The sequence below is a fragment of the Pseudomonas sp. CF161 genome (genome assembly GCF_000416215.1).
Taxonomy (GTDB): domain Bacteria; phylum Pseudomonadota; class Gammaproteobacteria; order Pseudomonadales; family Pseudomonadaceae; genus Aquipseudomonas.
Genome location: NZ_ATLP01000069.1, coordinates 1 through 55,463, shown reverse-complemented (window position 1 = coordinate 55,463; position 55,463 = coordinate 1). Strand labels below are relative to the sequence as shown.

Below are 55,463 nucleotides of genomic sequence, written 5' to 3'. Positions count from 1 at the left end.
AGCCGGCCTGACCCGGGCCCAGTTGCTGGAGAAAATCAACGGCCATGTACTGCGCAACAGCAGCGTGGTGCGGCGCTACGTGCGCTGAAAAAATTTTTTCACGGGGCTTAACCCGAATGGCCTAGGGGCTTCGTCTGAAGGGGGGAATGGATCACTTTTCCCCCGAGGTCAGCCCCCATGTCCCTTCCTCTCTACTACCTTCGTCCGGCCGCACAGGGTTTCGCCGCCGGCTTGTTGTTGGCGATCGCCGGTTGCGGCGTTTCTTCCAAGCCGGATGTCAGCGCGGTCGAACCTGCCTCGCCGAGCGGGGTGTTGGTCCCGGCTCCGGCCCCGGTTCCGGTTGCGCCACAGGTGCAGAGCGAAGCGTTGAGGGCCGATGCGGTGGTCAGCAAGCGCAGCATGAGCCGGCCGCTGATGACGGCGCCGAAGATGGCCGGCGATCTGCAGCCTGCCGGCTATCGCGATGAATCGCGCGAGCAGTACCAGGCCCTGGCTGACAACCCGATCCACAGCGTCGCGCAGACGCCGGTTTCGACCTTCAGCGCCGACGTCGACACCGGCGGCTACGCCAATGTGCGCCGCTTGCTGAACCAGGGCAGCCTGCCCCCCGAAGGCGCGGTGCGCCTGGAGGAGATGGTCAACTACTTCCCCTACGACTACGCGCTGCCCAGCGATGGTTCGCCCTTTGGCGTGACCACCGAGCTGGCGCCATCGCCGTGGAACCCCCACACCCGTCTGCTGCGTATCGGTATCAAGGCGTCGGACCGTGCGGTGGCCGAATTGGCGCCGGCCAACCTGGTGTTTCTGGTGGACGTGTCCGGTTCCATGGACCGCCGCGAAGGCCTGCCCCTGGTAAAAAGCACCCTCAAGTTGCTGGTGGATCAACTGCGCGACCAGGACCGGGTGTCGCTGGTGGTGTACGCCGGTGAGTCGCGGGTGGTGCTGGAACCGACTTCCGGGCGCGACAAGGCGAAAATCCGCAATGCCATCGAGCAGCTCACCGCCGGCGGCTCCACCGCGGGTGCTTCGGGTATCGAGCTGGCCTATCAGATGGCGCGCCAGGGGTTTATCAAGGACGGCATCAACCGCATCCTGCTGGCCACCGATGGTGACTTCAACGTCGGTATCAGCGACTTCGACAGCCTCAAGCAGATGGCCGCCGACAAGCGCAAAACCGGGGTCTCGCTGACCACCCTGGGGTTTGGTGTGGATAACTACAACGAGCACCTGATGGAGCAATTGGCCGATGCCGGCGATGGCAACTATGCCTACATCGACAACCTGCGCGAGGCGCGCAAGGTGCTGGTGGATCAGCTCAGCTCGACCCTGGCGGTGGTGGCCAAGGACGTGAAGCTGCAGGTGGAATTCAACCCGACCCAGGTCAGCGAATACCGCTTGCTGGGCTACGAGAACCGCGCGCTCAAGCGTGAGGACTTCAACAACGACAAGGTCGATGCCGGGGAAATCGGTGCCGGGCACACGGTGACCGCGCTCTATGAAATCGTGCCCAAGGGCGAGAAGGGCTGGCTCGAACCCCTGCGCTATGCCTCGGGCAAGGCGCCAGGCGAGAGCAGCAACAACCCGGAACTGGCGATGTTGCGCGTGCGCTACAAGGGGCCTGAAGGCGGTAGCAGCCGCTTGATCGAGCGCCCGATCATGGCGCAGTCCCAGCCTGCCACGCTGGCGGCGGCCAGCACCGACCTGCGTTTTGCCGCAGCCGTGGCGGCGTTCTCGCAGCAGCTCAAGGACGGGCGCTACACCGGCAGTTTCAGCCTCGACGACACCCTGAAGCTGGCGCGCGGCGCCCGGGGCGATGACCACTACGGCCTGCGCGGCGAGTTCGTGCAGCTGGTTGAACTGGCGCAAAGTCTGCAAACTCAGGCCCCACAACCTGGCCTGGCCGCGCAGCGCGACGACAGCCAGATCCAGAGTCGGCTTGAATGACACCATGACCCGCAGCGAACAGGAGTTGATCAGCACTATGGCGGCTGCGAACCCACCCTCCGCCGCCAGCAGCGATGAAGCGCTGCTGGCGCGCTACCGCGCCGGTGATCCGGCGGCCTTCGAGGTGCTGTATCAGCGCCATCGCCAGGGCCTGTACCGCTTTCTCCTGGGGCTGTGCAACAAACCCGAGCTGGCCGAAGAGGTGTACCAGGACACCTGGCTCAGCCTGATTCGCAGCACCAGCCAGCCCCAGGGCCGAGCGACCTTTCGCACCTGGCTGTACCAGATCGCCCGTAACCGGCTGATCGATCACTGGCGCAAGCACGGGCAGCGCAACCCGTTGCACGACAGCTACGACGAGCAAATACACGGCGAGGCCGATGACGCGCCGGGCCCGGAGCAGCAACTGAGCCTGAGCCGTGATCAGCAGCGCATCGACGCGGCCCTCGAAGATTTGCCGGCCGACCAGCGCGAAGTGTTCCTGCTGCGCGCCCATGGCGACCTGGACTTGCCGGAGATCGCCAGCCTCACCCAAACCCCGCTGGAAACCGTAAAGAGCCGTTTCCGTTATGCGTTGAAAAAACTGCGTCGGCTCCTGGCCGAGGAGGTACTCACATGACTGACGCCCGACAAACGCCGCCTTCTGTCGAAGAACAGATGCTCAAGCACATCCGCCAGCACAGCGTTGGCGAACCCCCGGCCAGCCTCGATGCACTGATTCTGGCCAGCGCCCGGCGAGAGCTGCCAGCACCCGCGCCGAGCCTGTGGCAGCGCTGGTTGCAGGCCTGCCAGAAACCGCGCCTGCAGATGGCGTTCGCCAGCCTGTTTGGCGTGGCCTTGATCCTGGTGCTGGTCCAGCGTTCGCCGGATCATTACCCGACGCCGACCATGGCACCAGCACCAGTACCAGCACCAGCACCAGTACCAGTACCAGCACCGGCTCCCGCCTCCGCGCCCATCGCGCCCATGGCCCGGCAAATGGCTGACCCGGCCCCCGCCGAGCTGGCCGAGCGCCTGCCAGAGCCGATGGTGCAGGGCGCGATGTCGGCGCCTGCTCCGCGCCCGGCGGCGCCCCTGGGCGCTTTGTCGGCCAGCCCCGCAGCCCCGGAGCGCAGCGAAAAAATCCAGATGCTCAGCGACGAGGCCTCGGCGCAGGTGACCAAACCCATGGCCGATCAGGCCAAGGGCAAGCCCATGCTCAGCAAGCGAGCGGCGGTCCCGGCGCGGCCGGTGGATGACGAGTTGCGGGAGGTGTTGCGCCTGCGTGAAGCGGGGCAGGTGAAGGAGGCTGACCAGCGCCTGGAGGCGTTGCAGCAGCGTTATCCACAGCTGGACGTGCAGGCTCGGTTGCAGGCGTTGCAGCGGCCATGATGCAAAAGGCTGCGCAAAAATTGGTCTGCGGCGCTGAAAGCGAGCACTATCGAGCCCAGGTCCGCAAAGTGGGAGATTGGCCATGGCGCCACGTATCGACGGCATCGCCAAACTATTGAATTGCCCGACCAAGGGCAACGATATACGCCAGGCGATCAAGCAGAGCCGCAAGGATTTCGGTCTGGAAGCTGAGGCAGAAGATGAAGAAGGGGAGCCACTGCCGGCTCCCGGTAACGCGGAGCCCGAGGCTCCCGATACCGACAAAAAATAGCGCCGCGAGCACGCTCGCGGCGCTTTGGTTTGACAGCCCCGCCTGTACTGCCCTCGACGCTTAGTTGTAGGGCGAACTCTTCAAGTCGAGAAACTCCGGCGGGCAGCCGGCCTCCCGCATGCGCTGGCCACGGTTGGGGTACAGCTGCCATTGGGCTTCCAGCTGCCAGCGATACCAGGTCAGGTGCTGGACTATCCGCCGACGGCAAAGCGGCGACAGTTGCGCCAGCCAGTCGGGGCCGTCCGGGGCCCGGCGCAGGCGCGTCGCGTAATAACCGAAGAGGTTTTCCCGCAGGCTGAAGCCATCGTCCAGGGTTTCTTCGAGGCTGTGCACATACTGTTCGAAACTCTCGCGCAGTTGCTGCTCGCCTTCGGCATGGTCGCGAACGTAGAGAAAAATATCCGTCCAGTTGATGCCGAACAGGTGGTCGCCCCAGTCGGGATCACGGGTGAAGTAGGGCCCCTGCCCGCGAAAAAACTGCGGGATTTCCCGACGCTGCAGGGCATCTTCGAAATTGTTGCTCATGGCTGGGTTTCCTCGCGTGAACCTTGGACGTTGCTGATGCTGACCGACAGCGCCACGCATTCGATCAGGCCGTCGAAGCCGATCTTCAGCTGCAGAAAATACCCGCCCGGCACGGCGGTGAGTCGGGTCCGGGCGCGGCCATCGAAACGTGTGCCGCTGACCGCCAGGTCGCTGATCCCTTGCACCGTCAGATCCACCGCGCAATGGGTCGGCGCCTGGCTGTCCGGCCAGGTGGAAGGCCGTGATGTCAGGCGCGTCAGGGCGCCCGCCAGGTGCAGGCTCAGTTGCTCGCCTTGAAACACCGGGCCCCGGGTGGCCAGGTCATAGGGGCTGGCCGCCATGCCGAATACGGCTTTCCAGGCTTCGGGGTTATCGACGGCGAACAACCAGTCGTAAGTGCCCAGGTCGCGCTCGGGCAGCGCCCGGCAGTGCGCCAGGGACGGCAGGCTGGCGCGGATCAGATCATCGCGCCAGCACTCCTGGGCAGCGTTTAGCAGGCGCTGGAAAAAATCCCGGCTGTTTTCAATCCTCGCCGGCCAGGCGGAGGGCCACTGACTGTCTTCGTAGTCGTCTTCGTCGTCCTCCCACACCTGCTGGAAGTCATGGCCCGGATCGGCCAGGGCCTCTTGCAGCACCTCCACCAACCGCCGCCGATGGCGAAAATTTTCCTCGCCGTGGGGGCGGGCCAGGCAATGCTGGCGGATCAGGTAGTCGCGGTCTTCGTCGGCGTTGGGGTTGTAGCGGCTGAGTTCGGCGTCGAGGGCGGGGGGCATGTCATAGCGCATAAAGCAGCTGACCCAATGACGCAGTGTCGGCTGGTAAGGCTGGTTGGAACCGGGATGGCACAGCATCGGGACCTCCTGTCCGGGCTCGGCGCGAGGCGCCGCGAACCTGGCCGGGACGCTGGCCATGCAGCGCCCTCTGGCGAAAGGCGCGAATGTAGCAAGTTGCGTCCCGCCACGACAGCCTCGGCAAGCGGCAGGACGCGATCACGGGGCCTCAGCAGTCGGCAATAAATTGCCCCCAGCCCGCCACCGCCGAGTCGCTCCGGGCCGCCCCGCCGGGGGACTTCACGCAGTGCAGGTTGGGCCGCGCCATCAGCCCGCGAGTGGCCGGGTAGCCGTAGTTGATCTCGTGCTTTTGATCCGGGACATAGAGTGCGTCCGTGCCGGTGCCGCGATCTGCGGTAGGAAGCATCCGTGCTCGTGGGGTGGAGTGGGGGTGGGTCTTTCTGTGTGGCGTGGGTGGCGATCACTGGCGCTAGCCGAGGTTTTCGCAGAGGCGCGCGCAGGTTGGGAGGTACGCTTATGCCGTTGCGGCAGGGTATAGCGAGTTCACTGGCCTGCCCCGCTGAAGGCAGGAAGCGCCAAGGCATTGCATGGCAATCAATCGTGCTCGTCAGGCCGCGCCGGCTGTGTTGGAGCGCCGGGTCCTGCGGTTTATCGGCCCGGTTTTTTTTCCAGCGCCGGGTGAGGCTCGGGCTGTGCGTACCACGGTGGGGTCCAATGTCCACGTATCAAGATCGATCAGCCCCTGCTTGTTGAGGCTCAGGTGCAAGCGTTTGAGCACTTGGTCGAAGATGCCTCGATTGCGCCAGTCGCGATAGCGTTGGTAGACCGTCGACCAAGGGCCGAATCGCTCAGGCATGTCGCGCCATGCGGCGCCTGAGCAGAGGACCCAGAGGACACCGTTGAGCATCAGGCGGTCATTGTTTCTGGGCCGTCCGGTTTTCTGTTCCTGGACAATGAGGTCTTTGATCATTTCCCAAGGTTCGTCGCTGATTTCATATCGTTTGGCCACGAGGTGCTCCTGTCTTTGAGGGCGGCGGCTTTACCTATGTTGGTGTCTCAGGGTTTTTCCATAGAACCTGGAGCGGATAAGCAGTCGAGCTGTGGAGAACGTTGAGGAACAAGGTGGCTCAGAACAATGCCAGGGCAATGGAGGCTGCCCGGTGGAGCGTCAGCGACGGCAGTTTTTCAAAAAGAGCTGATGCGGTGTATCGAGAAAAATCCGATCGTTTTGATTGGATCAGCGCTGATCTACAAAAATATGATTTCCATCAACAGTATCGAGCTGTAGAGGCCGATGGCAGGCAGTTCTTGCCCGGTCTTGATTGGCTTGACTGACAGCTTGAGCTTTAGCGCCGTACCCTCGACGGGAAACATCAGTTGTTCACCCAGCTTTAAATCCACGGCTTTGATGGTGCTGGTGATGTCACTCAACTGGGTTTTCAAACCCAGGTTGTCGAATGTGGTGTTCAGGGTGCTGCTGTCAAAAGAACCATTGCCTGCGTTGAAACGGAGGCGGACCTGACTGCCTTTCTTGCATTGGAAGTTCAGGGCTACATCGGTCCAGTGGGTGGTGTCCGATTTCAGCGAATGGATGTTCACCTTGGGAATATCAACGCTTTGCGAAGCCGGGAAACTGGCCTTGCAGGGCGGCTCGGTCAGGGTGCCGGAGATATTGACCTGAGCGGTATCATCCGCCCAACTGGCCGCACTGAGGCACAGCGTTAAGGCAGACAGCAGCGTCGTCCACAGGCTCACTTTGATCGTCATGGTTGTCTTGTCACAGGTATTCAAGGTTGATGACGGCCGAGGTGCTGAAAGTTCCCACGTGCGCTCCGTCGCCAAGTGAAAGCATCTTGAGCTTCATACTTAGGTCGACTATGCCGCTTTGACCAGTCAGTTTGCGTGTCCCTGTTTTCAAGTTAATGGCCTCATCGTTACTCTTCCAATAGATTGAGTATCCTAGGTTTACCAAGCCTGCGGAGGCTTCGTAGTCTGAATGTGAATAAATGCTCGCAGCCTTGACACCGATATTTAACGACGAGTTGGCCGGGCAATTCAGGGTCACTGGAATATCGACCATGGCGAGTGCGCTAACCTCATCGGTGGCGACGCTACCGATGTCTACGCTGATGGTTTTGCTGCTTGTCAGTTTGCAAACGGGTTTTGTCAGGGTGCCACTCAAGTTGATGGTGACGGTATCGGTTGCCGCAACGGCAGTTGTGCAACTCAGGCCCGTCAAAAACGCGATGGCCAATGATAGGGGCAGTTTCATGATCGGTTTCCTGTGCCTGTTCAAGGATAGGTGACGTTCAAGGTGTAGTTACTTGAGAACGATCCAGTTGGAGTCGCACCGACATTTAAACTGGGCTGGAAGCCCAGCTTAATAATGTTGTCACCCTTGATGAACGAGTACGTGCGTGGCGTGTTGAAGTTCACCGCATTACTGTTGTCGGCCCAGGTGGCGGCCATTGATAGGCCGGCCAGTGTGGTTGCTGAAACCCCCGGGCTGCCTTTGATAGCACTTTGCGTCGGATTCAGGGTTGCGGTCGCTTGGACGGCCCGGGTGCAGTTCAGCTTGATCTCGGCAATTTCCTTCGCGTTCGCCAAGTCGTCGTTGGCGATTGTGGCGAAGGACAGGTTCTGGATGCTGTTCGTACTCATGGAGCAGGCGGGCTGGACGACGGTGTAGCTTAAGAGGACGACATTAAGGTCATCAATATATGACTCATAGCCTTTGATGGACGTACTGGAGAGGCCTAGAGAGACCGTGTAGTTACCGCTAGTCGCTGGTGCTACACCTGAAAACTTTACGTTATAAGAAAACCTGGTGCCGACCGCGAGTGTTTCACAACTGCTCGGCATGCAGGTAGTAGAGGCCATCCCCATCGCTTGTTCTGGAACTTTCTGGTTGGAGTTGATGTGTAAAGCCTCAAACTTGTCTCCCTTGCCAAGGGTGTAACTTTGTTGATTTTGTAGGGATGACCCATAGGGGAACCGGCGTTTGACTATGCAATTGGCAGTCATGTTTATGGAGATTTTTTCGCTGGGGCGTAGAGTGCCCAGATCCTCCGTCCCAGCGCTGCCTGTGTTGGTGCAGTCCAGGTTGTTATAGATCCAGGCGAAGGCCTGCTTGCTGGTGAGCGAGCACAGCAGGCAAAGCAGCAGCAAGCTGCCTTTTACCCAGGGCAAGCGGTGTTGCTTCATTGTTGAGTTATGCATCGGGTGTACCTTGAGTGTCTTCGAGCGAAGCCGACTTGGCGTCGCAACTTATTTTCAGTTGGCCGATACCGGTCTCTGCCAGGGGGTAAGTACTTAGATCCAGATCCTTGGCGCACCACGGCTTGCCGTTGACGTTGATCAACAGTCGCGACTTGTCGGGTACACCGGTCAGAAATACCCGGCCCTTGTCAGCCACCATGGCGCTGTTCAGCAACTTGCCATCAGGGTCATAGAGCTGGGCCTCGGCGGCAAAGGGGGCGGGCTTGCCCTTGTTCGACGTTATGCTGACCAGCAGTCGGCGACCGTTTTGGGTTTCGAAGTGGGCCATCACAAAGGCGCCACGGTTCGGGGTCACTTCCTGGATCAGTTGCGCAATATCCGTGTTGTCCGATAGCGAGTTGGTATTGAGCGCCACCCGATTCTTACGGTATGGCTGGGCCGAAGAAATAATCGTATAGCCGCTGCTGTTGGTTTTAACTCCGCTTTTGGTCAGTACGCTGACGTCCGCGGCGCCAGGCGTCGCCACGATAATGTTGGTCTCCCCTAGCGGTTGGGTGAACATCAGCGTGTCGCGGGTGGCGACTAGCGCACCCTCGACGCGGTAGTCCATTTGGCGTGTGTTTTGATCTTTGTTGTAAGACCCGTTCCAAATGGAGTTGGACGCGTTGTAGCGAGCGGCAACCGAGCCGCCGAGCACGCGCTCGGTCTCATTGACTTGCTGATTGACCCCCAGGGAGTAAGACAAGGCGTTGTCCTGAAGGTGGCTGCCGTTGAGCGTGGCCGAGCGGCTGGCATCACCGTTTGAGTTCTGGCTGTTGCTCAGACCGATGCGGTTGCTGCTGCCCAGGTCGCCAAGCGGGAGACTCACGTTTAACGACAGGCTACGAATGTCACCACTCTCGCCGCTGCTCTGGGCTAGGCCCAAACTGTAAGAGACGTTACCGATACTGAAGCTGTACCCCAATTGCACCGAGAGGTTGCTCTTGGCCATGTTCCAGTAATCGGTTTTGGTCAGGCTGGTGTACAGGCCGCCATAGCTGCTCAACTGCTGCGATAGGTTGGCGCTAAAGCTGCTTTTCATATGGCCGCTCACATACGGGGAAAACCAGTCGCTGTTCCGCGCCTGATTCAGATACGGCTCGAACGAATCGGAGGTCCGTGCGCTGATGGCTTCGTTGAAGCTGTAATAGCCGATGGTGGAATAGCGGTAGCCAATCAGGCTGAAGTTGGTGTCTGTCAGGTCGATGGACTTGGAGTAGCGAAATCGATACGACTGACCCGACAGGGTTTTGGATTCTGCCCCCATGTCGTTGCTGATGGCGTGGGTCATGTCCAGCGAAATGGCGCCGAAGCCGGCGAAGTCATGGGCAAAGCCCAGCAACGCCGAATTGTACTGCTCGCTGACGATAGTGCCGCCGAACAGCGTAGTGCCTTCGGTCAGTCCCCGGCGCAGGGTGCCTTGTATAAAGCGGGGTTTTACGGAGGTCAGGGAGCTGTCTCCCGGGCGATATTGCCCGGCTGTCAAGGTGTAGCTCTGCTGACCCTCGCGCAACATGTAGGGCACCGAGGAAAACGATTGGATGTACACCTGACGCTCGCCATTGGGACCTTCGACAGTGACTTCGATATCGCCGTTGTTCGAGGTTGAGTACAGGTCCTTGAGTGCGAACGGGCCGGACGGCACCCACTGTTCGCTGATCACGTAGCCGCGTTGGCGTAGCGTGACCAGCGAACGGCCATTGGCCACGCCGCGCACCACGGGGGCAAAGTTACGTGCTTCATCGGGCAGCATGTCCAGATCGGAGGCTATGCCTATGCCGCGATAGGAAATCGTATCGAACAGATCGCTGTCGGTTGTGCTGTCGCCAACCGTGGCAATCGCCATGAGGTTGCCCAGGTTACGCTGGACATAGGTATCCAGCGATTGCCATCTACCTTTGTTGTTGCTGCTTTTTTGCCAGGTCGAGAAATTACGAAAGCGCCACGCGCCGTTGTTGATTCCGCTGTGCGCACTGCCGAATTGGGATTGCTGATTTGTATATTGGCTTTGGTAATTGCTAGCGGAAAAGCTGTAGTTGGAAAAGGCTACCTGCTCACCATCACTCCAGCTCTTGCGGCGGATTTCGAATGGAATGCTGGCGATATACGCCTGAGGGATTTGCAGGTCCAGGCGCTGTTTACTGAAGTCGTAGTCGTACGTGATACCGGTGAGGTCGCCGCTGAAGTACACGCAATTGTCAGGGTTGACCTCTGCGTTTTTCAGCCGCTCAGCGGTAATGCCCATAGTTGCCAGGGTTTGCAGGCTAAAACAGGGAAACAACTGCGCAGGGGTCGATGCCTGGCTCGCCGTTTCGCGGATAAATCGCATATCGAGTTGTTCAACGAAGCGCTCACCCACGGACAGATCTACACGGTAAATGCCGGGTAGTTGACCTTGGCTCATGGCTTTGACTTGTTCGATAACTTCAGCCGACGTACTACCGCCACCAATTTCCAAAAGCGAAGAGTCGAAGCTGTAGCCCGCATAAACTGTCGTTGAGGTTAATCCGATAGCACTAAGGATGAGTGCACTTCCGGACTTTATGTGGCGTAAGAAGACGTCCATGCGTAGTGGCAGCATGAGGGAACCCTTTTTTCTTTTTCGGTCGACTGATTCTTCACTCATTGATGCGGAGTGACGGGAGCCACCTTAACGACACTGCCGTATTCATCGATGTAGCTGAGTACGAGCTTGTCGCTATTTTTCAGCGGTATCTGAGTAGTGAGGGTGCTGCCTGGTTTGATCACGTCGGGTGTGTCTGGACGGGCGGTGTTATTAATCAGCAACTCGCTGACGACCACGTTAAAACCTGACGGGTTGTGTACAGTCAGTTTGCCATTTTCAACACGCCATTGAAGTTGCTTCACGCCGTCTACCAACGTGCCTTTCAAGTCGGCGGGTCGATAAAATAATTTGATGCTGGTCTTGAGGGCAATCTGCAACACGTTCTTGTTACGCTGTTCGTCACTGATAGCCGGGATCGCTTTTACATTGAGTAAGAACAGGCTTTCTTTGTCGGTCGGCAAGTTCTGCGTGTCGGTAGCAATAATTCTTAAAACGTTTTGAACCTTGGCATCCAGACGAAACAATGGGGGAGTCGTGATGAACTCATCTGCACTTTCATCCCGGTTGTCATAGTGGCTGACCCAAGACTGAACTAGATAAGGGGTGCCATCGTTGTCCGAGTTTGAAACGTTAAGGGTGGCGTTTTTTTCCTTGCCTTGGTAAACCACGCGCGTAGAGCCGATATCGACGCCTGCCTGAACTTTCGGCAACCAAAGACAAGCTGCCAAAGCCAGGAAAGCTACAGCTTTTAAATGCATAAATAAGGGCCTCAATATTAACGCCAACGCTCTCACTCAGTGCGAGCCTTGGCGTTAAAGGTATGAATTACTTGTAGGTAATGTCGAAGCTTGCCAGCGCGTTGACTTGACCCGTACCGATACTCGATACGGCTGGGTTTTCACCCTCGGCTGGGGTGTCTAGAGCCAGACGCACATAGGTAGCGGTGAAGTCGAAGGTGTTGGACAGAGGGCGCAGCGTGTAGTCGTTGCTGGCGGTGTTCAGGGCCAGTTTATTGCCAGTGCGTGCATCGTTGATCCTAATGCCGACGCCAGCCACCTGCTGCTCACCAACCATGCCCAGCACGGTGTTGTCAGTCGCGGCTTGTTGGCCGCTGAACATGATGGAGGCGTTTTTCAGGGTTGCAACGTTGCAGTTTTCCAGCGTGAGCGAAAACGGCGTGGAGCCGGCGGTGGAGCCGACAGCGCTCTCGAAATCGCTGATGCGAACCTGCCCCAGGTCTACCGCTTTATTCACGCTTTCGCTTTGGACGGTGCACGGGCTGTCGACGATTTTGCCAGTGAATTCCACTTCGCCATCAGCTGCGTTAGCGGTAGCGGCAGCCATGAGAATCAGCAGCGACGATGTGCAAAGTACAGTGTGTTTACCCATTTTCTGGAACATAGAGGCTCTCTTTAAAAACAAGTGTTGATATGTGGTCCTACTTTCAGATGTCCCCGTGCGAGTCGTGTCATTACCGATGCAGGGGACGCACAGGATGCGCAGCGCCGACGCTGATTACTATCAGACAAATCGTAAACGAGAGTTGTAGAGACGAATGGCGCCCACAGGCTTGTTAGGCGGTCTACCCATGCTCACTGGGTATATAAAATGTCACCTGCTTTATTCATCGGTATTTTAAAATCAGCCGCGCTTTGTAATATCGCGTATCAATTAATCGCTTTGTCTTCACATTCAGAAGGCGCGCGTCATCATTGAATGCCCAGCTCTAGTGGGTGTGTGGGTGTTGGGCGATCCGAGTGAGCGGTTAGTGCTGCTGCGGGCTGATGCGCAACAGCAGTCAATTACACTGCTCTCCACCCTGCTGTATGTATGAAAACTATTGTCACAAATAATACGCAGCACAGATCAATGGAAGCACTGTTGAGAACCCTGTTCGCGAGCGGGTGGAAGCACGTAACAGTTCGACGGTTTTCCTTGGATCAACTTAGTCTAACTTGGACCAAGTTTGACTAAGTTGGACGTTAGTGTGGCCGAGTTGTTCAGCATTAGATGCTCGAAGCTGGAGTAAAAGGTGCCGGCGTCGGCGTTTTGCTAGTTTGCTAGGGGGGCAGGCTCCAGGCGCTTCAACGCCACTGAGTAAGACGGTGATGGGGGCGTTATAACGCCACGAGTGTCGCGGCGTTTTCTTTTAAAGATCCCGCCTGCACTGCCCTCGACGCCGGGTGTAGAGCGAACTCTGCCGCCGTCCAGGGTGTCTTGCGCCGGTCAGTCCGGCTCCTGGCCGATGCTAATTGACCAGCGTCAGTGTCAGCATCGATTCGCTGCGTTGCCGGTTGCTGACGCGCGCCTCGGTTTCTGACAACACAGGCTGTATCTCCAGGCGCGCGGTCAGGGTCTTGCCCTTGGCATGCTTGTCCTGCAGCACCGGGACTATCTGTTGCCCAACGCTCAACAGGACTTCCCGGCCAGTACCCGTAAGCACTCCCTCCGGGGTCAATGTCCGCAGTTCCAGCGCATTGCCGTCCAGCTGTGCATCCAGCAGCCGGAACTGAGTGAACCCGCGTTTGCCGTAGCGCAGCTCCCCCTGCTCACCAGCGTCCCCCTGCACCAGCAGCTTCATGGCCCGGGCCGATGGGCAGACCACGCTCAGCGTCAATGACCGGGTGCCGGGGGTCACGCTCCCCCCCGGGATATTCTGCAACTGCCAACGCGACATCAGGCCGTAATCGACCACCGGGTTACTGACCGACAGTGTGCAGCGAGGGTCGGACGGCAGTTCCGGCGGCACGACGCCCCCTACGTCAGGAAAGGGGCTCGGGTCGGCAGCATTGGAACAGGTGACACCCATCAACAGTGCCAGCGCCCATCGTCCACAAAAAACGCTCAAATTATTCTCCTTGGCTGCACGTTGCCGTTGCATGTTCATAAATCCCCGATGTGTCCGGCGTCTCCGGCAAGTCCAGCGTCATCGTGCACACGGTCTTGCCGGACTGTTGCACCTCCAGCGTCATGCCGGGGGCCGCGTCCGGTACAAAGACCCGGCCGCCTTCACCGACTACGGTCACCAACTGGCCGGCGTCATCAAACACGCTGGCGCCATGGGGTGGGGGTTGCCCGTTCTTCATTCCCGCATCGACCAACACGCGGCGGGTGCGTATCACCTCAAAGTCCACCCGGCCGATGGCGCCCTGCGCCATTTCGGTTTCCTGCCAGGCATTGCCGATGTCGACATTCTTGGCCAGGCTTCGCGTATCCACCTGGATGCTTGAACGGCGGTAGCCATTGAGCGTCGGCAGCACCGCATAGCCCCGACCGTCCGTCCACACGGGCCCGGCCGGTGTATCCAGGCGCACGCCAGACTCTTCCCCCACCCGTGCAATGCCGAAGGTGTTGCTCACGCGATAAGGCGACAGGGTCAATCCTTCGTCATGGAGCACCGCTGCGCCGCTGGCGCGTGCCGACCAGTTGGAGTAGTTGTCGCTGTCACGACTCAGGTTCGCGCTGAGCTGGCTGACCGGCGTCACGAAGTCCATGTTGCCGCTGACTGAAGTACGCTTGTTGCGCAGGTCGCGTTCACTACTAAGGCCCCAGCCCAGGTCCTGGCTGGTGCGGTCGTTGTAGCGAACGCCGGCACGCGCGTGGTGGTTGGCGGTATTCAGGTAGCTATTGAGGCTGCGCCCCTCACCCAGCGGCATGCTGAACGAGACGTACAAGCGGTCATCCGCCTGACCGCCGAGGGTGCCGCTGTTGTGCTCGAGACTGACGCCCAGATAGGCGCTCCCGAACTGGCGACTCCAACCGCTGCGCAGGTAATCGATGTTGCGCCCGCCAAAGGTGGTGCTGCGAGCCCACGACAGGGAGAAGTTGCCCAGTTTGCCTGCCGACCCGTTAACGCCGCTGCCCCACTGGGAGCGGCTGCGATTCAGGTTGCCAGCGCGATCCGGCCCGGTGCGTTGCAGCGCTTCGCTCAACTCCCGGTAGCCGGAGCTGTACTGGCTTGCATTAAGGTTGACGCTCAGATGCTCGCTCAGACCGTGGCTCACGATGGCCGACAGCAGCGTGCCGGTATTGCCATGGTCTGTATCCTGGGCCAGGGTGCTTTGGAGGCTGAGGTGGGTCGGCTCCAGCAACTGGGCTTCCAGGTTCATCGACGCGGCGCGATAGAGCGTCGACCCCAGCACGCCGGCATTCAGGTTGGTAAACGGCGTGAGCTGCCAGCCGTTCGCCACCGTCCCGACCAAGGGCGAGTCTCCATCCTCCTGCTCGAGCCGGCCGGCACCGAACGACCAGCCCGGCGAGACCTGGGGCGCGCGCATCCGCAGTGTGGCGGCCGGGACGGTAAACTGCTGCACCTGTCTATTACTGTCCGTCAAGGTGACCACCAGGTCGGTGCGGGTGTTGAGCAGAGCAAACCCTTGCAGGCGGAAGGGCCCTGGCAATACGACGGTGCTGTAGACCAGCACCCCGGATTGGCGAACCTCGACCACCGACTGCGTTTGCGCCACGCCCTCAACCAGCCCAGCGCCTTCTTGACCGGTGGCCAGCGCCAACTCGGGGAACATCTGGAACCCCAGCACCTGGCCGGTACCGAACAGAGAGTTGGAGAGGTTGATCTGACCGGCCTGCAGCACTTTCCCGATGCCGACAAAGCTGCGCTGCGCATAAGCGGCCTGATGGTTGATCTGGTCTGTGCCATTGGAGCGGGCAAAGGTCTGGCGACTGCGCATGACCCAGTCGCCGGCATTGAGCCCCGCCTCGGTGTCGATCTGCGCGAAGTTGATCCCGCCGCCGGCGCCCGAGGCACTCATGTACTGGGTGTCATAGTTGAGCATCCCGGCCAGGCCGCCGTGCTGCCAGTTGCCACGCTCGGCGCCTGGCGCACTGAGCGCTTCAGGGGGGAGCACCAGGCTCACCTTGCCCTCACCCGGATCAGGCTGCACGTTGGTTTGGGGCCAGGCGCTGCGAAGGTCGAAGCAGGCCGTCTCTTCGGTATAGCCGGGGGGCGACACCAGCCCTGCCTGACGTTGAAAGTCCCGATCGGCACACAGCGTGCCTTGCTCATCGAACCGCGCCTTGACCCGCCCACGGACATTGCCGTTCACCGTCAGCACGACGCTGGTATCGCCTGGCATAAAGCGCGGTGCGTAACGGAACAGCTCGGCGATAGTGGGATCCATCCCGAGCCCGCTCAGGATCCCGGTATCGAAGGTGAGGTTGTCATGCTCGGGCGTGCGCGTGGTGGCCTCGGCCGCACCGACGCAGTCGGCGGCAACCACCAGGAGGATGCGATACAGCGGCCAGCGTCGACGCACATCTGGTTCTGCCATTTTCATGGCATCAGCGGCGCTTCATAGTTGTCGACGGTAAAACCCCAGGTGGTGGCAGGAGAGATGCGCACCGAGTTCGTCGTACCGATGGCGCTGTGCGCTTGAGGCGTCAGGCTCAGTTGCTGGCCCGGCAGGATATAGGTGTGCGGCAAGGGCCAGGTTGAGCCGTCCGGCAGGGTGGTCACGCTTTGGCCGAGGCGAACGACGTACGGCGAGGGGTTGTTGACACTCAGCACACCCGCCTTGAGGGACCACACCAGGTGTTTCCAGGGCTCGTCATCCTGGGCCAGGCCGGCCGGGCGAATGATCACGGGCAGATTCTGGCGCACGGTCATGCGCACCACGTTCTTGCTCTTGTCCTGTGGGGGCACGCCTTCAAACACCACGCGTTTGAGGCGCTCGGTTGTAAGCGGCGCTTGGTTGGTGAGGATGAAGCGCACGCGCTGGGTCTTGCCGGGTTCGACCCGGGCAGCCGGCGGAGTGATGATCAACAGCGCCTCCTTGTCCTGTTCGATATCCTGCAGGGTGGTCAGCAGGAGAACCGGAAAGGTGTCGGTGTTTTTCAGGTTGATGGCGCCTTCGCCATCACCTTCCTCAACGATAACCACCGAGGTTTCGGGCAGTATGCCCGTGGCCTGAGCGCTGCCCGAAAGCAGCCACAGGGCGGTGACAGAGGCCGCGTAAAAAAAACTGGAAAGGCTCATGCGTTCAATGGTCCACGCCTGTAATCACAAGAAACGGTCAACGGTGACCGAAGAGAAGCCGGGCACACAGGCCCGGTCGGGGGGGGCAATTACAGGTAGACCAGCTCCAACGTCGCCAGGCCGTCCAGCTGGACTGGCTTGGTGAGGTCAAGCTCGGACTTTTTATTGATATAGGCCTGAACGCCAAGCTTGCCGCTTAGCGTGGTGAAGCTGATGGGCTCCAGAGTGCCGGTTTTGGCCCAGCTAAAGGTGCGCGCAGTCGTGGAAATCAAGCTGCCAGTGATGCCTTTTACCCAAGTTAGGGTCGCGTCATCTGAGTAAAGACTGTCAACGCTTTGAGTATCCGCAGTCATGGTTCCGGTAGCCAGGCGCAGGCCATATCCGCCCACCCCCTTGGTGCCAGCCAGGCCCAGCCCATACGCTCTCATGTCCGGATTGCCAAATATCGCAACACCCGGTGCAGAAATATCGACCAGAGTGCCGTCGTTATCAACAGCACTTAAAGCACGGCCAGTCTTGGCGTTGAGTGCCACTTTGGCAGCGGCATCGCAGGTGATGGAGAACTCAACTTGCTTCTCCTCCAGTACGGTGAACGCGTCGTCGCTCAGGGTGTTGGGGAGGATGGTGCCGTAGTCCAGAGTGCCGCCACCGGCCAGCGTGGGAGTGCACGCGGGGGGCTTAATGGTGCCGATCACTTTTACATCAATGCTCTCGGCTATTGCGGTGCCAGAGGTGATGGCCAGTACCGCCAGTGCGCAGGTGGTTTTCTTTATTACATTGATCACGACTTTTCTCTTTTCATATGCAGTGCCAGACAAACAGATGGCGGCCGGGCGCACAGTGATAAACCACTTCATGGAACTCGCGGCTGTCACACGCGAAGTTCTCTTTAAAGCAAGTAATAAGTGTTGCCTCTGTTTCCCCTGTCCATTAACGGCTTGCCGCGACAGGAGATAGTTAGGGTGCAACGGTGACCGAAGAGAGACCGGGCACACAGGCCCGGTCGGGGGACAATTACAGGTAGACCAGCTCTAACGTCGCCAGGCCGTCCAGTTGGATTGGCTTGGTGAGGTCAAGCTCGGACTTTTTATTGATATAGGCCTGAACGCCAAACTTGCCGCTCATCGTGGTGAAGCTGATCGGCGTTAGAGTGCCGGTTTTGGCCCAGGTCGAGTTACGTTTGAGTCCTCCCACGGTAGCTTGGGTGCTCACTAAGCTGCCAGTGGGTGCGATTACCCAACCTAAGTTTTGATAATCATTTTGAATAAGGTCGACGCTTGTACTGTCCGCAGTCACGCTTTTGGGATCCAGGCGCAGGCCATATCCGCCTATCCCCTTGGTGCCAGTCAGGCCCAGCCCATACGATGGCGTTACCGTTGATCCAAATATCTTGAAGTGCGAAAGAGCAACATCGGCCAGAGAGCCGTCCTGAGCAACAGCACTTAAAGCGCGGCCAGTCGAGGAGACGATTGCCACCTTGGCAGCGGCATCGCAGGTGATGGAGAACTCAACTTGCTTCTCCTCCAGCAGGGTGAACGCGTCGTCGCTCAGGGTGTTGGGATTGATGGTGCCATAGTCCAGAGTGCCGCCACCGGCCAGGGAGGGAGTGCACGCGGGCGGTTTAATGGTGCCGATTACTTTTACATCAATGCTCTCGGCTATTGCGGTGCCAGAGGTGATGCCAAATATAGCCAGTGCACAGGTAGTTTTTTTTATTACGGTGATCACATTTTTTCTCTTTGCTATGAACGCCCGACAAACACATGGCGGCCGGACGTACAGTGATAGAACACTTCATAGAGTTCGCTGCTGTACCAGACGAGGTTCTCTTTAAAGCAAATAGATTCCCCTGCGATTAATGGTTTCCCACGACAGGAGATAATTAGCATGCAATAGGACAGTTACTAATTTCCATAAAATAAATCGTAAGTGAACATTTGAGGAGGAGGAGGGCGAGAGGCTGGATTAGTTGCGATGATCAAGTAATTCGGGGGGTGAGGCCATAAATGATGTTGCTGTCATCATTCATCTTTATTTTAAAAACTATTGTGGGTTCGGTAGTATCACCGGTCTTTCTTGCGATCTATTTTGCGAACCCGCAACAGAGTCCTTAATGATTGAGTTTGCGCCGCCATAGTTGGGGTTCGCCGAGTGTTTTGCGCGGTCCGAGTGGGCGATCAGAACCGTTGATCGGTGATTTCAATTCGATATCAGCGATACTGCGCCAGGTACACCAGTTATGTATGAAAAGTATTGTCGCAAATAATGCACGGCACAGACCAAGCAGGCCTGTGTCGTAGCACGGTTCACGGTCGCGTCCAGGGCGGGGTTGCACACCTGCAGATGCTCGACGCTGGAACAGCAGCGACCGGCGATGCAGTTCGGGCCTGGGGACAGGCTTATGGCAATGGCTACCGAGGCTCAGCAAGTACGGGATGAGGGCGTTGTGCTTGTGCTGCTGTGCGGCTGGCGATAGCGCGCCAGGTTGTTCAGCGCGGCCTGGCGAAACAGGCTGACATCGATGCCCACGGCAATGAACTGGCCGCCCCATTCGCGGTAGCGGCGCGCTGGCGTAGGGCGCTGGTTTTTCCTGATCCACAAAAAAGCCCCAGGCCATAAGACCTGGGGCTTTTTCGATGTATCTGGTGCACCCGGCGGGATTCGAACCCACGACCCCTGCCTTCGGAGGGCAGTACTCTATCCAGCTGAGCTACGGATGCAGTGCGGGCGACATCATACCCATGTCCGCCCGGGGCGTCCACGCCGGTTTTTGTTTCGCTCGCGGGGCGTGGGGCGGGCTGTGCAGGCGCCGCTGTTCTTCACCTGTCGGGCTGACGATCAGCGGTAAAGGCAGATGGCCATCGCCGCTTGGACTTTGCGCTAAAGTCGTTGGGCGACGTTTATCCGGCTGTGGCCATCGCGTCCTGGCACCGTCGCCCAGTCCCTTTATCAAGGAGAGAAAGATGTCCGATTCCCTGGTCAATCCGCAGACCACTGAGGTGCTGACCCAGACCACCCACCAGGCCCATAGGCTGGTCTCGTCGTCGACCGCCGCTTGCTTCGATGGAGACAGCAAGCTGGCGTTGGCAGCCCAGGCGGTGTTGCTCAAGCAGATGCCTGGCGGCCCTGGCCAAGATGCGCCGCTCGCCCCCACTGAGGACGCCTTGGTTATCGTGAGTAGTGACGTGCCGTTGGGCGCCTGACTCTTGCGAGTGTTTGTTTCTTTGCACCCCACCCTGGGAGGGAATATTCGATGGCAGACACCCCTGAAAATGATATGGCCGCCTTCCTGCAACTTGCCGAAAGGTATTTGAAGCGCCCATTGGACCGTTATGAAAAGGAGCTGCTGGAGCGGTACAGACTGGCGCTGGCGGCCAGCGGCCAGGCATCGTTAAACGCCATACAGGTGATGGAGATGATTATCCAGGGCGTTAATCCGCATGCGTCGCGTAAGGCGAACGAGGCGAATCTCGCACCATTCCTGGCCAGCAAAGAGGTGCCACGGCCGCTTCAAGCGACCCACCTCGAGGCTCAGTTGTCGGCTCGCACTGCGGCTGTGCAGCCGCTGACGTCGATCGATGATCTGGAGGGGCGACCCGGCGCGCAGGGCACCGAAAAAGTGGCCCAGGCCGGGGCACCCGACGACCTCAAGAGCCTGTTGGCGCTGCTCAAGTCGTTTCAATCCTAAGGGCCTGAGTCTCCCGCGCTGGGCGTCCAGCTTCCCGCCCCTGGGGCCTTGTCGGGTCGCAGGGGCATTTTGGCATCAGTGCTGGGAATCACGCTGATCTGAAATTTTCGGCAAATGCGCCGTTTTCGTTCTTTTTTTCGAACGGACTATTGTCCTTTACCCCTGTTGACCCTAGGATCGTTTGAGATTTCAAACGCTCTCGCTTGGGTGCTGCGCTGCGCGCGTGTCTTTTGTGCGCTTTTTCTGTCATCACCCGGTGATTGAATTCCCTGACGGCAGCCACCTGTTGGCGCCTTTCAACAATCACAATTCGCCCCGCGCCCGCGCGGTGCTGTTAAGGAAGCCGACATGCAGCTCAAAGACACCCAATTGTTCCGCCAACAAGCCTTTATCGATGGGGCCTGGGTCGACGCGGACAATGGTCAGACGATCAAAGTGAACAACCCGGCCACCGGCGAAATCATCGGCAGCGTGCCGAAAATGGGCGCCGCTGAAACCCGTCGCGCCATTGAAGCGGCCGACAACGCCCTGCCAGCCTGGCGTGCACTGACCGCCAAGGAGCGCGCCAACAAGCTGCGCCGCTGGTACGAGCTGCTGATCGAAAACCAGGACGACCTCGCGCGCCTGATGACCCTGGAACAGGGCAAGCCACTGGCCGAAGCCAAGGGCGAAATCGTTTACGCCGCCTCGTTCATCGAGTGGTTCGCCGAAGAAGCCAAGCGCATCTACGGCGACGTGATTCCTGGCCACCAGCCCGATAAGCGCCTGATCGTGATCAAGCAGCCGATCGGCGTGACCGCTGCCATTACCCCGTGGAACTTCCCGGCGGCGATGATCACCCGTAAAGCCGGCCCGGCCCTGGCCGCCGGTTGCACCATGGTCATCAAGCCTGCGTCGCAAACCCCGTTCTCGGCCCTGGCCCTGGTTGAACTGGCGCACCGCGCCGGTATCCCCAAAGGCGTGCTCAGCGTGGTGACCGGCAGCGCCGGCGACATCGGCGGCGAGCTGACCAGCAACCCGATCGTGCGCAAGCTGTCCTTCACCGGCTCTACCGAAATCGGTCGCCAGCTGATGGCCGAATGCGCCAAGGACATCAAGAAAGTTTCCCTGGAACTGGGCGGTAACGCGCCGTTCATCGTGTTCGACGACGCGGACCTGGATAAGGCCGTCGAAGGCGCGATCATTTCCAAGTACCGCAACAACGGCCAGACCTGCGTTTGCGCCAACCGCCTGTACATCCAGGACTCGGTCTACGACGCGTTCGCCGAAAAACTCAAAGTGGCCGTGGCCAAGCTGAAGATCGGCAACGGTCTGGAAGAAGGCACCACCACCGGTCCGCTGATCGACGAAAAAGCCGTGGCCAAGGTCCAGGAACACATCGCCGATGCCCTGAGCAAAGGCGCGACCCTGCTGGCTGGCGGCAAGGTCATGGAAGGCAACTTCTTCGAGCCGACCATCCTCACCAACGTGCCGAAAAACGCCGCCGTGGCCAAGGAAGAAACCTTCGGTCCATTGGCGCCGCTGTTCCGCTTCAAAGACGAAGCCGAAGTCATCGCCATGTCCAACGACACCGAGTTCGGCCTGGCATCCTACTTCTACGCCCGTGACCTGGGCCGTGTGTTCCGTGTGGCTGAAGCCCTGGAATACGGCATGGTCGGCGTCAACACCGGTTTGATCTCCAACGAAGTCGCGCCTTTTGGCGGCATCAAGGCTTCGGGCCTGGGCCGTGAAGGTTCCAAGTACGGGATCGAGGATTACCTGGAAATCAAATACCTCTGCCTGGGTATCTGATCCGGTTTCAAGCGCAAAGGGCACGAGAGCGCTGTCCCTTTGCGCAGCTGTAAAAACGCACTTTTCAAGGTGGCCCGGGACCGCTCCGGCAGTCGATCATCGCATGCTGTCGCAGGCGCCTCCCCGCCCCGCAACCCTTGAACCACACCGTTTTAAGAACGGTGAATGAGGACACTATGAGCAAGACCAACGCATCCCTGATGAAACGCCGCGAAGCTGCCGTACCACGCGGTGTTGGCCAGATTCACCCGATCTTCGCCGAGTCGGCGAAGAACGCCACCGTGACCGACGTTGAAGGTCGCGAGTTCATCGATTTTGCCGGCGGTATCGCCGTGCTCAACACCGGTCACGTGCACCCGAAAATCATCGCCGCGGTGACCGAGCAACTGAACAAGCTGACCCACACCTGCTTCCAGGTGCTGGCGTATGAGCCCTATGTCGAGCTGTGCGAGAAAATCAACGCCAAGGTGCCAGGTGATTTCGCCAAGAAAACCCTGCTGGTGACCACCGGTTCCGAAGCCGTCGAGAACGCCGTGAAAATCGCCCGCGCCGCCACTGGCCGCGCTGGCGTGATCGCCTTCACCGGCGCCTACCACGGTCGCACCATGATGACCCTGGGCCTGACCGGTAAGGTCGTGCCTTACTCGGCCGGCATGGGCCTGATGCCAGGCGGCGTGTTCCGCGCGCTGTTCCCGAACGAATTGCACGGTGTGAGCGATGACGATTCCATCGCCAGCATCGAACGCATCTTCAAGAACGATGCCGAGCCGCGTGATATCGCTGCCATCATCATCGAGCCGGTGCAGGGCGAAGGCGGCTTCTACGTCGCGCCTAAATCCTTTATGAAGCGTCTGCGTGAACTGTGCGACAAGCACGGCATTCTGTTGATCGCCGATGAAGTGCAGACCGGCGCTGGCCGTACCGGCACCTTCTTCGCCATGGAGCAGATGGGCGTTACCGCCGACCTGACCACCTTCGCCAAATCCATCGCAGGCGGCTTCCCGCTGGCCGGTGTCTGCGGCAAGGCCGAGTACATGGACGCCATCGCTCCAGGCGGCCTGGGCGGCACCTACGCCGGTAGCCCGATCGCTTGCGCGGCGGCCCTGGCGGTCATGGAAGTGTTCGAGGAAGAGCACCTGCTGGACCGCTGCAAGGCCGTGGGCGAGCGTCTGGTAACCGGTCTGAAAGCCATCCAGGCCAAGTACCCGGTGATCGGTGAAGTGCGTGCCCTGGGCGCGATGATCGCGGTCGAGCTGTTCGAAAACGGCGACAGCCACAAGCCGAACGCTGCCGCGGTGGCATCGGTGGTGGCCAAGGCTCGCGACAAGGGCCTGATCCTGCTGTCGTGCGGCACCTACGGCAACGTGCTGCGGGTCCTGGTGCCCCTGACCTCGCCGGACGAGCAACTGGATAAAGGCCTGGCGATCATTGAAGAGTGCTTCTCGGAACTCTGATTGGTTGTGACCTGATCGACAAAAAAACCCGCTTCGGCGGGTTTTTTTATGGCTTGAGGGCCGGCGCACGGCATTTACGCTGTATGGATGGCGCCCCATTGACTAAGGTGCAAAGGATTGCTTTGGGAGCGTGCTGCATGACTGCTGTGGATTTACCCGCTATACCGCGTGTGCTGATTGCCGAGGCAGACCCGTGGTCGCGTGATTTGTTGACCCAGGTTTTACTGAGTGTGCGCTGCGACGCTCGGCTGGACGTGTGTGCCAACGGCCAGGAAGCCTTGCAGCTGTTGAGTGAAAAAGCCTATGACCTGGTGATCGCCGACTGGGAGTTGCCCGGTGTCGATGGCCTGAGTGTTTTGCGCAGCGTGCGCCAGCGCCGGCGCAACCCGGTACTGCCGTTCATCCTGCTGAGCAGTCGCAGCGACAGCGCCAGCGTACGTGAAGCCCTGCCCCTGGCGCCCACGGCCTACCTGACCAAACCCCTGAACATGGACGGCCTGACCCAGCGCCTGCAGGACCTGCTGCTCAACGCCGGCGAGGAAGTCTCCTGCGAGGTGCCGGCACTGGCGCCGGGCATGACCCTGTGGAGTTTCCTTGAGCGGCGCCGCGAGAGCGCCGATGGCGCGCCTTTGTTGGCCGATGTGCAGTTGGCGGTCAAGCGCAGCCTCAACCCCACAGGCCTGGACCTGAAGCTGCTGGAAGAGGAGGTCCGCACCGATCCGCAAATCACCGCGGTGTTGATCGCGGCGGCCAACAGCGCCGCGCAGCACCACGGCAGCGCGGTGCAAACCTTGTCCCAGGCCCTGCACCGCCTGGGCACCGGGCAAAGCATGAACCTGATTCTGGGCCTGGCGCTCAAGCGCAGTGCGCGGTTGAGCGACCCGGCCCTGGCCGACTACGCCGAACGTTACTGGGATTTGTCGCTGCACACGGCGGAATACGGCCGGACCCTGGCGCGCCTGCTGGACCTGGATCAGGAGCGCTGTTACTGCGCCGGCATGTTGCATCGCCTCGGCGACCTGGCGTTGCTGCGCTGCCTGCAGGAGTGGAAACAGGCCGGTGGCGAGCTGGACGATCAGGAAGAAATCGGCGACGCCCTGGATGAGTTCGGCGCCAGCTACGGTTCGGCGTTGCGCACTCGCTGGCGTCTGCCCCTGGAGTTGCGTGAGCTGATCGCGTCGGTCTATCAGCTCGGTGGCGGGGTGTATTCCCGTGAAGCCCTGGTGATGAACCTGGCGGCACAGCTGGCCCGTCTGCGGCCGTCAGAAGGCGTTGAAGACATCGCCAAAAGCAAGACTGCGCGCCTGCTGAAGATCGGCCTGCCGGAGTTGATGCGCCTGCGCAAAGGCTGATCCGCGCCAGGGCCTGCGCCAGAGCGCTCAGCGAAAGATTTCGAGAAAGCTGAACCAGCTATCGACTGTGTCGTCCGCCGCCAGAATCGCCAGGTACAGCGGCGGCAGCGACAGGATGATCAGCAGGGGCACCGCCAGTTCGAAGCCATTCCTGAACCAGAGCATGACGCCCATTCCCAGTAGAAACGCGCCGAAGCCGAACGCCAGGAAACGCTGCAGAAAGCAGCCGCCGCGTTGCTTGCCGTTGATGCGCTTGAGTCGCTGCTGTTCGTTCATGGGCACAGGGAGGCGGAAGGGGCCGCTACTTTAGCAAATCTTCCGATGCGTCAGCCCGAGACAATCCGATTCTTGCCTTCACGCTTGGCCTGGTACATGGCGGCGTCGGCGCGGGCGAACAGGCTGTCGAGGTTTTCATCGTCGTCGCCGAGGTTGCTCAGGCCCTGGCTGACGGTAATGCCGAACGTCTGGCCTTCATGCTCGAAGCTCAGGCGCTGGATTTCCCGTTGCAGGCGTTCCGCGACCTGCCGGGCGATGTCCGGCGCGCAGCCCGGAAATACCGCGGCAAATTCTTCGCCGCCGATGCGCCCGAACAGGTCGCCCCGGCGCAGGGCGGCGCGGCCGCTTTCAGCGATGTGTTGCAGGACGATATCGCCCGCCGGATGGCCGTAGGTGTCGTTGATCACTTTGAAGTCATCGATGTCCAGCAGCAGAAAGGCCATCTGCGAGCCCTGGCTGCGGGCCTGGTCGAACTCGCGGTTGGCGCATTCGAAGAAGTGGCGGCGGTTGCTGCTCTGGGTCAGGACGTCAGTGGTGGCCAGGCGCTGCAGTTCGTTTTCCAGGTGCTTCTTTTCGGTGATGTCTTCGGCAATGCCGACGATGATCACCCGCTGCCCGGCCTCGGGGTTGCGGTTGATAAAGCACTTGTCGCTGAGCCAGCGAATCTGGCCTTCGGCATCGATGATGCGGTATTCGCGATCTTCCACCGCGCCCTTTTCCAGCACCTGGGCCAGGCTGCGCTCGGCGTATTCCAGGTCGTCGGGGTAGATGCTGTCGCGCCATTCATTGAAGTCGGCAAGCAACAGGCCGGCAGAGCGCCCGAAAATGCGTTCATAGGCCGGGCTGACGTAAAGCATCTGACGGTTTTCCCAATCAAAGGCCCACAGCACGGCATTGACGCTGACCAGCAACGAGCTGAACAGCTGTTCGCGTTCGGTCAGGCGCGCCACTTCGCCTTGGGCATGAATCAAGGCCATCAGGGTTTGCGCGGCTTCTGGCCATTGCGGAAGGGAGGAGTCTTGTAGGTTTTTATTGACCATCGGCACAACTCTCAAAGGGCGTGCGCCGCTCGAGGTTCGAACGCGGCCACTGCGTGGGGCCCCTTATCAATTATTTCTTGTGCCACAGCAGGCGCTCACGCTTTGGTGTGGGAATTAATTGATAAAAGGTCTCGGCCCGCCTGGATGGCGAAGTGTCTTTGAGATAGGGGAAACGGAGCTAAGTTCCCGCCGCGTGTGGCGAGGCGGCGTGTGCCCGCCCGGCGGTACGCGGGGGATTTTTGAGTTGAAGTCGGTCGCCAGGGAGGCTGCCTCGCGGTACGCGAGGAGCGCGCCTTGCCACAGCAGAGGCTGTGGCAAGGGCCGGGGTCAGGCTGTGGTGGGGCGCAGCGAGTAGGTTTTCAGCTGGTTGGCGAAGTCGCGCAGCGATTGAATCCCGCTGGCCTCGGCTTCGTGTACCCAGTCCTTGATCGCCGCCAGCATGTCGTGGCCGTTGGAGCTGGTCTTGAGCCAGATCTGCTGCAGGGCCAGGCGTTTTTCGTAGATCACCTTCAGGGCCTGGCTGTGTTCGAGCATGTTCTGGATGCGCAGGTGGTGGCGGTCGTCCAGCAGGCTGGTTTCCCGCGACAGCAGGCGCTTGGCGCGATGGAATTGATGGCGCACCGAATGATCGACCTTTTCCAGTTCCTGTTTGACCAGGGGCGCAATCACCAACTTGCGGTACTGGGCCATGATCTGGAACCGGTTATTGAGGATGGCCATGGCGGTGTCCATGTCCAGGTGGCCCTTGCCTTCGACCCGGTGGGCGATCGGCGCGACCCGCTGGACCTTGGCCAGGCGCAGGAAGCTGAAGACCTTGATCCAGGCCCAGCCCAGGTCGAACTCCCATTTTTTCACCGAGAGCTTGGCCGAGTTGGGGTAGGTGTGGTGGTTGTTGTGCAGTTCTTCGCCGCCAATCAGGATGCCCCAGGGCACCAGGTTGGTCGCGGCATCGCGGCACTCGAAGTTGCGATAGCCCACGGCATGGCCCAGGCCGTTGATGACCCCGGCGGCCCAGAACGGGATCCACATCATCTGCACGGCCCAGATGGTGATGCCGGCGGTGCCGAACAGCAGCAGGTCGATGGCGGCCATGAAGGCCACGCCCAACAGCGGATAACGTGAATAAAGTTTGCGCTCGATCCAGTCATCCGGGCAATTTTTGCCATAAATGCGCAGGGTTTCAGGATTTTCCGCTTCTGCGCGGTATAGTTCCGCGCCCTTGCGTAATACGGTGGACAAACCTTTGATCACCGGGCTGTGCGGGTCATCGACGGTTTCGCATTTTGCGTGGTGCTTGCGGTGGATGGCGGTCCACTCGCGGGTGTTCTGGGCGGTGGTCAGCCACAGCCAGAAGCGGAAGAAATGTTTCAGGCCGGCGTTGAGCTCAAGGGAGCGGTGGGCTGAATAACGATGCAGGTAGACTGTAACCCCGACAATGGTTACGTGGGTCATCAATAGGGTGACTGCCACCAGTTGCCAGGCCGACAAGCCAAGTAAACCTTCGTACCACATAGGCTTTAGGGACCTCGATAAAGAAAAAAACAGCCGTCGCATTATCACTCAGCGTGCACAGAAAACCAGTCGCCCTTTCAGATAAGAGTGGCGGGATGTTTCTTCCTCTATAATTCCAAGCTTTTCGTAAGGACATTGACGACCTTATGCCGGTTTCTTATCGCGATGCGATGCGTGCAGCACTGCTCTATCTGTTGCTGTCTGTAGTGTGGCTACAGCTCAGTGGTCATTTATTGAGCAGTTTCTTCGATGAGTCGGCTGATCTCGCTCGATGGCAACGGATCAACGGGTACGCCTGGGTGCTGATCAGCACCGCGCTGATTTTTTTCTCTCGTTCGCGCCTGCTGCGCCTGTTGGGTGCGGACACCTGGCTGCGTCACCAGCAGGAGGATCGCGAGCGCCTGCGCCAGGCGGCGGCGGTGTTCGACTGCACCCGGGAAGGGGTGCTGGTCAGCGACCGCAAGGGCCTGATCGTGCACGTCAATCGGGCCTTTATCGAAATTACCGGCTACCAGCAGGAGGAAGTGCTGGGGCGCATGCCAAGCATGTTCAAGTCCGGGCACCATTCGGCGGACTTCTACCAGGCGATGTTCGAGTCCCTGAAGAACACCGGCGAGTGGAGCGGCGAGATCTGGAACCGGCGCAAGTGCGGCGAAATCTACCCGCAATGGCAGACCATCCGCGCAATCCACGATGACCATGGCCAGCTCAGCCACTATGTCGCGGTGTTTTCCGACATCAGCGCGATCAAGGATTCCGAGCACGAACTGGCGCACCTGGCCCACCACGACCCCCTCACCGACCTGCCGAATCGCTTGCTGTTCACCGACCGTGCCGAACAGGCCCTGGCGTCGGCGCAGATCCACAAGCGCGGCTGCGCCATGCTGATGATCGACCTGGATCACTTCAAGATGATCAACGACAGCCTGGGCCACAACATCGGCGATCAGTTGCTCAAGGCCGTGTCCGCGCGGTTGCTGGACATGTTCGGCCCGGGCATCACCCTGGCGCGCCTGGGGGGCGACGAGTTTGCCGTGCTCGCTGAAAGCTGCCCGCAACCCGGACAGGCTGCGGCGTTGGCGCAACGCATCATCGACGGCCTGAAAGAGCCCTTCGAGCTGGCCGATCACCAGTTGTTTATCAACGCCAGCATCGGCATCAGCCTGTTCCCCAGCGACGCCTTGAGCGCCGAACAGCTGCTGCGCAATGCCGACTCGGCCTTGTTCAAGGCCAAAAGCACCGGGCGCGACGGGTATGCGCTGTACACCGAGGAACTGACGGCCCACGCCCAGCAACGGGTGGAAATCGCCTTCGAACTGCGCCGCGCCCTGGAGCAGCAAGAGCTGCGGGTGTATTACCAGCCGGTGCACGACCTCAAGAGCAGCCGCCTGATCGGGGTCGAGGCGCTGGTGCGCTGGGAGCATCCGCAGCGCGGCCTGGTGTCGCCCGCCGAGTTCATTCCGATTGCCGAGCGCACCGGGCTGATTTCCGAGATCGATGCCTGGGTGATGCAGCAGGCCTGTCGGCAGATGTGCGAATGGCAGGCTGCCGGGGTGGTGCTGTCGTTTATCGCGGTGAACGTTTCGACCCGCTTGTTTGCCCGCCGCGAGTTGTATCAGCAGGTGGCGCAGGTGCTGCACGACACCGGGTTGGATCCGGCCTTTCTGGAGCTGGAAGTCACCGAGAGCGCGGTGATGGATGATCCGGAGGTCGCCCTTGAGCAGATGCATCGCCTGCGCGAGTTGGGCGTGCGCCTGGCCATCGATGACTTCGGCACCGGTTATTCGTCACTGCTGCGGCTCAAGCGCCTGCCGGTGCAAAAGCTCAAGATCGACCAGGGTTTTGTCGCCGGCCTGCCGTGGGATGAGGACGATGCGGCGATCTCGCGGGTGATCATCGCCCTGGCCCAGAGCATGGGCATGCAGGTGCACGCCGAAGGCATCGAGCAGGAGGAGCAGGCGCGTTTCCTGCTCGACCATGGTTGCGACCTGGGCCAGGGCTACTGGTTCGGTAGGCCGGTGCCGGCGGTGCAGCTGGATTGGAACTGCGCCCCGCACATTCACTGACCCTCCCATACCTTGTAGCCGCTGCCGCCCAGCTGCGCTGGCCCTGATGGGCGCTGTGGCGGCGCGGTGGTGCGGATGGCCAGCGCAGCCTGCGGCAGCGGCTGCAGCTCTGGCGCGAGGTGCTGTTGGTGGGGGGAGGCCAGCGCGGCGTTTGGCAGTGGTTGCGGTAAACCCGCGTCGGCACAGGTAATTTCTTTTCGTTATATAAACATTCTTAAATAGTATTTTTAAGAATATCCGCGCCTATCTACTATTGCCCTCACGCCACAAGCAGTGCCGCCACTGCGAGGCACATCCCATTCAGGAGCAGCACCATGAGCGCATCTCTACGTAGCGTTGACGGCCAGGACGAAGCAACCATCTTGCGCGAGATTCAGAGCGCCTTGCGCGATCTGCGCTTTGGTGCGGTGGAAATCACCGTGCATAACGCCCAGGTCGTGCAGATCGAACGCAAAGAAAAATTCCGCCTGCAAAACCCCGGCAACAAACCCAGCTGAACCCCGCGTCACCCTCTCTCCCGATAGAGAGGCCCGACTGGTCAACCGGAGGGCGTCAGCCATGACCCCCAGCAGAATCAAGAGCGTTCAGTCACGAATGCGGGCCTGAAGCGCCAATAAGAAAAGCCAACACACACAAAATTTCAGGAGCTTGATCATGTCGTCAATTCGCCGTTACGCGCTGGCCGCCCTCGCCAGTGCCATTTTTGCCGGTTCCGCAGTCGCCAAGGATTACGAGTTGTTGAACGTGTCTTACGACCCGACTCGTGAGCTGTATCAGGATTACAACGCCGAATTCGTCAGCTTCTGGAAGAAAGAGCACCCAGGCGACAACGTCAAGATCCAGCAATCCCACGGTGGCTCGGGCAAACAGGGCCGCGCCGTGATCGACGGCCTGCGTGCCGACGTGGTGACCCTGGCCCTGGCCGGCGACATCGATGAGATCGCCAAGCTCGGCAAGACCCTGCCGGCCGATTGGCAGAAACGCCTGCCGGACGCCAGCACCCCGTACACCTCGACCATCGTGTTCCTGGTGCGCAAGGGCAACCCAAAGGGCATCAAGGACTGGGGCGACCTGATCAAGAAAGACGTGTCGGTCATCACCCCCAACCCTAAAACCTCCGGCGGCGCTCGCTGGAACTTCCTCGCCGCCTGGGCCTACGGCCTGAAGGCCGGCGGCAGCGAAGCCAAGGCCCAGGAATACATCACCGAACTGTTCAAGCACGTGCCGGTTCTCGACACCGGTGCCCGTGGCTCGACCATTACCTTCGTCAACAACGGTCAGGGCGACGTGCTGCTGGCCTGGGAAAACGAAGCGTTCCTGGCCCTGAAGGAAGACGGCGGTGCCGACAAGTTCGACATCGTGGTGCCTTCGCTGTCCATCCTTGCCGAGCCGCCAGTGGCGGTGGTCGACAAGAATGCCGAGAAAAAGGGCAACACCGAAATCGCCGAGGCCTACCTCAAGCACCTGTACAGCCCGGCGGGCCAGGAAATCGCGGCGAAGAACTTCTACCGCCCGCGTGACGAGAAGGTTGCCGCCAAATATGGCCAGCAGTTCCCTAAACTCGACCTGGTGACTATCGACAAGGACTTCGGTGGCTGGAAAACTGCGCAACCGAAATTCTTTAATGACGGTGGCGTGTTCGACCAGATCTACCAGGCGCAGTAACCTTCAGCGGCGAGCCCTGGCTGTGCAGGATGTTCAGGGATCGCTCAATAGCTAGAGCAATGAGCCCGGATCCGTTTCCGGGCTTTGCGCGTAAACCAAGGACTTTTATGTCGCGTCGTATCTCCCCCGTCATACCCGGCTTCGGGCTGACGCTGGGCTACACCTTGGTGTACCTCAGCCTGATTGTGCTCATACCACTGGCGGCGATGTTCGTGCATGCCGCTCAACTCACCTGGGATCAGTTCTGGGCAATCATCTCGGCGCCCCGGGTGCTCGCGGCGTTGAAGCTGAGCTTCAGCACGGCGCTGTATGCCGCGATCATCAACGGCATTATCGGCACGCTGCTGGCCTGGGTACTGGTGCGCTACACCTTCCCCGGACGCAAGATCATCGACGCGATGATCGACCTGCCGTTCGCCCTGCCCACGGCCGTCGCCGGTATTGCCCTGACCGCGCTCTACGCGCCGACCGGCCTGGTTGGCCAGTTCGCCACTTACCTGGGCTTCAAGATCGCCTACACCCCGCTCGGCATTACCCTGGCGCTGACCTTCGTCACCCTGCCGTTCGTGGTGCGCACGGTGCAGCCGGTACTGGCCGACATCCCGCGGGAAGTCGAAGAAGCCGCCGCCTGCCTCGGTGCCAAGCCGCTGCAAGTGTTCCGCCATATCCTGGTGCCGGCGCTGCTGCCGGCCTGGCTCACCGGCTTTGCCCTGGCGTTTGCCCGGGGCGTCGGCGAATACGGCTCGGTGATCTTCATCGCCGGCAACATGCCGATGAAAACCGAGATCCTGCCGCTGCTGATCATGGTCAAGCTCGACCAGTACGATTACACCGGCGCCACTTCCATCGGCGTGCTGATGCTGGTGGTTTCCTTTGTCCTGCTGCTGCTGATCAACCTGCTGCAGCGGCGCATCGAACGACCATAAGGAGGCGCGAACCATGTCCCAATCGTCTATTTCCGCCGCTTCCTCGGCCAACGCCGCACGCCGTGGCAGCGCCTCTTCACGGCTGGTGCTGATCGGCCTCGGCTGGCTGATCTTCGCCCTGTTCCTGCTGCTGCCGCTGTTGATCGTGGTGTCCCAGGGCCTGAAGCTGGGCCTGGGGGCGTTTTTCACCGCGATCTTCGAGCCTGACGCCTTGTCCGCCCTGAAACTCACGTTGATCGCCGTGCTGATTTCGGTGCCGCTGAACCTGGTGTTCGGGGTCAGCGCCGCCTGGTGCGTGAGCAAGTACTCGTTCCGGGGCAAGAGCATCCTGGTGACCCTGATCGACCTGCCGTTCTCGGTATCGCCGGTGATCGCGGGCCTGGTCTACGTGCTGATGTTCGGCGCCCAGGGCCTGTTCGGGCCATGGCTGCAGGATCACGACATCCAGATCGTCTTCGCCTTGCCCGGCATCGTCCTGGCGACCATCTTCGTCACCGTGCCCTTTGTCGCCCGGGAACTGATCCCGCTGATGCAGGAGCAGGGCACCCAGGAAGAAGAGGCGGCGCGGCTGCTGGGCGCCAACGGTTGGCAGATGTTCTGGCACGTCACCGTGCCCAACATCAAGTGGGGCCTGATCTACGGCGTGGTGCTGTGTACCGCGCGGGCGATGGGCGAGTTTGGTGCGGTGTCGGTGGTGTCCGGGCACATTCGCGGGGTGACCAACACCCTGCCGTTGCACGTGGAGATCCTCTACAACGAATACAACCACGTCGCCGCGTTTGCCGTTGCGAGCCTGTTGCTGATCATGGCGCTCTTCATCCTGCTGCTTAAGCAGTGGAGCGAAAATCGTATTAACCGCCTGCGCGCCAGCGCCGCGGAGGAATGACACATGTCGATCGAAGTCCGTAATGTCAGCAAGAACTTCAACGCCTTCAAGGCCCTGAACAGCATCAACCTGGATATCCAGAGCGGTGAGCTGGTGGCCCTGCTGGGCCCGTCCGGCTGCGGCAAGACCACCCTGCTGCGGATCATCGCCGGCCTGGAAACCCCGGACGCCGGCAGCATCGTGTTCCACGGTGAAGACGTCTCGGGCCACGACGTGCGTGATCGCAACGTCGGTTTCGTGTTCCAGCACTACGCGTTGTTCCGCCACATGAGCGTGTTCGACAACGTTGCCTTCGGCCTGCGCATGAAGCCGAAAAACCAGCGCCCGAGCGAAAGCCAGATTGCAGAGAAGGTCCATGAACTGCTGAACATGGTGCAGCTCGACTGGCTCTCCGACCGTTACCCCGAGCAACTGTCCGGCGGCCAGCGCCAGCGGATCGCCCTGGCCCGCGCCCTGGCGGTGGAACCCAAGGTGCTGCTGCTGGACGAACCCTTCGGCGCCCTGGATGCCAAGGTGCGCAAGGAGCTGCGGCGCTGGCTGGCGCGGTTGCACGAAGACATCAACCTGACCTCGGTGTTCGTGACCCACGACCAGGAAGAGGCCATGGAAGTCGCCGACCGTATCGTGGTGATGAACAAGGGCGTGATCGAGCAGATCGGCTCGCCGGGCGAGGTCTACGAGAACCCGGCCAGCGATTTCGTCTACCACTTCCTCGGCGACTCCAACCGCCTGCACCTGGGGGAGGACAACCACGTGCTGTTCCGCCCGCACGAAGTCTCGCTGTCGCGCTCGGAGCTTGAGGATCACCACGCCGCTGAAGTGCGTGATATTCGTCCGCTGGGCGCGACCACCCGGGTCACGCTCAAGGTCGAAGGCCAGAGTGAACTGATCGAGGCCGAAGTGGTGAAGGACCACGACAGCCTGGTCGGCCTGGCCCGGGGCGAGACGCTGTTCTTCAAGCCCAAGGTCTGGCAGAAAGTCGCCAACGTCTGAACCCGCCAGCGCTACACCGGCCCAGGCAGCGATGTCGCTGCGGGGCCGGTGGGATGAGGCGCGTCAGGCGTGCCCGGAGCCACCGGCCGCCAGGCGGCGTACTGGGCCCGCCCGTTGTTCGATTTCGCGTTTGAGGGGCTGGCGCAGCCCCATCAGGAACGCCAGCTCAGCCACCACAAACAACGGCCCGACGATCAGCCCCGACAGGTCATCGACGAACGCCGGTTTGCGCCCCTCGTAGTAATGGCCGACGAACTGGATCACCCAGCCCAGCACGAACATCCCCAGGCCGCTGGCCAGCCAGACCAGGGTCTGTTGCGCCGCCAGGGCCTGCCCCAGCCACACCGACAGGCCCATCAGCAGACTCATCAGCAGGCCCAGGCGCAACTCCAAACGCAGGTAGAACCAGGCCGAAGCCAGCGCCAGCAGCACCGCCGGCGACAGGGTGATGCCGGCCACTGCCCATTGCGGCCGCGACAGCAGCACGGCGACCGCCACCACAATCAGCGGAATCCCGATAAAGTGGCTGGCGATGTTGCGCGGGTCGCGATGGTAGGCGGCGTATTGACTGAGATGGTCGACGAGGCTTTTCATTGTTGTTCCTCCTGAAGGTCGCCTGATCATGCCCGGCCCGTACGCCGGGCTCTGTCGGCTAGGCGACACTCCTCTGCGGTTTTGCCGGATAAGGTTTTCATGGATAAGCAGGCCTGGCGCGAACGCCTCCTGAGTGGCCAGTGGTTCAGCCATTTGCCCCTTGAGTTACAGAATAGTGTGCTCGACGCCGCGCGCCTGCGCCGTCTGGCACCGGGGCAGGCGCTGTTTCTGCGGGGTGATCCACCCTGTGGGCTGTATGCGGTGCTGGAAGGTTCGGTGCGCATCGGCGCGGTCAGCGAGCAGGGCAAGGAGGCGCTGCTGAGCCTGGTGGAAGCGCCGCACTGGTTTGGCGAAATCTGCCTGTTCGATGGCCAGCCCCGCACCCACGATGCCTATGGCCTGGGCCCGTGCAGCCTGTTGCAGGTGCCGCAGGCGGCGCTGCTGGCCTTGCTCGACCAGCAGCCGCAGTACTGGCGCCAGTTCGCCCTGCTGATGAGCCACAAGTTGCGCCTGGCCTTTATCAACCTCGAACAATTGAGCCTGCTGCCCGCCCCGGCCCGGGTCGCCCACCGGCTGTTGGCCATGGCCAGCGGCTACGGCGAAATCGAGCAGGCCCGGGCCGTGCTGCAACTGCCCCAGGAGCAGCTGGCGCTGATGCTTTCGCTGTCGCGGCAGACCACCAACCAGATCCTCAAGGATTTGCAGAGCCTGGGGATCCTGCGCCTGGGCTACGGCGAGATCGAGATTCTCGACCCCCAGGCCCTGCGCGCCCAGGCCGGGCTCTAGCGGCTACGAACCGCGGTAGGTGGAGAAGCCGTACGGGCTGAGCAGCAGGGGGATGTGATAGTGCTGATCGGTCTGCTTGACCTCGAAGATCACCGGAATCTCCGGGAAAAACGTCTCGCGCCGGGCCTGCTTGAAATACTCCCCGGTCTTGAACACCACCCGGTATTCACCGGCCGTCAGCGCCTGCCCGGCCGGAAACAACTCGGCGATGCGCCCCTGTTCGTTGGTGGTGCCTTCGGCCAGTGGCTTCCAGTCATGGCCCACCTGTTGCTCCAGGGTGACCTTGACCCCGGGCGACGGCAGGCCGTTCTCCAGGTTGAGCACATGCACGCTCAACGGATTGCCCGCCGCCAAGGCCAGGCCCGAAACACCGCAAAGCGCTGCTGCGACTAGTGCATTACGCAAACTATTCATTCAAAAACTCCTCATTGGATAAAAATCGATCAAACCGTAGCCGCAGCCTCGCGCTGCTCGGCAGCGGCTACAGGCTGCTCAATCCCACTTTCTGCGCTGCCTGGAGCGCGCAGCTTTCGTCCTGGGCTGCGCCACCGGCGCCGGCGATGCCCATTGCCCCCACCAACTCACTGCCTGCGAACAACGGGATACCGCCCCCGAGCAACAGCAGCTCAGGCAAGGTGTTGAGGTTGGCGGCCTCGGGGTTGTTGCGGGCGCGTTCGGCGAACAGCCGGGTCGGGGTCTTGGTCGACAGCGCGGTGTAGGCCTTGCGCTGGCTGGCGATGGTGTTGTGCGGGCCGACGCCATCGGCGCGCAGGGTCAGCAGCAGGTTGCCGCCACGGTCGAGCACCGAGACCACTGCGTTGCACTGCGCCAGGCTGGCGTCGGCCAATTGCCGCGCGGTACGCAGGTCGAGGTCGGCGTGCCGGGGCAGTTCCGGGGCGGCCACAGCCAGGCCGCAGAGGCCAAGGCCAAGGCTCAAGACAAGGGGTTTGCAGATCATGGGTAAGGCTCCGAAAGCGAAGGCCGTCACCTTAACCAGCGTCCTTCGTCAGAACCTCGTCAGTTGCATTACAAGTTTGTAATGGGCAAGCGCCATCAACGCGCCTAGCCTGTGCCCATCCATATTGAGGTGTGCCATGCGTTTGCTGGTTGTTGAAGATGAAGCCAAGACCGCCCACTTCCTGGCCAAAGGCCTGGGCGAGTCGGGATTTGCAGTGGATGTGGCGCTCAATGGCCTGGACGGGCGGCACTTTATCGAGCAGCAGGAATACGACCTGATCATCCTCGACGTGATGCTGCCAGGGCTCAACGGCTGGCAGTTGCTGCAACTGATCCGCCAGCGCGGCGCCACGCCGGTGCTGTTCCTGACCGCCAAGGACGCCATCGAAGACCGCGTGCGCGGCCTGGAACTGGGCGCCGACGATTACCTGCTCAAACCCTTCGCCTTTGCCGAACTCCTGGCCCGGGTTCGCACCCTGCTGCGCCGGGGGCCGATGCGCGAGGCCGAGTCCTACAGCATTGCCGACCTGGAGATCGACGTGCTGCGGCGCCGGGTCAGCCGAGGTGGCCAGCGCATCGCCCTGACCAACAAGGAATTCGCCCTGCTGCAATTGCTCGCCAGCCGTCAGGGCGAAGTGCTGTCGCGGACCCTGATCGCCTCCCAGGTGTGGAACCTGAACTTCGACAGCGACACCAACATGGTGGAAGTCGCCGTGCGTCGCTTGCGCTCCAAGGTCGACGACCCCTACATGCCCAAACTGATCCACACCGTGCGCGGCGTCGGTTACCAGCTGGATGCCCCGGACGATGCGCTCTAGGTCGATTGCCTGGCGCCTGGCGCTGGCGTTTGCCGCCGTCTGCGCCCTGGTGCTGAGTGTGATCGGGGTGTTCCTGTACCGCTCCCTGGCTTCTGAAATCGCCCTGCGCGACGACCAGGCCTTGCTGGGGCGCCTGGAGCAGGTCAGGGCTCTGCTGCAAGACAGCGACAGCCTGGACGCCCTGCAAGCCCGTCCCCGGCTGTACCAGAACATGCTCGGCAACCAGGACAGCCTGCTGCTGGTGGACGCGGCCGATGGCTCGCCGGTGATCCGCATCAACCCGCGCCAGCAGCACCTGCCGACCCTGGCGGCGATCCCTGCGCAACAGCGCCCGCAACGCAGCGACGTGCAGACCTGGCAAGCCACCGATGGCGCCGCCGTGGCTCTGCTTGCCGGTGCCGCCGTGGGCCCGCGCGGCGAAGCGCTGACCGTGGTTGCGGGCAAGGTCCTCAGCGAGCGCGAACAGATGCTCGCCAGTTACCGCCTGCGCCTGTACCTGGCGGTGGGGTTGGGTGCCGCGCTGGCCTTCGCCCTGGGCCTGTTGCTGCTGCGCCGTGGCCTGCTGCCGCTGCGTCAGTTGAGCGAGTCGGTGCGCGGCATCGATTTGCGCAGCCTGGACAAACGCCTCGAAACCCGCGGTATCCCCGCCGAATTCCACGAACCGGTGCAGGCCCTGAATGCCATGCTGGCGCGCCTCGAAGAAAGCTTTCAGCGCCTGTCGCAATTCTCCGCCGACCTGGCCCACGAAATCCGCACCCCGTTGCACAACCTCCTGGGCAGCAACGGCCTGGCGCTCAACCAGCCGCGCAGCACGGCGGAGTACCAGGAGGTCCTGGCGTCGAACATGGAAGAGTTCGAGCGCCTGACGCGCATGGCGGAAAACCTGATGTTCCTGGCCCGCGCCGAGCAGGCCGAACGCGCCCTGCAGCTGCGCCAGCTGGAGCTGGCGAGCGTGGGTGAGGAGCTGTGCGACTACTTCGAAGCCCTGGCCGACGACCGCGAGATCCGCCTGGAAAACGCCCTGTGCGGCCAGTTGCTGGCCGATCAGCAACTGCTGCAGCGGGCCCTGGGCAACCTGCTGGCCAACGCCGTGCGCCATGCCGACCCCGGCTCGCCCATCAGCCTGCGGCGGGTGGATACGCCGGGCCTGTGCTGGCTGCAAGTGCACAACCAGGGCCCGCCCATTGCCCCCCAGCACCTGGGCAAAGTCTTCGACCGCTTCTACCGCGTCGACCCCTCACGGGCCGAACCCGGCGACTCCGGCGGCCTGGGCCTGGCCATCGTGCGCTCGATCATGCTGCTGCACGGCGGGCAGGTGCGGGTCAGCAGCGATGAGGGTGGGACGTTGTTCGAGTTGGGCTTCAAACGGGCGCAATAGTGGCCCACGGCGTCGAGCTGACCAAGGTCGAGCTGCAGGCCTACCTGCTCGCCAATCCAGGCTTTCAGCCCATGGGTGAGGCGATGCTGGCGGCCTGGTCTGCCGGCGTAGCGCGCAGCCTGAACCCGAGCTGATCCGGCAGCGGCCGCTTTGAACCGTCAGGCCGGGGGCGGTCAGCGCACTCCATCACGAAATTGCCCCGGGGTCAGCCCGGTCCAGCGTTTGAAGGCGCGGCTGAAGCTGCTGGCGTCGGTGAAGCCGAGCAGGTAGCTGATCTCGCTCAGGGAGCATTGCGGGTCGCGCAGGTGGAGCAGGGCGAGGTTTTCCCGGCATTCGTTGAGCAGGGTGTCGAAGCGGCAGCCTTCGTCCGCCAGGTGCCGTTGCAGGCTGCGCGGGCTCAGGTGCAAGGCCTGGGCGACGCGCTCGGCGCAGGGTTCGCCTTCGGGCAATTGGGCCTCGATGGCCCCGAGCACCTTGCGTTCCCAGGTCAGGGGTTGCAGTTGCGCCAGGGTGGGTTTGGGCGTGGCCTGGGTGGGGGCGGCCCGTTCCGGTTGGGTGTCGTCGAGGTGGCGCTCGAAATCGTGCAGGCCGAACTCCAGGCAGTCATCTGCGGCGTCGAACACCAGGTCGCAGCGAAACACCTTGTGCCACGGTCCGCAGTCGACGGGCGCCGGACGCCGCAGGTGCACGGCCAAGGGCGCATAGTCGCGGCCCAGGCGGTTGCGGCAGGTGCGCACGTAGATCGCGGCAAAGGCGTCGATCGCCTCCACCGCCGGTTGCGGGCTGCCGGGCGGAACCTTGAGCACAAAGCGATAGCGGTCGGCGTTGCGCGTCAGCTCCAGTACCAGGGCGTCGCTGACCATCTGGTGATAGCGCACGATGCGTTCGAATACCTCGCGCAGGTTGCCGCTGGCCACCAACGCATAACCAAGGGCGTGGAAGGTGGTCGGGCTGACAAACCGCGACACCCGCAGGCCGATGGCCGGATCGCCGCTGGCCGTGACCGCCAGCCCCCACAAACGGGTGGTGGCCGACAGCGGGTAGCGGGCGTTGGGGTCGTCCATCCATTGCGGGTCGAGCCCCGCCTCGCGGCACAAAGCGTTGCCGTCGAGGCCCAGGGCATCGAGTTGTCTGCGCAAGGCGCGGGTCCAGCTGGCAAGGGAGGTGGGTTCACTCATGCTGACGGCGCGTCCGGTCGACTGGTTGGCGTTCGCGGCGAAAGCCCGGGCAATGGCCCAGGGCAGGAAGCGGGCCGGGATAACCAGAGAATGGAATCAGGCACGCTCTTTGTGCAAGCCCCAGCCGACTGAATACCCGTAGCCGCTGCCAAGCCCACGCACTGTGCAGCCAGCCCTGGCAGCCGGGGTGAAGGCCTGCCGCAGGCCGTTACTCAGTAGGCAATCGATGCCAGGGGCAGGTCGCGGATCTGTATCGGCGTCGGCGCCTGGTAGTGGTCGTCGCTGGTCAGCTCGTGCAGCAGCTCTTCGCGCAGTTGGTGGAAGTCGAAACTGCTGCGCTGGCGCGGGTGGGGCAGGGCGATCTGCACCACGCGCTTGATGCGCCCCGGGCGCGGTTCCATGACCACCACGCGGTCGGCGAGGAAGATCGCCTCTTCCACATCGTGGGTGACCAGAACGGTGGTGATTTTCGCCCGCTCGCGGATTGCCAGCAGTTCGTCCTGCATCTGCTGGCGGGTCAGGGCATCGAGGGCCCCGAAGGGTTCATCCAGCAGCAGAATGCGCGGGCTGGCCACCAACCCCCGGGCGATGGCCACCCGTTGCGCCATGCCCCCCGACAACTGGTGGGGAAAGGCCTGGGTGAAGTCGCGCAGGCCCACCAGTTCGATGAAATCGGCGATGCGTTTTTTGCGCTGGGCCTCGCTCAGCGGCTCGTTGACCAGGCCCAGGCCGATGTTGTCCTCGACGTTGAGCCAGGGAAACAGGCGGTGCTCCTGGAACACGATGCCGCGCTCGCTGCCAATGCCGCGGATGGCGTGGCCATCGACCCGGATCTCGCCGCGAAACTCGGTGTCCAGGCCGATCAGCAAGCGCAACAGGGTGGATTTGCCACAGCCGCTGGAGCCGACGATGGCGACGAATTCGCCTTCGGCGATTTCCAGGTTGAAGTCGCGAATCGCCTCGAACTCGCCGCCGGCGACCTCGAAGGACTTGCCCACATGGTTGAAGCTGACAAGGGGTGCGTTCATGCGTGTCTCCAGCGGGTGGCGCGAATTTCGATCTGTTGGCCAATGAGGTTGAGCAGGGCGCCGGTCAGGCCCACCAGCAGCATGCCGGCCATGATCAGGTCCATGCGCAGCAGCTGTTGCGCGCCGATCATCTGGCTGCCGATGCCGCCGTTGGAGGGCATGAAGTATTCGGCGCCGATGGTGCCGAGCCAGGCGTAGATCAGGCTCAGGCGCAGGCCGGCGAAAATCCCCGGCGCGGCCCCCGGCAAGACCAGCCGCCGCAGACGCTGCCAGAGGCTTAGGCGCAGCACCTGGGCGGCTTCGGCCAGTTGCGGTGACAGGTTGGCGACGCTGCGCTGGGTGGCGATAAACAGCGGGAAGAACGCGGCGAGGGCGACAAACACCCACTTGGCCAATTCACCGAGGCCGAACCAGGCGGTCAGCAGCGGCACCCAGGCAAAGATCGCGATCTGACGGATAGCCGCCAGGGTCGGGCCGAGGATGCGTTCGCTGATCCGCGACAGCCCCAGGAGCAAGCCCAGGGCGAACCCCAGGCCGCCGCCCAGGGCCAGGCCGCCAACGGTGCGTCCCAGGCTCAGGCCCATGCCGCCGAGCAGGGTGCCATCGAGCAGCCCGCTGAGGGTGGTTTGCAGCACCGCCAGCGGGCTGACCAGGATTGCCGGGTCGACCCACTGGCGCCAGCACGCGGTTTGCCAGGCAGCGAACAGGGCCAGCGGCAACAGCCAGGGTTGCAGCCGTTGCCAGCCCTGATAGCGCGGGCCACGGCGGATTTCAGCGGTGGCCGGGTGTGGCCAGTACAGGAGTTTACGGTCCAGGGCGCCGATGCCGCGATCCATGGCCACGCCGATCAGGCCGATCACCAGGATGCAGACGAAGACGATGTCGAGCATGAACAACTGCCGCGCCCAGACCATCAGGTAGCCGATGCCTTCACTGGACGCCAGCAGTTCCACCGCCAGCAGCGAGGTCCAGCCGGCGGCCAGGGCCAGGCGCACCCCGGCCATGAAGGCCGGCAGCGCTGCGGGCAGCACCAGGCGGCGAATCAGCAGGTGCGGCGGCAGGCGCAGGACGGCGGCGGCTTCGCGCAATTTGGGCTGGGCGTCGCGCACCCCGACCAGGGTGTGCAGGGTGACGGGGACCACGATGGCTTTGACCAGCACCACCAGCTTGAGCACTTCGCCGATGCCGAAAAACACCATGAACAGGGGAATCCAGGCCAGGGTCGGGATCTGGGATAAGGCGCTGAACGTGGGGAACACCAGGCGTTCCAGACGCGGGCTGAAACCCAGCGCACCCCCCAGGATCGCGCCCGCGCCGATACCGGCCAGCAGGCCCCAGCACAATCGCTGCAGGCTGATCGCCAGGTGGCTCCAGAGCTCGCCGCCGGCCAGCTCCATGGCGCTGCTCCAGACCAGGGACGGAGCAGGCAGGATCTGTTCGCTCATCCACTGGTTGCGGCTGGCCAGCCACCACAGCAGAAACAGGCCCAGTGGCACGATCCAGGGCAACAGGCGCTGGCTGAGGGTGGGCCAGATCTTGCGCGCGCTGGCGCCGGGTGCCGCGAGCGGCAGGCTGAGAAGGGAAACACGGGCCATGGATGACCTCCGTTGTCGGGTTCTGCACGGGCCGAATATTCTTTTGTGATCTATTAAAAAACTTATCAATGCTATTGGGAGATAAGAGGAGCCATTTAAGGCTTCTCGCTGTTCAGCATCCAATGCATTTGAGGAATATTTTCGATGCTGTTCATGCATAAGCCGCGCAGACCGGCGTTCTAAACGGCTTATTCGATTTTGTTATTAAAATGTGAATTTATAGTATTTAAGCGTTGATCCCCTCAGGGCCTACCTTCTGCTCCTCAATGCCCGTGCAACCAGGAGCCGCACCCATGAACCTTCCCTTTAAACGCGTTATCAGTCTGTTCGCCGCGCCGGCCCTGGCAGGGCTCCTGGGGTGCCTGCCGCTGATGGCCCAGGCCGCCGAGGTCACCGAGATCCGCATCGCCGTGCCCGACCTCAGCGCTGGCACCCAGCACAGCGGCGGCGGGGTGGTGGACGTGTTGCGCGAGCAGCAGATCTACGAAAAAGCCTTCGCTGACCAGGGCATCAAGATCCAGTGGAATTTCTTCAAGGGCGCCGGTCCGGTGATCAACGAAGCGTTCGCCAACGGCCAGGTGGATTTCGCCTACCTGGGTGACTTGGCGGCGATCATCGGCCGCTCCAACGGCCTCGACACCCGGCTGCTCAGCGCCTCGGCGCGTGGGGTCAAACACTACCTGGGGGTGCAGCCGGGCTCCGGGATCAAGACCCTGCAAGACCTCAAGGGCAAGCGCGTGGCGGTGTTTCGCGGCACGGCTACCCAGCTTTCGTTCGACGCCGCCCTGGCCAGCCAGGGCCTGAGCGAGAAGGACCTGAAAGTGATCAACCTCGACTTCAGCGCTGCCGTGGCGGCCCTGGCGGCCAAGCAGATCGATGCCTCGTGGGGCAGCACCGGGCTCTCGGCCCTGCGCATCAAGGGGCTCGCCGAGTTGCCGCTGAACACCAAGGACCTGGGCGGCGCCGGCAGCGTGCAGAGCGTGCTGGTGGGGTCCGGCAAGTTTGTCGACGAACACCCGGAGGTGGTGGCCAAGCTGCTCAAGGCGCAACAGCAGGCCGTGCAGTGGCTGACCGACGACAACAACAAGCAAGCCTATATCCAGCTGGTATCGGGCCTGGCCAGCTACCCGCCGGTGATCCTGCAGGAAGACTTGCATGACCAGAAACTCAGCGAGCTCTTCCCCTCCCACCTGGATCCGGCGTTCCTCGCCAAATTGCAGGGCTCGGTGGACCTGGCGGCCAAGGAACGTTTGATCCGCAAGCCGTTCCAGGTCACCGAATGGGTCGCGCCGCAACTGACGGCTGCTGGCTTGTAATCGCTGGCTGCGCTGGCCCTTGAGTACGCCGTGATATTGCGCAGGTATGGGCGGTGCTGCTGAGGGCCAGCGCCGCCTCGCGCTGCTCGGCAGCGGCTACAGGGCTACAGGTCAGACGGCGATGCTGTGTTCCTGTTTGTCCACCGCCACCAGCACTTCGATCAGTTTGCGTGCCGCCGGTGACAGGCGGAATCCGGTGCGGCTGACGATGCCGCACCGGGCGTTCAGCACTTCGATGTTCTGCGGCAGGTTGCGCCAGTGCAGCAGCGCCAGGGAACCCTGCTCGATGTCCTCGATAAACGACTCCGCCGTGCCGATGCCGATGGCGTTGGACTGGCGGACGATTTTCACCAGTGCCGGAAAATGCTCGGTCTGGATGGTCGGCGAAAAATCCATGCGGCCGCTGAGGTTGGCCAGCAGTTTGCGAATCCCTGGCGGGATCAGCGTGGTCGCCAGCGGGTAGTCGAACATGTCGTTGGTCGACAGGCTTTCCTTGGCCAGCAGCGGGTGCCCCGGCCGGCAGAAAAACACTCCGCGCTTGGGCGTCAGGGCCTGGGTCTGGAAGTTCGGGTCGGCCTCGAAATGACGGATGTCGGCGATAAAGAATTCGATCTCTTCACGGCTCAGGCTGCGGCTGAGTTTTTCCCAGTTATCTACCTCCAGGCAGATCCGCACCTTGGGGTGCGCCGAGGTGAATTGAGCCAGCGCATCGGGCACCAGTTTCACCGCCGGTGCCGGGCCGCAACCGAAGCGCAATTCGCCGGCGTCGAGCTTGGTCATCTGGGTCACTTCACTGCTCAACAGCGCCGCGCCCTGGACCAGGCTCAGGGCGTGTTGCAGCACCACCTGGCCTTCGGGCGTGGGTCGCAGATCCTTGTTGCCACGGTCCACCAGCACGCAGCCGAACTCCTGCTCCAGCCCCTGGATACTGCGGCTGAACGCCGGTTGCGTGATGCCCATGGCGTCTGCCGCGCGGACAAAACTGCGGTGTTCGTTGAGGGCGATGAAGTAGCGCAGCTGGCGTAGATCCATATGCTTTTGCGGCATCCTAAAAATAGCTCGAAGGCATTTGCGACGAGTGAGGAATGAGGTTTTAAATGCAAGCTCTTATTCCGTCAACGAAGCATGTAGTTATCTATTAGATCTAAATTGAATATAGATAGAGCGTTGTTTCGCTGCGGCTCAAACCGTAAGCAGTCAGATGAGGGTGTACCCGATGAGCAATGCCGCATTAGCCGTTAAACCCGCTGTTCATGCGCTTGAGATTCACCCGGTGGCCGGTCGCATCGGCGCCGAGATCCGTGGCGTACAACTTTCCGGCAACCTTGATCCCGCCACCGTGGATGCCATCCAGCAGGCCCTGTTGCAGTACAAGGTGGTGTTCTTTCGCGGCCAGGGTCACCTCGACGACCAGAGCCAGGAGGCCTTCTCCCACCTGCTGGGCGAACCGGTGGCGCACCCGACGGTGCCGGTGCGCGATGGCACCCGTTACCTGCTGGAACTGGACGGCGCCGAGGGCCAGCGCGCCAACTCCTGGCACACCGACGTGACCTTCGTCGAGGCCTACCCCAAGGCGTCGATCCTGCGCTCGGTGATCGCTCCGGCTTTCGGTGGCGACACGGTGTGGGCCAACACCGCCACGGCCTACAACGAGCTCCCGGCGGAACTGCGCGAGCTGGCGGACAAGCTCTGGGCGGTGCACAGCAACGAATACGACTACGCCTCGGCCAAGCCGGATGTCTCGGCGGAGAAGCTGGAGCGCTACCGCAAGGTGTTCACCTCCACCGTCTACGAGACCGAACACCCGATCGTGCGCGTGCACCCGGAGAGCGGCGAGAAGAGCCTGGTACTGGGGCACTTCGTGAAGCGCATCAAGGGTTACTCCCAGGCCGATTCGGCGCACCTGTTCGGTCTGCTGCAAAGCCACGTGACCCGCCTGGAAAACACCGTGCGCTGGCGCTGGACCGCAGGCGACGTGGCGATCTGGGACAACCGCTCGACCCAGCACTACGCCGTGGACGACTACGGCACCCAGGACCGCATCGTGCGCCGCGTGACCCTCAAGGGCGACGTGCCGGTGGGCGTGCATGGACAGCGCAGCCAGACCACCAGAGGGGTGTGACAGGACTGCCCGGCAGCCGTCGGTCCTGTGGCGAGGGAGCTTGCTCCCGCTCGGTCGGCCGACGCCCCGGGGCGCAGCAGCCGCAACCCTGCTACCCGGTGCTGCCTGAAGGGATGCGGTGGCGGTTTTGGGGCCGCTTCGCGGCCCGGCGGGAGCAAGCTCCCTCGCCACAGGGGCCAGCCGCTGTGGTGAGGCTGCGCCGGCCATCAGGCTTCCTCTAGCGTCGTGCCTGGCCCGGGTTCGACCCCGCCCCCGAGTTACCACACACCGATCTGCACCAGTTTCTCCGTTTCCGGTTCGCCGTAGCGGAAGCGCTGGCCGCGCAGGTCGATTTCTTCGTGGCTGATGGTGGTGCGGCGTTTCAGGCCGCGCAGCCAGTCGAACAGGTAACCCAGGTGCTCTTCGCGCACCGCGGCGTAGGCCGGGTCGGCGCCGAGGTCGTGCAGCTCCTGCGGGTCGTTGTGCAGGTCGAACAGTTGCGGGCGGAAGCCGTCGTAGGCCAGGTATTTCCAGCGCTCGCTGCGCACCATGGTCATCCGGCAGCGGTCGATGGGCTGGGCCAGGCGTTCCCGTGCCGGGGCCTGGAAGGCGTAGTCATATTCGCTGATGGCGTAGCGTCGCCAATCCGTCGGGGTGCCGTGCAGCAGCGGGATCAGCGAGCGACCTTCAAGGCGGTGTTCGGCGCCGGGCAAGCCCAGGGCCTCGAGGAACGTTGGCAGCGCATCGATGGTTTCCACCAGGCGCTGATCCACGCTGCCCCGGGTGCTGTCCGCCGCGGCGCGCGGGTCTCGAACAATCAGCGGCACGCCGACCGCCGGCTCCAGCAGAAACTCCTTCTCCCCCAGATAGTGATCGCCGAGGAAGTCGCCATGGTCGCTGGTGAACACGATCAGCGTGTCATCCCAGCGGCCGTTGCTCTGCAGGAAGTCAAACAGCCGCCCGAGTTGATCATCCACTTGCTTGATCAGGCCCATGTAGGTCGGCACCACGTTCAGGCGCACCTCGTCGCGGGAGAAGTTGAGGCTCTCTTCATGCTGGCGAAACGCGGCGTACACCGGGTGGTCGCTGGCCTCGCCCGCTGCCGGGCGCACTGCCGGGATCACCTGCTCGGCGCCGTACAGCGCGTGGTAGGGCGCCGGGGCGATATAGGGCCAATGGGGCTTGATGTAGGACAGGTGCAGGCACCAGGGCTGTTCGCCCTGCTCGGCGATAAAGTCGATGGCGCGGTCGGTGGTGTAGACCGTCTCCGAGTGCTGCTCCGGGACCCGCGCCGGAAGGTGGGCGTTGCGCATTTTCCAGCCGCTGAGGATCTCGCCGTTCGCGCCTTCGGCCGCGTTGGCCCAGTCGTGCCAGGGGTTGCGGCCGTCATAGCCCTGCTCGCGCAGGTAGTGGGTGTAGGGCGCGGATTCGCGTTTGTCGTCGAACAGCGGGTCGTCGGGGAAGATCCCGTCATGCCGGAAATACGCCTCGAAACCGACCTCGTTCAAGGCATCGGCCTGGACGCTTTGCGGTTCGATGGCCAGGCGCTGCAAGGCCTCGATATTGGGCGTGGCGTGGGTCTTGCCCACCAGCGCGGTGCGGATGCCGTGGGGCCGCAGGTAGTCGCCGATGGTCAGCTCTTCCAGGGGCAGCGGCACCGCATTCCACGCCACCTGGTGGCTGCTGACGTAGCGCCCGGTGTAGGCCGACATCCGCGACGGACCGCAGATGGTGCCCTGGGTGTAGGCGCGGCTGAAACGCACCCCGGCGGCGGCCAGACGGTCGATGTTCGGTGTGTGCAAATGGGGGTGGCCGTAGCACGACAGGTAATCGCGACGCAGTTGGTCGCACATGATGTACAGCACGTTGCGCAAGGGCTGGGCAGGGTTGGACATGGGGGTCACCGAAGGGAAGACAGGCGTCGATTTTTCACCGTTGCGGGGGGCTTTCAGCAAGCGCATTTGCTGAATAGTTTTGATGCACGAACTGCATGCGCCAGTGCCGCATAGCGCCTGGCGGCGGGATCAGACCGCGACGTTGTCCAGGCTGTACACGTCCTCGTCCAGCTCATCGGTGCGCTTGATCTCCTCGATCATTGCCTCGGCCAGGGGCGACAGGCGATAACCGGCGCGGCTGACGATGCCGTAGCGGGTGTAGAGCTCTTCCAGGTCATCGGCCAGGCCGTCGATTTTCAAGCGCACCAGTTCGCCCTTGGCGTTGTGCAACGCGTCGCTGTAGGAGCCGACGATGCCGATCGCATCCGAACGCAGGACCACGCCGAGCAGGCTGTAGCTGTTTTCGCATTCGACATTGGGCGTGTAGTCCGGCCGGCCGCTGAGGTCGACGATGACCTTGCGCAGGTTCGGCGGGCGGATGGTCACCGCCAGCGGGTAGCTCATCAGTTCGGCGGCGCTGACGCTGTCCCGGCCCGCCAGGGGATGCCCGGCGCGGCAGCAGAAATGCCATTTGCGCGGGCGCAGGCGTTGGGTCAGGTAATCCGGATTGGCTTCGAAATGCCGGGTGTCGGCGACAAAAAATTCGAACTCGTCGCTGAGCAGGCGCTTGCTCAGGCTCTGCCAGTCATCGACCTGGAAATGCACCCGGGCCTTGGCGTAGCGCCCGATGAAACTGCCAATCGCCCGCGGTATCAGGCCGGACGCCGGCGCCGGGCCACAGCCGAAACGGATCTCGCCGGCCTCCAGGCCATTGAACTGTTCGATCTCATTGGCCAGTTGCTGCGCGCCGCTGACCAGGCGTCGCGCGTGTTCCAGCAGGACCTGGCCCTGCTTGGTCGGCGCCAGGTCCTTGCGCCCACGGTCCACCAGCTGGCAGCCGACGCTGTGTTCCAGGGCCTGGATGCTGCGGCTGAACGCCGATTGCGAGAGGTTCACCGCCGCCGCGGCCGCGACAAAGCTGCGCTGTTCGGCGAGGGCGATGAAGTGGCGGAGCTGGCGCAAGTCGATATGCATTTTTCACATAAAAAATATCGGGGAAATGCATTGGCTATGCATTAGGTCGACTCCTTATAAAGGCAATCTCTTATGCAGTAAATCTTTGTAAATACATAAATAAATAACTTAAAAGAATATGCAGGCCTGTATATTTTTTCACCAGGAGCCGCCCATGAGCCCGTCGTACCTCGCTTCACCCACTTCGCCCCGGCGGCTCAAGCGCTTGCCGCTGGCCCTGTTGCTGGCCGGCAGCGCCAGTTGGTCCCAAGGCTGGGCGGCCGAGACCCAGGCCCCCGCCGAGAGCCCGGTACAGGCGGTGGACAAGTCCGCCGGCGGCAAGGCCAAGGCCGGCAGCGGCCAGCTGGAAACCGTCACCGTGACCGCGCGCCGCCGTGAAGAAAGCTCGCAAAGCGTGCCCACGCCCATGAGCGTGATCGGGGGCCAGGCCCTGGAGAGCCAGCGGGTGTATCGCATCCAGGATCTGCAGCAGCTGGTGCCCAGCGTCAACGTCGCCTACATGCATGCGCGCCAGTCCAGCGTGTCGATCCGCGGCCTGGGCAACAACCCGGCCAGCGATGGCCTGGAAGGCAGCGTCGGGCTGTACATCGATAACGTCTACCTGGGGCGCCCGGGCATGGCGGTGTTCGACCTGATGGACATCGAGCAACTGGAAGTGCTGCGCGGCCCGCAAGGCACGCTGTTCGGCAAGAACACCACCGCCGGGGTGATCAACATCAGCACCCGCGCGCCGAGTTTCACCCCGGAGCGCAGCATCGAGACCTCCCTCGGCGAGGACGGTTACTTCCAGACCAAGGGCACGATTTCCGGGCCCCTGACGGATGAATTGGCAGGGCGTTTTTCCGCTTACCGCACCCGCAGCGACGGCGACATCAAGAACGAATACGACGGCCACGACTTGAACGGCGGATCGCGCCAGGGCTTTCGCGGGCAACTGCTGTACAAGCCCAGCGAGAGCTTCAACCTGCGCTGGATCGGCGACTACAACGAAGAGGATTCCAGCGCCGGCACCCGGGTCCTGTACAGCACCGGGCCGACCATCAACGGCACCAATATCTACGAGTCGCGGGCTGCGGCGGCGGGCGCGACCCTGGTCAACGGCTCGCACCGCAAGGTCAACCTGGACAACGACCAGCACGTCACGGTGTTCCAGGGCGGGACCTCGCTGGAAGCCAACTGGACCCTGCCCAGTGACTTCACCCTGACCTCGGTCAGCTCCTACCGCTGGTGGAATTTCACCCCGCGCAACGACGATGGGCTCAACGTTCCGGCCAGCTACAACGCCGGGGTTTCGGTGCAAGACAAACAGTGGTCCCAGGAATTCCGCCTGGCCTCGCCCAGCGGCGGGTTCTTCGACTACGTGCTCGGCGCCTACTACTTCGGGTCCGACCTGGATAACAAATCCTTCAGCTACTACGGCCCCCAGGCGGACATCTGGAACGGCACCGCCAACGGTGCGTTGAGCAACGTCACCAGCATCGGCAACGGGCATATCCAGACCGACAGTTTTGCGCTGTTCGCCCAGGGCACCTGGCACCTTACCGAGCGCCTGGACTTCACCGCTGGCCTGCGGGGCACCTATGAAGAAAAAAGCGCCTGGGTCAGCCGCAATGCGCCGCTCGGCGGTGCCGCCGTCACCGGGGCCGCTGCCACGGCCCGACGCGGGCGGGCCGGGGCCTACGACTCGGGCGACTTGAGCCAGTACAGCACCAGCCCCTCGGGGCTGCTCAACCTGAGCTACCGCTTCACCGATGATTTGCTGGGCTACGCCACCCTGTCCCACGGCGAGAAATCCGGCGGGGTCAACCTGGCGGTGGGCTCGGCGCCGACCGCCGGTGCCGACTCGCTGCTGATCGGCACCGAGCGCGCCAATAACGCCGAGCTGGGTTTCAAAAGCACGCTCTGGGAGCGTCGCCTGCAACTCAACGCCAACCTGTTCTGGACCCAGGTCAACGGCTACCAGACCAACGCCTACGACTATGGCAACCGCGTGCAATACCTGACCAACGCCGGTTCGGTGCGCTCGCGTGGGGTGGAAGTCGAAAGCACGCTGATCCCGGTGCGGGGCCTGACCCTCAACCTCAACGGCTCCTACAACGATGTGCGCTACCTGTCCTACAAGGATGCGCCGTGCCCGCCTGAGGTCAGCCTGCGCCCGGGCGCCCCGGCTTCATGCGACCTCAGCGGCCACCAGGTGGTCGGCGCCTCGAAATGGATCGGCAACGCCAACGGCGAATACAAATGGAACCTGGATAACGGCCTGGAAGAGTACGTCACCGCCAGTTACGCGTTCCGTTCCAAGGCGGTGGGCACTGTCGAGGATTCCGAATACGGGCAGATCCCCAGTTACGCGGTGATCAACCTTTCCACGGGCCTGCGCGGCAACTACGAGCAGGGCCAATGGGACGTTTCGCTGTGGCTGAAAAACGCCTTCGACAAGACCTACTACACCACCCTCTGGACCGGCGGCAACGGCGGTTACGAAGGCCTGCTGGGGACGCCGCGGACCTTGGGCGTGACCGGTCGCTACGACTTCTGATTGCCGACTTTCAGCTACGCCGCGCCGGGTGTTCCGGCGCCCATGAACTTGAACAGGAGTTCCACCATGTTGCGTGCCACCGTCGCTTTGCCGCTGTTGTTGATGTTCAGTGCCGGCGCCTTCGCCGCCCCCAGCGTCTACCCCACCGGCGTCACCCGCTACGACCCGGCCAAGGCCTATAACCAGTACGTGATTTTCAGCGGCGCCGACAAGCAGACGCACCTGATCGACATGAACGGCAACCCGGTCAAGACCTGGCCCCAGGCCGGTTTTCCCTCGGCGATCATCGACCCGCAACTGGTGGGTGGCGCGCGTGGCCGGGTACTGCTGCAACTGAGTGACAAGGCCCCGGGGCCGCTCGGCTCGGCCGGCAATGGCCTGGGTAACCAGAGCGTCGGTGAGCTGGACTGGGACGGCAAGGTGGTCTGGCAATGGGGCGACAAGGCGCCCGGCGGCGCGGCCCAGCAGCATCACGATCAACGGCGGTTGAGCAATGGCAACACCCTGGTGCTGGCGAACAAGGTGCACAAGGTGGCGGGGTTCAAGGTGCCCGAGGTGATCGACGATGTGATCTATGAAGTCAGCCCCGACGGCCAGGTCAAATGGCAGTGGCTGGCCTCCGAGCACCTCAAGGAATTTGGCTTCACGCCCGAGCAGTTGAAGCTGGTGCGGGCCAGCAAGGACCCGGACTACCTGCATATCAACAACCTCAGCGTGGTCGGGCCCAATCGCTGGTTCGATGCCGGGGATAAGCGCTTCGCCCCGGACAACCTGCTGCTGGATTCACGCAACGCCAATTTCATCGCCATCATCGACAAGCACAGCGGCAAGGTGGTGTGGCGCCTGGGGCCGAACCTGCCGCCTCTGAGCCCGAAAACCGCCGGCCAAGTGCCGCGTCCGGTGGACCAGTTTGTCGGCCAGCATGACGCCCATATCATCCCCGCCGGTTTGCCGGGAGCGGGCAACCTGCTGGTGTTCGACAACCAGGGCACGGCCGGTTACCCCTCGGTGCCCCTGGGGCTGATCTCCGGGTCCCGGGTGCTGGAGATCGATCCGCTGACCCAGCAGATCGTCTGGCAGTACAGCGCGGCCAGTTCCAGGCAGCCGGGCTGGGCGTTCTACAGCTCGTTCATCAGCAGCGCCCGGCGTTTGCCCAACGGCAATACCTTGATCGATGAGGGCATGAACGGTCGGTTCTTCCAGGTGACCCGCAGTGGGGAAAACGTCTGGGAATACGTCAGCCCGTACCAGGGCAAGGCCCCGGGCAGCGACGCCGTGAGCAACTGGGTGTACCGCGCATTGCCGGTCAGCTACGACTGGGTGCCCAAGGACACTCCGCGCTCTGAAACCGCGGTTATCGCCCCCACCTTGTAGCCGCTGCCGAAGGCTCGGGCCGCGTTCGGACGCTGTGCGTCATGGGCGCGGTGGTTTATCAGACGGCGCCGTCGTCGTGGTAGGCCTTGATGTTGATGACCTCCAGGCTTTGGGCGCGGCAGTTGAGTTTGCAGTGGGGGCCGATCTCCAGCTGGACGTGGTGATAGCTATCGTGGCGGGTCACGGTGATATTCAGCGCGCCGTAGAAGTTGAAGTCGATCATTTCAACGTCGCTGACGGCGCTTAACAACAGGTCGAAGCCGTAGGCGTTGTACTGCCTTTCGTGCCATTTGTTCGGGTAACCGTCGCCGATGATCTGGCCGATCACTTTGATCCAGACCCCGTTGTCCCTGAACATCACGTAGTCCACGCTCAGGTGGCGAAGGGTGTTGGGGTCGGTAAACACGGCTTGCCACTGAAGGTGGTTGGCCAGAAAAGCAGTCCACATGGATGAAGCCTCACAGCGGTTGAAGGGGGCAGCGCGCATCCGCACTCACCAGGGCCAGGGTTCTTCGCGATAGAACACCGGCGGCGTCAAGAACGGGCGCACCTGGTCGCGGCAGTGTTCGAGCGCACGCTCGTCCGGAAAGCGCAGCACCAGGCCGATGACCGGCTGATCCTGGAACGAAAGCACCAGCATGTGCTGCGTTTTATCGTGGATCACCAGGTTGAACCCACTCCAGGGTGAAACATGGCGTTTGACTTCGTTTTTCCAGCTCAGCAAGCGCAACGCCGCCATCGCGGCCATGGCCACCGGCCCGAGCAGGAACAGCAACGAGCCGGTGATCACGGCGACCGCGAAAAACAGCAACAGAACGACCAGTGCCGTGCCGCGAAACATCGGCGCCGCCCAGTCCGGGAAGTACAGGTACTGCTCGACCTCGGCGCCGTCGGTGGTCAGGCGGTAATTGAATACGGTCTTTTGCCGAACCATCATCAGCACCCCGAAAAACAGGCCGTACACGATGCAGTAAATCGCGATCAGGCTGTCCAGGTTCTCGCGAATGCTGCCCCACATGCTCCAGGTCACGCCCAGGCAGATGGCACTGGCGATAAGCATCAGCACGATGGGCCCCAGGACAATGTCTCCCCTGGGTTGTTTGATGGCCTTGATCGACCAGGCTGCCAGCTCGCGCCCGGTCAGTACCGGGGGCGCGGGATCAGGTGTGGCTTCGGTTTGCGGCAATACCATGGACAGTGCTCTTGCGGTGAAACGGGCGCAGGCCGTGGGCTATTCGCGCCACAACTGAACGAACCCGGGAAAATGCGCCGCCACCCAGTGGCTGCACCGGGCGTCGGTGTCGTATAGCGCGACCGCGACCGAAGGGCTGTTGAAGTCCAGGCAGATCAACCAGCCACCGGCATCGCGGGCGATGGGCAGGTAGCCGGCGGGGAGCCCGGGCACGTGTTGGGCGTACCAGAGAAGGGAGTAGGGGTGGGCTTCGGCGCTGAAGGCGAAGAACTCACTGATGCCGGTTTCGCCGAGGCCGTAGCTGAAGCAGCAGACCTCGGGCGAGGCCTCGTCGGCGTACCTGACCAGGTCCAGGTACAACGCCGGCAACAGCACGCCCAGCTGCTGTTGTACCTGGGCGATCACCGCGTCAGTGACAGTCGATCCGGGTTCGATCGCAAAACTATTCCAATCCATGGTCAGCACCGGCATCCGCTATTTGATAGGTCGACAATGCCCGTGCGCTGCCAGCGCGACGGATTGTCGGGCGCGGATTGTAGGCGGGGCGCGGGGACTTGGGAAAGCCTCGCGCTGGATCGGGTCAACGCACGGCGTGCAGGGTCGGTGTCGGCGCCTGCTGCGGCTCCCGGTAGCTCGCCGGGCTGAAGACCCGGGTCAGCAGCAACATGCCGAGCACGGTGGCGGTCAGCACCCACCAGGCACTGACGAAGCTGCCGGTCAGTTCCCGCAGCCAGCCGGTCATCCACGGCGACACGGCGTTGATCAGAAAGCCCACGCCCTGGACGAAGGCCGCCAGTTGCCCGGCGGCACGCGGGTCGCGGCGGTGGTCGAGGGTGAGGATCAGGCTCAGGGCAAAACACGCCCCCAGGCCGAAGCCGATCAGCGCCACCCACACCTGAGGCGCCTGCTGCGGCCACAGCACCAAGCCGATGTAGCCCACGGCCTGGGCGCTGAGGCTGATGCCCAGCAGCGGGCGCCGGTCGCTGCTGCGTTGGGCCAGGGCCGGCATCAGCAGCGCGGCGAGCACCTGGAAGAGGGTCATGAACGCCAGCAGCGAACCGCTTTGGGTGGCGCTCCAGCCTTGTTGCAGGTAGTAGGCCGGAAGCCAGGCCACCATGCTCATGTAGCCGCAGTTGACCAGGCCGAAATACAGCGCCAGCAGCCAGGCTCGGCGGTTGCCCCAGAGGCGGCTGGCGCTGGCCGCCAACTGCGGGTTGCGCGCGGCGCCCAGGGGCACGCACAACCACAGCAGCAACGCGGCCATGGCCGGC

At 62.2% G+C, this 55,463-nt stretch carries 55 protein-coding genes, 1 tRNA gene and 1 pseudogene (1 of these 57 running past the window's edge); 24 read left to right on the top strand and 33 right to left on the bottom strand.

Annotated features, from left to right (window positions below):
* The 5 genes from CF161_RS12865 to CF161_RS12845 form a co-directional block, all read left to right on the top strand.
* Positions 1-88, top strand: the end of a protein-coding gene (locus CF161_RS12865; protein ID WP_020297015.1) for a YbhB/YbcL family Raf kinase inhibitor-like protein. 473 nt of this gene lie to the left of the window's left edge; only the last 88 of its 561 coding nucleotides appear in the window; its start codon lies off the left edge, out of view; its stop codon occupies positions 86-88.
* An 89-nt stretch (positions 89-177) separates the two neighbouring features.
* Complete coding sequence (locus CF161_RS12860; RefSeq protein ID WP_020297014.1) at positions 178-1,944, top strand: VWA domain-containing protein; 1,767 nt, start codon at positions 178-180, stop codon at positions 1,942-1,944.
* A 37-nt stretch (positions 1,945-1,981) separates the two neighbouring features.
* Entirely contained in the window at positions 1,982-2,563 is a 582-nt protein-coding gene (locus CF161_RS12855; protein WP_043229331.1) for an RNA polymerase sigma factor, read from the top strand.
* On the top strand, positions 2,560-3,315 hold the full coding sequence (locus CF161_RS12850; RefSeq protein ID WP_020297012.1) for a hypothetical protein: 756 nt from the start codon (positions 2,560-2,562) through the stop codon (positions 3,313-3,315). The genes CF161_RS12855 and CF161_RS12850 overlap by 4 nt, the downstream gene beginning before the upstream one ends.
* A gap of 82 nt (positions 3,316-3,397) precedes the next feature.
* Complete coding sequence (locus CF161_RS12845) at positions 3,398-3,586, top strand: hypothetical protein (protein WP_020297011.1); 189 nt, start codon at positions 3,398-3,400, stop codon at positions 3,584-3,586.
* 60 nt (positions 3,587-3,646) lie between these two features.
* On the opposite strand, the gene CF161_RS12840 is transcribed toward CF161_RS12845, so the two are convergent.
* The 17 genes and pseudogenes from CF161_RS12840 to CF161_RS12765 all read right to left on the bottom strand — a co-directional run bounded on the left by CF161_RS12840 (position 3,647) and on the right by CF161_RS12765 (position 19,438).
* Complete coding sequence (locus CF161_RS12840; RefSeq protein ID WP_020297010.1) at positions 3,647-4,111, bottom strand: hypothetical protein; 465 nt, start codon at positions 4,109-4,111, stop codon at positions 3,647-3,649.
* Positions 4,108-4,962: a hypothetical protein gene (locus CF161_RS12835; protein WP_020297009.1), complete on the bottom strand. Its 855-nt coding sequence runs from the start codon at positions 4,960-4,962 to the stop codon at positions 4,108-4,110. Before CF161_RS12835 ends, CF161_RS12840 begins: the two co-directional genes overlap by 4 nt.
* Before the next feature lie 148 nt (positions 4,963-5,110).
* Entirely contained in the window at positions 5,111-5,308 is a 198-nt protein-coding gene (locus CF161_RS12830) for a hypothetical protein (protein WP_020297008.1), read from the bottom strand.
* Positions 5,309-5,438: 130 nt separating this feature from the next.
* Positions 5,439-5,911 (bottom strand): annotated as a pseudogene (locus CF161_RS12825) (IS5 family transposase); the annotation flags it as partial.
* A 239-nt stretch (positions 5,912-6,150) separates the two neighbouring features.
* A complete protein-coding gene (locus CF161_RS12820) occupies positions 6,151-6,669 on the bottom strand; it encodes a fimbrial protein (RefSeq protein WP_020297006.1) in 519 nt (172 codons plus the stop codon).
* Positions 6,670-6,679: 10 nt separating this feature from the next.
* Entirely contained in the window at positions 6,680-7,174 is a 495-nt protein-coding gene (locus tag CF161_RS12815) for a fimbrial protein (RefSeq protein WP_020297005.1), read from the bottom strand.
* A 20-nt stretch (positions 7,175-7,194) separates the two neighbouring features.
* Positions 7,195-8,121 carry a fimbrial-like protein gene (locus CF161_RS12810; RefSeq protein WP_020297004.1) on the bottom strand — a complete coding sequence of 309 codons (927 nt, stop codon included), beginning with the start codon at positions 8,119-8,121 and terminating at the stop codon, positions 7,195-7,197.
* On the bottom strand, positions 8,114-10,741 hold the full coding sequence (locus tag CF161_RS12805; RefSeq protein ID WP_043229316.1) for a fimbria/pilus outer membrane usher protein: 2,628 nt from the start codon (positions 10,739-10,741) through the stop codon (positions 8,114-8,116). Before CF161_RS12805 ends, CF161_RS12810 begins: the two co-directional genes overlap by 8 nt.
* 41 nt (positions 10,742-10,782) lie before the next feature.
* Positions 10,783-11,484: a molecular chaperone gene (locus tag CF161_RS12800; RefSeq protein ID WP_020297002.1), complete on the bottom strand. Its 702-nt coding sequence runs from the start codon at positions 11,482-11,484 to the stop codon at positions 10,783-10,785.
* Positions 11,485-11,551: 67 nt separating this feature from the next.
* Entirely contained in the window at positions 11,552-12,127 is a 576-nt protein-coding gene (locus CF161_RS12795; protein WP_020297001.1) for a fimbrial protein, read from the bottom strand.
* Between the two features lie 847 nt (positions 12,128-12,974).
* Positions 12,975-13,535, bottom strand: coding sequence for a hypothetical protein (locus tag CF161_RS12790; protein WP_020297000.1), 561 nt, complete (start codon positions 13,533-13,535; stop codon positions 12,975-12,977).
* Positions 13,536-13,575: 40 nt separating this feature from the next.
* On the bottom strand, positions 13,576-16,014 hold the full coding sequence (locus CF161_RS12785; protein WP_043229314.1) for a fimbria/pilus outer membrane usher protein: 2,439 nt from the start codon (positions 16,012-16,014) through the stop codon (positions 13,576-13,578).
* A gap of 2 nt (positions 16,015-16,016) precedes the next feature.
* Entirely contained in the window at positions 16,017-16,718 is a 702-nt protein-coding gene (locus tag CF161_RS12780) for a fimbria/pilus chaperone family protein (protein WP_020296998.1), read from the bottom strand.
* A gap of 89 nt (positions 16,719-16,807) precedes the next feature.
* Positions 16,808-17,575, bottom strand: coding sequence for a DUF1120 domain-containing protein (locus CF161_RS12775; protein ID WP_256206365.1), 768 nt, complete (start codon positions 17,573-17,575; stop codon positions 16,808-16,810).
* Between the two features lie 157 nt (positions 17,576-17,732).
* The gene (locus CF161_RS12770) at positions 17,733-18,446 is read right to left on the bottom strand and encodes a DUF1120 domain-containing protein (RefSeq protein ID WP_020296996.1); all 714 of its coding nucleotides are present in this window, start codon (positions 18,444-18,446) and stop codon (positions 17,733-17,735) included.
* 693 nt (positions 18,447-19,139) lie between these two features.
* The gene (locus CF161_RS32225; protein ID WP_084471714.1) at positions 19,140-19,319 is read right to left on the bottom strand and encodes a hypothetical protein; all 180 of its coding nucleotides are present in this window, start codon (positions 19,317-19,319) and stop codon (positions 19,140-19,142) included.
* Positions 19,320-19,361: 42 nt separating this feature from the next.
* Positions 19,362-19,438: transfer RNA gene (locus tag CF161_RS12765), tRNA-Arg, on the bottom strand.
* A gap of 243 nt (positions 19,439-19,681) precedes the next feature.
* On the opposite strand from CF161_RS12765, the gene CF161_RS12760 reads away from it, so the two are divergent.
* The 5 genes from CF161_RS12760 (at position 19,682) to CF161_RS12740 (ending at position 25,003) form a co-directional block, all read left to right on the top strand.
* Positions 19,682-19,921 carry a hypothetical protein gene (locus CF161_RS12760; protein WP_020296993.1) on the top strand — a complete coding sequence of 80 codons (240 nt, stop codon included), beginning with the start codon at positions 19,682-19,684 and terminating at the stop codon, positions 19,919-19,921.
* A 50-nt stretch (positions 19,922-19,971) separates the two neighbouring features.
* A complete protein-coding gene (locus CF161_RS33400) occupies positions 19,972-20,406 on the top strand; it encodes a hypothetical protein (RefSeq protein WP_020296992.1) in 435 nt (144 codons plus the stop codon).
* Positions 20,407-20,754: 348 nt separating this feature from the next.
* Complete coding sequence (gene gabD / locus CF161_RS12750) at positions 20,755-22,197, top strand: NADP-dependent succinate-semialdehyde dehydrogenase (protein ID WP_020296991.1); 1,443 nt, start codon at positions 20,755-20,757, stop codon at positions 22,195-22,197.
* A gap of 176 nt (positions 22,198-22,373) precedes the next feature.
* Entirely contained in the window at positions 22,374-23,651 is a 1,278-nt protein-coding gene (gabT, locus tag CF161_RS12745) for a 4-aminobutyrate--2-oxoglutarate transaminase (protein WP_020296990.1), read from the top strand.
* 137 nt (positions 23,652-23,788) lie between these two features.
* A complete protein-coding gene (locus CF161_RS12740) occupies positions 23,789-25,003 on the top strand; it encodes a response regulator (protein WP_043229310.1) in 1,215 nt (404 codons plus the stop codon).
* A gap of 27 nt (positions 25,004-25,030) precedes the next feature.
* Here CF161_RS12740 and CF161_RS12735 read toward each other — a convergent pair whose 3' ends face one another.
* From CF161_RS12735 to desA, 3 genes are all read right to left on the bottom strand, one after another.
* The gene (locus CF161_RS12735) at positions 25,031-25,279 is read right to left on the bottom strand and encodes a hypothetical protein (protein ID WP_020296988.1); all 249 of its coding nucleotides are present in this window, start codon (positions 25,277-25,279) and stop codon (positions 25,031-25,033) included.
* Between the two features lie 50 nt (positions 25,280-25,329).
* The gene (locus tag CF161_RS12730) at positions 25,330-26,319 is read right to left on the bottom strand and encodes a sensor domain-containing diguanylate cyclase (RefSeq protein ID WP_020296987.1); all 990 of its coding nucleotides are present in this window, start codon (positions 26,317-26,319) and stop codon (positions 25,330-25,332) included.
* 327 nt (positions 26,320-26,646) lie between these two features.
* The gene (gene desA, locus CF161_RS12725) at positions 26,647-27,831 is read right to left on the bottom strand and encodes a delta-9 fatty acid desaturase DesA (protein ID WP_020296986.1); all 1,185 of its coding nucleotides are present in this window, start codon (positions 27,829-27,831) and stop codon (positions 26,647-26,649) included.
* 146 nt (positions 27,832-27,977) lie between these two features.
* Here desA and dibA point away from each other — a divergent pair, with 146 nt between their 5' ends.
* From dibA to CF161_RS12695, 6 genes are all read left to right on the top strand, one after another.
* Entirely contained in the window at positions 27,978-29,897 is a 1,920-nt protein-coding gene (dibA, locus tag CF161_RS12720; RefSeq protein ID WP_020296985.1) for a phosphodiesterase DibA, read from the top strand.
* Positions 29,898-30,211: 314 nt separating this feature from the next.
* On the top strand, positions 30,212-30,394 hold the full coding sequence (gene oscA / locus CF161_RS12715; RefSeq protein WP_007941032.1) for a sulfur starvation response protein OscA: 183 nt from the start codon (positions 30,212-30,214) through the stop codon (positions 30,392-30,394).
* A 157-nt stretch (positions 30,395-30,551) separates the two neighbouring features.
* Entirely contained in the window at positions 30,552-31,562 is a 1,011-nt protein-coding gene (locus tag CF161_RS12710) for a sulfate ABC transporter substrate-binding protein (RefSeq protein WP_020296984.1), read from the top strand.
* A gap of 107 nt (positions 31,563-31,669) precedes the next feature.
* Positions 31,670-32,488 carry a sulfate ABC transporter permease subunit CysT gene (gene cysT / locus CF161_RS12705; RefSeq protein WP_020296983.1) on the top strand — a complete coding sequence of 273 codons (819 nt, stop codon included), beginning with the start codon at positions 31,670-31,672 and terminating at the stop codon, positions 32,486-32,488.
* A 13-nt stretch (positions 32,489-32,501) separates the two neighbouring features.
* Positions 32,502-33,374, top strand: a complete 873-nt coding sequence (cysW, locus tag CF161_RS12700; protein ID WP_020296982.1) for a sulfate ABC transporter permease subunit CysW — start codon at positions 32,502-32,504, stop codon at positions 33,372-33,374.
* 3 nt (positions 33,375-33,377) lie between these two features.
* Positions 33,378-34,367: a sulfate/molybdate ABC transporter ATP-binding protein gene (locus CF161_RS12695; protein WP_020296981.1), complete on the top strand. Its 990-nt coding sequence runs from the start codon at positions 33,378-33,380 to the stop codon at positions 34,365-34,367.
* Between the two features lie 63 nt (positions 34,368-34,430).
* Here CF161_RS12695 and CF161_RS12690 read toward each other — a convergent pair whose 3' ends face one another.
* A complete protein-coding gene (locus CF161_RS12690; protein WP_020296980.1) occupies positions 34,431-34,961 on the bottom strand; it encodes a DUF962 domain-containing protein in 531 nt (176 codons plus the stop codon).
* A gap of 99 nt (positions 34,962-35,060) precedes the next feature.
* On the opposite strand from CF161_RS12690, the gene CF161_RS12685 reads away from it, so the two are divergent.
* Positions 35,061-35,747: a Crp/Fnr family transcriptional regulator gene (locus tag CF161_RS12685; RefSeq protein ID WP_020296979.1), complete on the top strand. Its 687-nt coding sequence runs from the start codon at positions 35,061-35,063 to the stop codon at positions 35,745-35,747.
* 3 nt (positions 35,748-35,750) lie between these two features.
* Here the strand turns inward: CF161_RS12685 and uraH are convergent, their stop codons facing one another.
* Both uraH and CF161_RS12675 read right to left on the bottom strand, forming a co-directional pair.
* Entirely contained in the window at positions 35,751-36,161 is a 411-nt protein-coding gene (gene uraH / locus CF161_RS12680) for a hydroxyisourate hydrolase (protein ID WP_043229306.1), read from the bottom strand.
* 67 nt (positions 36,162-36,228) lie between these two features.
* Positions 36,229-36,705 (bottom strand): heme-binding protein, encoded by a 477-nt coding sequence (locus tag CF161_RS12675; protein ID WP_020296977.1) that lies wholly within the window; start codon positions 36,703-36,705, stop codon positions 36,229-36,231.
* A gap of 136 nt (positions 36,706-36,841) precedes the next feature.
* On the opposite strand from CF161_RS12675, the gene CF161_RS12670 reads away from it, so the two are divergent.
* From CF161_RS12670 to CF161_RS33395, 3 genes are read left to right on the top strand one after another with little or no spacing between them, the layout of a single operon-like run.
* On the top strand, positions 36,842-37,522 hold the full coding sequence (locus CF161_RS12670; RefSeq protein ID WP_020296976.1) for a heavy metal response regulator transcription factor: 681 nt from the start codon (positions 36,842-36,844) through the stop codon (positions 37,520-37,522).
* The gene (locus CF161_RS12665) at positions 37,512-38,900 is read left to right on the top strand and encodes a heavy metal sensor histidine kinase (RefSeq protein ID WP_020296975.1); all 1,389 of its coding nucleotides are present in this window, start codon (positions 37,512-37,514) and stop codon (positions 38,898-38,900) included. Before CF161_RS12670 ends, CF161_RS12665 begins: the two co-directional genes overlap by 11 nt.
* Positions 38,900-39,034 (top strand): hypothetical protein, encoded by a 135-nt coding sequence (locus CF161_RS33395; protein ID WP_020296974.1) that lies wholly within the window; start codon positions 38,900-38,902, stop codon positions 39,032-39,034. The genes CF161_RS12665 and CF161_RS33395 overlap by 1 nt, the downstream gene beginning before the upstream one ends.
* Before the next feature lie 39 nt (positions 39,035-39,073).
* Here the strand turns inward: CF161_RS33395 and CF161_RS12660 are convergent, their stop codons facing one another.
* The 3 genes from CF161_RS12660 to CF161_RS12650 all read right to left on the bottom strand — a co-directional run bounded on the left by CF161_RS12660 (position 39,074) and on the right by CF161_RS12650 (position 42,701).
* Positions 39,074-40,078 (bottom strand): AraC family transcriptional regulator, encoded by a 1,005-nt coding sequence (locus tag CF161_RS12660; RefSeq protein ID WP_020296973.1) that lies wholly within the window; start codon positions 40,076-40,078, stop codon positions 39,074-39,076.
* A gap of 212 nt (positions 40,079-40,290) precedes the next feature.
* Complete coding sequence (locus CF161_RS12655) at positions 40,291-41,106, bottom strand: ABC transporter ATP-binding protein (protein WP_020296971.1); 816 nt, start codon at positions 41,104-41,106, stop codon at positions 40,291-40,293.
* Positions 41,103-42,701, bottom strand: coding sequence for an ABC transporter permease (locus tag CF161_RS12650; RefSeq protein WP_020296970.1), 1,599 nt, complete (start codon positions 42,699-42,701; stop codon positions 41,103-41,105). The genes CF161_RS12655 and CF161_RS12650 overlap by 4 nt, the downstream gene beginning before the upstream one ends.
* A 293-nt stretch (positions 42,702-42,994) precedes the next feature.
* Here CF161_RS12650 and CF161_RS12645 point away from each other — a divergent pair, with 293 nt between their 5' ends.
* Complete coding sequence (locus tag CF161_RS12645; RefSeq protein ID WP_020296969.1) at positions 42,995-44,017, top strand: ABC transporter substrate-binding protein; 1,023 nt, start codon at positions 42,995-42,997, stop codon at positions 44,015-44,017.
* Positions 44,018-44,128: 111 nt separating this feature from the next.
* Here CF161_RS12645 and CF161_RS12640 read toward each other — a convergent pair whose 3' ends face one another.
* The gene (locus CF161_RS12640) at positions 44,129-45,049 is read right to left on the bottom strand and encodes a LysR family transcriptional regulator (protein ID WP_020296968.1); all 921 of its coding nucleotides are present in this window, start codon (positions 45,047-45,049) and stop codon (positions 44,129-44,131) included.
* Positions 45,050-45,233: 184 nt separating this feature from the next.
* Between CF161_RS12640 and CF161_RS12635 the strand changes: the two genes are divergently transcribed.
* Positions 45,234-46,139: a TauD/TfdA family dioxygenase gene (locus CF161_RS12635; protein ID WP_020296967.1), complete on the top strand. Its 906-nt coding sequence runs from the start codon at positions 45,234-45,236 to the stop codon at positions 46,137-46,139.
* 257 nt (positions 46,140-46,396) lie between these two features.
* Here CF161_RS12635 and CF161_RS12630 read toward each other — a convergent pair whose 3' ends face one another.
* Positions 46,397-48,013, bottom strand: coding sequence for an alkaline phosphatase family protein (locus CF161_RS12630; RefSeq protein WP_020296966.1), 1,617 nt, complete (start codon positions 48,011-48,013; stop codon positions 46,397-46,399).
* 129 nt (positions 48,014-48,142) lie between these two features.
* On the bottom strand, positions 48,143-49,087 hold the full coding sequence (locus CF161_RS12625; protein ID WP_020296965.1) for a LysR family transcriptional regulator: 945 nt from the start codon (positions 49,085-49,087) through the stop codon (positions 48,143-48,145).
* A gap of 154 nt (positions 49,088-49,241) precedes the next feature.
* On the opposite strand from CF161_RS12625, the gene CF161_RS12620 reads away from it, so the two are divergent.
* Positions 49,242-51,626 carry a TonB-dependent receptor gene (locus CF161_RS12620; RefSeq protein WP_020296964.1) on the top strand — a complete coding sequence of 795 codons (2,385 nt, stop codon included), beginning with the start codon at positions 49,242-49,244 and terminating at the stop codon, positions 51,624-51,626.
* 66 nt (positions 51,627-51,692) lie between these two features.
* Positions 51,693-53,000 (top strand): aryl-sulfate sulfotransferase, encoded by a 1,308-nt coding sequence (locus CF161_RS12615; RefSeq protein WP_020296963.1) that lies wholly within the window; start codon positions 51,693-51,695, stop codon positions 52,998-53,000.
* 58 nt (positions 53,001-53,058) lie between these two features.
* On the opposite strand, the gene CF161_RS12610 is transcribed toward CF161_RS12615, so the two are convergent.
* The 4 genes from CF161_RS12610 to CF161_RS12595 form a co-directional block, all read right to left on the bottom strand.
* Positions 53,059-53,448 carry an Imm50 family immunity protein gene (locus tag CF161_RS12610; protein WP_020296962.1) on the bottom strand — a complete coding sequence of 130 codons (390 nt, stop codon included), beginning with the start codon at positions 53,446-53,448 and terminating at the stop codon, positions 53,059-53,061.
* 45 nt (positions 53,449-53,493) lie between these two features.
* Positions 53,494-54,192 carry a hypothetical protein gene (locus CF161_RS31805; protein ID WP_020296961.1) on the bottom strand — a complete coding sequence of 233 codons (699 nt, stop codon included), beginning with the start codon at positions 54,190-54,192 and terminating at the stop codon, positions 53,494-53,496.
* Between the two features lie 39 nt (positions 54,193-54,231).
* Positions 54,232-54,648: an SMI1/KNR4 family protein gene (locus CF161_RS12600; protein WP_256206363.1), complete on the bottom strand. Its 417-nt coding sequence runs from the start codon at positions 54,646-54,648 to the stop codon at positions 54,232-54,234.
* A gap of 124 nt (positions 54,649-54,772) precedes the next feature.
* On the bottom strand, positions 54,773-55,463 hold a 691-nt coding region (locus CF161_RS12595; RefSeq protein WP_020296959.1), incomplete at its 5' end, for an MFS transporter.

Coding starts and splice junctions, on each gene's coding strand:
- CF161_RS12840 (WP_020297010.1), bottom strand. CDS start 4,111: ATGAGCAACAATTTCGAAGATGCCCTGCAGCGTCGGGAAATCCCGCAG.
- CF161_RS12650 (WP_020296970.1), bottom strand. CDS start 42,701: ATGGCCCGTGTTTCCCTTCTCAGCCTGCCGCTCGCGGCACCCGGCGCC.
- CF161_RS12645 (WP_020296969.1), top strand. CDS start 42,995: ATGAACCTTCCCTTTAAACGCGTTATCAGTCTGTTCGCCGCGCCGGCC.
- dibA (WP_020296985.1), top strand. CDS start 27,978: ATGCCGGTTTCTTATCGCGATGCGATGCGTGCAGCACTGCTCTATCTG.
- cysW (WP_020296982.1), top strand. CDS start 32,502: ATGTCCCAATCGTCTATTTCCGCCGCTTCCTCGGCCAACGCCGCACGC.
- CF161_RS12845 (WP_020297011.1), top strand. CDS start 3,398: ATGGCGCCACGTATCGACGGCATCGCCAAACTATTGAATTGCCCGACC.
- desA (WP_020296986.1), bottom strand. CDS start 27,831: ATGTGGTACGAAGGTTTACTTGGCTTGTCGGCCTGGCAACTGGTGGCA.
- CF161_RS12625 (WP_020296965.1), bottom strand. CDS start 49,087: ATGCATATCGACTTGCGCCAGCTCCGCCACTTCATCGCCCTCGCCGAA.
- CF161_RS12820 (WP_020297006.1), bottom strand. CDS start 6,669: ATGACGATCAAAGTGAGCCTGTGGACGACGCTGCTGTCTGCCTTAACG.
- CF161_RS12710 (WP_020296984.1), top strand. CDS start 30,552: ATGTCGTCAATTCGCCGTTACGCGCTGGCCGCCCTCGCCAGTGCCATT.
- CF161_RS12830 (WP_020297008.1), bottom strand. CDS start 5,308: ATGCTTCCTACCGCAGATCGCGGCACCGGCACGGACGCACTCTATGTC.
- CF161_RS12760 (WP_020296993.1), top strand. CDS start 19,682: ATGTCCGATTCCCTGGTCAATCCGCAGACCACTGAGGTGCTGACCCAG.
- CF161_RS12665 (WP_020296975.1), top strand. CDS start 37,512: ATGCGCTCTAGGTCGATTGCCTGGCGCCTGGCGCTGGCGTTTGCCGCC.
- CF161_RS12630 (WP_020296966.1), bottom strand. CDS start 48,013: ATGTCCAACCCTGCCCAGCCCTTGCGCAACGTGCTGTACATCATGTGC.
- CF161_RS12815 (WP_020297005.1), bottom strand. CDS start 7,174: ATGAAACTGCCCCTATCATTGGCCATCGCGTTTTTGACGGGCCTGAGT.
- CF161_RS31805 (WP_020296961.1), bottom strand. CDS start 54,192: ATGGTATTGCCGCAAACCGAAGCCACACCTGATCCCGCGCCCCCGGTA.
- CF161_RS12730 (WP_020296987.1), bottom strand. CDS start 26,319: ATGGTCAATAAAAACCTACAAGACTCCTCCCTTCCGCAATGGCCAGAA.
- CF161_RS12810 (WP_020297004.1), bottom strand. CDS start 8,121: ATGCATAACTCAACAATGAAGCAACACCGCTTGCCCTGGGTAAAAGGC.
- CF161_RS12790 (WP_020297000.1), bottom strand. CDS start 13,535: ATGGGTGTCACCTGTTCCAATGCTGCCGACCCGAGCCCCTTTCCTGAC.
- cysT (WP_020296983.1), top strand. CDS start 31,670: ATGTCGCGTCGTATCTCCCCCGTCATACCCGGCTTCGGGCTGACGCTG.
- CF161_RS12655 (WP_020296971.1), bottom strand. CDS start 41,106: ATGAACGCACCCCTTGTCAGCTTCAACCATGTGGGCAAGTCCTTCGAG.
- CF161_RS12795 (WP_020297001.1), bottom strand. CDS start 12,127: ATGTTCCAGAAAATGGGTAAACACACTGTACTTTGCACATCGTCGCTG.
- CF161_RS12695 (WP_020296981.1), top strand. CDS start 33,378: ATGTCGATCGAAGTCCGTAATGTCAGCAAGAACTTCAACGCCTTCAAG.
- CF161_RS12740 (WP_043229310.1), top strand. CDS start 23,789: ATGACTGCTGTGGATTTACCCGCTATACCGCGTGTGCTGATTGCCGAG.
- CF161_RS12670 (WP_020296976.1), top strand. CDS start 36,842: ATGCGTTTGCTGGTTGTTGAAGATGAAGCCAAGACCGCCCACTTCCTG.
- CF161_RS12860 (WP_020297014.1), top strand. CDS start 178: ATGTCCCTTCCTCTCTACTACCTTCGTCCGGCCGCACAGGGTTTCGCC.
- CF161_RS12800 (WP_020297002.1), bottom strand. CDS start 11,484: ATGCATTTAAAAGCTGTAGCTTTCCTGGCTTTGGCAGCTTGTCTTTGG.
- CF161_RS12635 (WP_020296967.1), top strand. CDS start 45,234: ATGAGCAATGCCGCATTAGCCGTTAAACCCGCTGTTCATGCGCTTGAG.
- CF161_RS12835 (WP_020297009.1), bottom strand. CDS start 4,962: ATGCTGTGCCATCCCGGTTCCAACCAGCCTTACCAGCCGACACTGCGT.
- CF161_RS12855 (WP_043229331.1), top strand. CDS start 1,982: ATGGCGGCTGCGAACCCACCCTCCGCCGCCAGCAGCGATGAAGCGCTG.
- CF161_RS33400 (WP_020296992.1), top strand. CDS start 19,972: ATGGCAGACACCCCTGAAAATGATATGGCCGCCTTCCTGCAACTTGCC.
- CF161_RS12780 (WP_020296998.1), bottom strand. CDS start 16,718: ATGAGCCTTTCCAGTTTTTTTTACGCGGCCTCTGTCACCGCCCTGTGG.
- CF161_RS12775 (WP_256206365.1), bottom strand. CDS start 17,575: ATGAAGTGGTTTATCACTGTGCGCCCGGCCGCCATCTGTTTGTCTGGC.
- gabT (WP_020296990.1), top strand. CDS start 22,374: ATGAGCAAGACCAACGCATCCCTGATGAAACGCCGCGAAGCTGCCGTA.
- CF161_RS12640 (WP_020296968.1), bottom strand. CDS start 45,049: ATGGATCTACGCCAGCTGCGCTACTTCATCGCCCTCAACGAACACCGC.
- CF161_RS12850 (WP_020297012.1), top strand. CDS start 2,560: ATGACTGACGCCCGACAAACGCCGCCTTCTGTCGAAGAACAGATGCTC.
- CF161_RS12600 (WP_256206363.1), bottom strand. CDS start 54,648: ATGGATTGGAATAGTTTTGCGATCGAACCCGGATCGACTGTCACTGAC.
- CF161_RS12615 (WP_020296963.1), top strand. CDS start 51,693: ATGTTGCGTGCCACCGTCGCTTTGCCGCTGTTGTTGATGTTCAGTGCC.
- CF161_RS12620 (WP_020296964.1), top strand. CDS start 49,242: ATGAGCCCGTCGTACCTCGCTTCACCCACTTCGCCCCGGCGGCTCAAG.
- CF161_RS12690 (WP_020296980.1), bottom strand. CDS start 34,961: ATGAAAAGCCTCGTCGACCATCTCAGTCAATACGCCGCCTACCATCGC.
- CF161_RS12660 (WP_020296973.1), bottom strand. CDS start 40,078: ATGAGTGAACCCACCTCCCTTGCCAGCTGGACCCGCGCCTTGCGCAGA.
- CF161_RS12785 (WP_043229314.1), bottom strand. CDS start 16,014: ATGGCAGAACCAGATGTGCGTCGACGCTGGCCGCTGTATCGCATCCTC.
- CF161_RS12610 (WP_020296962.1), bottom strand. CDS start 53,448: ATGTGGACTGCTTTTCTGGCCAACCACCTTCAGTGGCAAGCCGTGTTT.
- CF161_RS12675 (WP_020296977.1), bottom strand. CDS start 36,705: ATGATCTGCAAACCCCTTGTCTTGAGCCTTGGCCTTGGCCTCTGCGGC.
- CF161_RS12685 (WP_020296979.1), top strand. CDS start 35,061: ATGGATAAGCAGGCCTGGCGCGAACGCCTCCTGAGTGGCCAGTGGTTC.
- CF161_RS12805 (WP_043229316.1), bottom strand. CDS start 10,741: ATGCTGCCACTACGCATGGACGTCTTCTTACGCCACATAAAGTCCGGA.
- CF161_RS12735 (WP_020296988.1), bottom strand. CDS start 25,279: ATGAACGAACAGCAGCGACTCAAGCGCATCAACGGCAAGCAACGCGGC.
- uraH (WP_043229306.1), bottom strand. CDS start 36,161: ATGAATAGTTTGCGTAATGCACTAGTCGCAGCAGCGCTTTGCGGTGTT.
- gabD (WP_020296991.1), top strand. CDS start 20,755: ATGCAGCTCAAAGACACCCAATTGTTCCGCCAACAAGCCTTTATCGAT.
- oscA (WP_007941032.1), top strand. CDS start 30,212: ATGAGCGCATCTCTACGTAGCGTTGACGGCCAGGACGAAGCAACCATC.